The sequence below is a fragment of the Streptomyces sp. AP-93 genome, assembly GCF_022808175.1.
Classification (GTDB): domain Bacteria; phylum Actinomycetota; class Actinomycetes; order Streptomycetales; family Streptomycetaceae; genus Streptomyces.
The window spans coordinates 248,022-305,120 of sequence record NZ_JALGBX010000003.1; the positions used below are offsets into that span (position 1 = coordinate 248,022).

Genomic DNA, 57,099 nt, shown 5'->3' on the forward strand with positions numbered 1-57,099 from the left:
GTCCTCGTCGCCGTTCGTTCCGCGGGGGCTTTGCACCGACTTCTCGACGTGCTGCCCGTCTTCAATGGTGACGAACGCATCGCCGTCAAGTTCACCCTGGTACCGGGATCTGCGTTCGACGTGGGCGCCCTCGCTGCATTGGAACACTCCGGCGCCCGAACCCTCACCTGGGACGAAGCTCATGGCCGCGAGCACGACCTGATCCTGACCGCCAGCCCGAAGGGACCGCTGCGGGCGTTGTCCGGGCCCCGGGTAGTCCTGCCGCACGGCGCCGGCTTCAACAAAGCGGTCAGCGGCGACGGTTCGCCGCAGCTCCCGTCCGGCCTCGATCCGTATTACCTCCTCGCCCACGGGGAACCCTGGGCCGACCTCCACGCGCTGGCGCACGGCGACCAACTCGCCCGCCTCGCCGAGTACTGTCCTCCGGCCGCCGCTCAGGCGACGGTGGTGGGCGACCCAACCCTGGACCGGCTGCTCGGCTCGCTCTCGCACCGGGAGAGCTACCGTTCGGCCCTCGGCACGGGCAGGCGACGCCTCATCGCCCTCACGTCCACATGGGGGCCTGAATCCCTGCTCGCCCGGCGGCCGGAGTTGCCGGGCGAACTCATCGGCCTGGTCCCCCACGACGCGTACCAGATCGCGTTGATCCTCCATCCCAACGAGTACAGCCGGACGGGCTCGTTCGACCTCTCCCGCCAGCTCGCTCCCGCCCTGGCAGCGGGCCTGGTGCTGGCCGGTCCGTACGAGGAATGGGCCGCCCTTCTGGTCGCGGCCGATGCTGTGGTCACCGACCACGGCTCCACCGCCCTCTACGCGGCCGCTCTGGGCCTCGCGGTCATCGGTGCGTACGACGGCGGGAACGAGCTGATCCCAGGCAGCCCCATGGCGGAGGTGCTCGCGCGGGCGCCCAGGCTTTCCGAGGCCGCCGAGCTGCCGGATGCCCTCCGGGCTGCCGAGACCCACGACGTCAGCGGCCTCGCAAGCGCTGCTTTCGCCCACCAGGGTGAAGCCTTGCCGCGGCTCCGCCGTGAGCTCTATGGGCTGCTGGGACTACGGCCGCCCTCCATTCCGGTGGCGCCAAATCCCCTCCCCCGGCCAGTAGTCGTGCCGCCACGGCCTGCCGCTTTCGCGGTACGGGCCGACGTATCCGGGAACCTGATCACCATCTCGCGGTTCCCCCCGTCCACCTCCGAGGCTGTGCACCATCTGGCGGCCGAGCATCCGCAGGCCGATCAGCGCCACTTGCAAAGCGCGTCGGTGCTGTGGTGCCGAGCCCGATCCCTCTCTCCCGCTCCACACACCAGCGCCTGGACAGCGGCGGGCTGGACTGCCCGCGCCCTGGACGAGGCTCCCGGTTGCCGGACCGCAGCCGCAATCCTCACCCCCGAGCGGTGCCTGATCAGGCACCGCTCGGCGGGACTGCTCAGTATCCGGATCGAGCCGTGCAGGGCCTCCGGGCGCGTCCTGCGCTCCGATCCGGCGGCCGTGGTCTCAGCGGTCCACTCATGGCTGGGCGCCAACGAGCGGTGGACGCCTCCAGTGTCGCTCGTCTGCGACACCGGCCCGTTCAGTGTCCGTATGCACCTGGACCGGGCTGACGAGGAAGACCTCGGTTACGAGCTCTGATCGCCGCTGGGCACTGCACCGGAGCGCGTAGCCAGCAACCGCGCCGCGGTCCGGTGCTGCTCCGCTCCCGTAACCTCACCCAGGTCGTCCGCAAGGGCGGCCAGTTCCTCCAGGACGCGCACTTCATCGGCGGTGGATCCTCGCTGACGGGCATGGTCCAGCGCCGCTCGCACCAGACCGGCCGCTTCTGCTGCCCGGCCTGCACGCCTCAGCGCACAGCCGAGTTCGAATCCGGTCCGCGCCGTCATCCGCTCACGTTCCTGCTCCCGCGCCATGCTGTGGGCCTCGCTCAGGAGGACAACCGCATGTCCGTGCTCGCCCTGGCGCAGCGCCGTGCGACCCAGCAAGTAGGTCTGGAGCAGGACTCCGTACGCGTTGCCGATCTCCACATGTACTCGTCTGGCCTCCTCGAAGTCCGAGGCGGCTCCCGCCCAATCTCCCTTGGCGGACTTCAACAGGCCCCGGAACTCCACTGCCGACGCCTTCAGCTTCCGGTCCCGCGTGGATTCACCCAGAGCCTCGGAAGCGCTCAGCGCCTGCCGCACGTGTGCCTCGGCCTCGTCGTAGCGCTCTTGCTCCCACAGCGGTCTGGCCAGCTGGCACCGCATCCGAACCATCGCCGGCAGGTATTCCAGGCGATCGGCAGCTGCCACTCCGATGCGGAAGGCGTCTGTGACGTCCGCATAGTGCGGGTGGTCGAGGAAGTGGGTCCACAGGGGTTCGCACAGAGCCCACGCGTCCTCGTACTGCTCTGCCTCGAAGGCGAGCCGGACACAGGCAAACAGAGCGAGCCGCTGCGACTCCAGCCACCTCAGAGCCGCCGTCTTGCCGGCGAACTCGATGTCGGGTACGTCCCCGCTCGGTGGACCGGGCAGGTCGGCGAAGGTCATGCGCGGGCCGGCGCTCAGCAGGTCTGCCCGCGCCGACTGGCGCCGGTACCAGCGAATGAGCCGACGGAGTGCCTCTGTACGGTCCGCTCCTTCGGGATCGGCCTGGCGTGCACGGCGGTCGGCATGCCCGCGCAGCAGGTCGTGCATCCGGTATCCCTCGGCCCGGTGCTCGAGGAGGCCGGCCGACTCCAACTCCTCCAGCGCGTCCTCGGCCGACACCAGTCCACCACCGAGGATCGCCGCGGCAGCCGGAGCGGTGACGGCAGGGGCTGGAAACAGCGACAGCAGGCAGTAGAGCCGTGCGGACTCCGGCCCGAGCCCTGTATACGCGGCGTCCCACACCGCCTCCACCATCGGGATGCCCCTCTCGTACAGCTCCGCGCTCAGCTCGGCGACCAGCCGGGACAGGCTGCGCCGACGGTACTTGCGGACCCACTGGCCTGCGACGTGGAGCGCGGCCGGCAGCCCCCCGCAGCCACGGGCCAACGCCGCAACAGCCTCCGGCTCCGCCGACAGCCGGGGATCGTCCACGACGCGCCCGAGCAGCCGGACAGCATCGTCCACCGCCAGGAAGTCGACGGGCACCTCGACCGCCGCAACACCGTGGAGGTCGTACAGCGAACCTTGGCTGTTCACGATGACGAGACTCCCGGCGGACGCCGGAAGGAGTGGTACGGCTTCCGCTCCGTACCGCGCGTTGTCGACGACCACGATGAGCCGCTTGTCCCGGGTACGCGTCCAGTACTGCTTCGAACGGCCCGCGAAGGACCGCTCCAACCACTCCGGCGCGACCCCGAGCCCGCTCAGCAACTCCGAGACGGCGTCCGCCACCTCCACCGCTCCGTCCCGGCGCAGGTCGTCGAGATCTACGTACAGGATCCCGTCTGGATACCTCTCGCTGAGTTGACGGGCCACGTGGAACCCCAGAGCGGTCTTGCCGATCCCGCCGATCCCGGTCAACCCGATGACCAGCGGCCCGGTGTGGCCCGAGTGGCTCTCGGCAGCCCGCGTGATCCGTTCCTGTTCGGCCTGCCGGTTCTCGAAGTGCACGATTGCGGGCGGCAGCTGAAAGGGCACTGGCTGAGCCGGAGGCGTCACCCCGTGCAGGTGCTGATGCAACTCGCCGATACGGCCGGCCTGGACAACCACCTCGGCACGCCCGTCCAGCCTGTTGTACGTCTCCTCAGCCATTCCCCAACGGTACGTTCCACAAGGCGGGATGGGCGGGAGGACCACCGAATCACGACACCTGCCGCAGGCCTCCTTGGCCGGAAACGAGACCGCCGGGACGAGGCCTTCCTCCGGGAAATCCCCAGCACGCCCTGGCCTCGTTCGATTTCGCTACGCCTGGACCTCGACGCTCCTATGGTGGGCACAGACGACGACTCAGGGAGCGTAACCATGGATCCGATCACGGCGGCCGCCCTTGCAGCACTGGCTGGAGGAGTCGGCGGGGAAGCCGGCCGCCATGCGTGGCAAGGACTCACCGCACTCGTCCGGCGCCCCTTCCGGCGCGGGGAGTCCGAAGAGACGCTCCTTGGCGTGAGTTCAAGCCAACTGGAGCTCACCGAGCTGGAAGCTGATCCCACCGACCCGATGCGAGCCCAGGCGCTGGCAACCGCCTTGGGCGTGCGGGCTGCGCTGGACGCCGAGTTCCGAGGCCTTCTCGAAGAATGGTGGCAGCGGGCGCAGGCCATGGACTCAGGCGGCGAGGTCCACAACCACATCAGTGGGGGAACTCAGCGCGAGGTGTTCCAGGGACGGGACTTTTCCAACATCACGTTCAACATTCGTACTGACTAGGGCTACGTATCTCCCTGTTGGGCTTCCGCCGTTGGTACGCCGGCAGCGGAAGGTTCGAGGACGTCATGGGACTGGAACGCTGACCGGTTGACTGCCCACCTCTCCTGCCGGAACGACGCCTCTGGGTCGCCGGCCTCCGGCAGAATCGGGTGGGTGTCGAATCGCATGACGGTCCCGGAGAGGCGTCAGGCATTCTCAAGGCTGATCGGCTGAAGTGCGCTGCTGAGACGTGAGGCTTTCGGCACCGGGGGACCTTCCCGTCCGGGGAAGCGGCCGCGCCGCGCGGACCGCGGTGTTCGTGCAGGGGTGCTGCCGGCACGCCGCACTTGCACATGCCGAAGCACAGCGCGGGGTGGTGAAGGTGCCCGCGCACCAAGAACACCTGCGGGCATGGAGGATCCGTGCACGGAACAGCAGGTCGGCCACGGAGGATGAGCAGGTGACGGAAGGAATCTTTGCCTTCTCGGCACATGACCACCGGTTCGAGGCGTGCCCTTCAGTCTGTGAGCCAGCCGGGGCTGACCATGCCGTATTCGTAGGCGAGGACCACGACTTGGGATCGGTCCCGGGCTCCGATCTTGCTCATGATGCGGCTGACGTGTGTCTTCGCCGTCAGGGGGGAGAGCACCAGGCGGGCAGCGATCTCGTCGTTGGTGCAGCCGGCGGCGACCAACTGCATGACCTCGCGTTCACGGACGGTGAGTCCGTCAAGGCGCGCGTCCGGCTTCGCACGTTTCTGCTCACGGTTGGCGAATTCCGCGATGAGCCGCCGGGTGACCGAGGGGCTGATGAGCGCGTCTCCCCGCACGGCCACCCGCACGGCATGCAGGAGTTCTTCGGGTTCGGTGTCCTTGACCAGGAAGCCCGTCGCTCCGGCGCGCAGGGCCCCGTACACGTAGTCGTCGAGATCGAAGGTGGTCAGCATGATCACTTTCACCGTCGCCAGCTGTTCGTCCGCGGCGATGATGCGCGCGGCCTCGAGTCCGTCCGTGCCGGGCATGCGGATGTCCATCAGCACCACGTCCGGCTGCAGGGCACGGCATGCGGAGACCGCGGCTTGTCCGTCCGCGGCCTCTGCGACGACTTCGAGGTCGTCCTCGTCCTCAAGGATCGAGCGGATCCCTGCGCGGACGAGCCGCTGGTCGTCCGCCAGCACGATCCTGATCATCAATAGCTCCGCTCATCGGCCTTGTCCGGTCTGAATCGGTAGCCGGGCGTGCACGACGAAGGCGCCGTGGGGAGCGTGCTGTGCGGTCAGGGTGCCGCCCAGCGCCCGCGCTCGCTCTGTCATGCCGGCGATGCCGCTGCCACCCGATGCGGTCCGGCTGGGAAAAGGGCCCTGCCCATCGTCTTCGACGACCAGGGTGAGGTGGGTGTCTTCGTAGGAGATCCGGACGGTGACGTGCCGGGCGCCGCTGTGCTTGGCGGCGTTGGTCAGTGACTCCTGCACGATGCGGTAGGCGGCCAGGTCGACTGCGGCAGGCAGCCGGTGTTCGGTTCCGCTCCTTTCGATCCGCACGTCCAGTCCCGCGAGGCCGGCCGAAACAACCAGGTCCTCGATCCTGGCCAGTCCCGGCGTGGGCGCGGTGGGTGCTTCTTCGTCGACCTGGCGCAGCACGCCGAGAGTGGCGCGTAGTTCCCGCAGGCCCTCCTTGCTGCCTTCCTTGATCGCGGCCAGGGCTTCTGCCGCCTGGTCGGGGTCCTTCTTCAGCCGGTGGAGGGCGGCGGATGCCTGCACGTTGATCATGGACATGTTGTGGCCGATCACGTCGTGGAGTTCGCGGGCGATACGCAGCCGCTCCTGGACCGCTCTGAGCTGGGCCTCCTCTTCGGCGTAGGCGACCCGTCCGTGGCGCATGGCGCCCAGGGCGACGACGGCGATCAGCCAGCCGGTGAGCATGAATACGGCCGTGCCGTTGACGTCGCCGCCCGCCAGGGCCCCCGCACCGACGCCGATGACCATGACTGCCGCCATGGCGACGGCCACCTGGATACGTCCCTGGGAGGCGAGCCCGTACAGGACCACGATCGGCACCAGGACCAGCGGGCCATCGACCGTGCTGAGCAGGTAGTAGGCGCCGGTGCCCACCACCGTGCACCAGCCCACCGCCAGCGGGAAGCGGCGCCGGAGCAACAGCACCGCGCACACCGTCAGGGCCAGCAGCCAGGACACGACCAGCGCGTTCGCCGCACGTCCACCGGGGCCCAGCCGCTGCCCCTCGGCCACGCCCACCAGCACCAACACGGCCAGGACCAGCACCATGTCGGCTCGGGGACCGCTGAGCATGCGCAAACGGGTCGGATCAGGGCGGTACACGCCTCCCATTGTGCCGTCAGCGCTGCTTTGAGCAGGGCGTATCCCCGCCATGCGGCCAAGGTGTCTACCGGAGGCGTCCACGCACGGAAGGTACTTGCATCCGCTGGGGTACATCACGGCGGTGCCCTACTGCCGCTGGGGTACGCCCGGTGTCAGCCGCAGGCCGACGCCTGGAGATGGGGCGCACGTGCACGATCGAGGTCATGTTCTCGCCCATCCCTCCCCAGCGGATCAGCGCCGCCCTTGTCGGCGCGCTCGTGGGCACCGCTGCCGGAATTCTGCTGGTCACCGCTGCAGGGACGCTTTCGATCACAGTCAGCGGCCTCTTCGCCGCTCTGGCGATCACGCTGCCGGCACTGGCCGGGGCTGTGGTGGGCGCGGTCGTGACTCCAGGCACCACTCACTCGAAATCGAGGTAGGCATCATGTCTTCCCCCCGCGGCTCGGCCGCGCCTCCGGCCCCGGCCCCGCCGCCCGCCGATTCCGCTCCTGTCGGCCGGTTCGGTGCTCTGGCCGGCTGGGCGCAGCGCCATCGCTGGGCCGCCATCCTGCTCTGGCTGGCCATCGTGGCTGCCATCGCACTGGGCTCGACTGCCGCAGGCTCCGCCTACAAGAACGACTTCACCCTGCCGGGTACCGACTCCCAGGCCGCCACCGATCTGTTCAAGAAGCACGGCAGCGACCAGGCCGGCGACAGCGTCGAGATCGTGTTCAAGGACACCGGCGGCATCGAGAGCGTCCGGGCCACGGTCGAGCCGATGCTGGCCAAGGTGCAGCAGATGGCGGGCGTCGCCGATGTGCGCAGCCCGTTCGCGGATGGTTCCGCGGTGTCCAAGGACGGCACGATCGCCTATGCGTCCGTCACGCTGGACGGCAAGGTCGAGGACGTACCCAAGGAGGACGTCGCCAAGATCATCGACACGGCTCAGAGCATCGCGTCCGACCATCTCCAGGTCGAGGTCGGCGGTGAGGCCGCGCGCAACGCACAGGACAAGGCGGGACCGACCGCAGAACTCGCCGGGATCGTGGCCGCCCTGCTCATTCTCGTCCTGCTCTTCGGCTCACTGCTGGCGGCATCCCTGCCGCTGATCACCGCACTCTTCGCGGTCGGTGGTGCCATCGGCCTGATCGCGCTGGCCTCGCACCTCTTCACCGTCGCCGACTTCACCCCGCCCATCTTGATGCTCGTCGGGCTCGGTGTCGGCGTCGACTACGCCCTGCTGATCTTCTACCGCTACCGGCACGAACTGCGGAGCGGCGTTCAGCCGGACGAGGCCGGGCGGCGCGCCCTGGACTCCGCCGGCCGCACCGTCTTCTTCGCCGGCTGCACCGTCATCGTCGCTCTGCTGGGCCTGATCGCCCTCGGACTCGGCTCGCTGCAAGGAATCGCGCTGGCCGTCGCCGTGACCGTGCTGATCACCATGGCCGCGTCCCTGGTCCTGCTGCCCGCGCTGCTCGCCCTGTTCGCCCGGCGCCTCCAGCGTCACGTGCTCAAACAAGCGGCCAGAGCCACCACGAAGGGCAAGACCGAAGGCAGTCGCTGGCGTGCGATGGCGCGCGCCGTTCAGCGCCGCCCGGTCCCCACCCTCCTGGTCGGTGTCATCGCCCTGCTGGCCCTGTCGGCTCCGGCACTGAGCATGCGCCTGGGCTTCGCCGACTCCGGCAACGACTCCAAGAAAACCACCTCACGGCATGCGTACGAACTTCTCGCCGAGGGCTTCGGGCCCGGTTTCAACGGCCCGCTGATCGTGCTGGTCAAGGGCAACGCCGATGCCGGGAAGACCGTCCAGGCCGCACTGGCCGAAACCGCCGGCGTCGCCGCGGTCAGCCCGCCCATGCCCTCTGAGGACGGCGCCCTCTCCACCGTGTTCGTCTACCCGACGACCTCCCCGCAGGACGAAGGCACCGTCGCCCTCGTGCACCACCTGCGCGACGACATCACCCCGCCTCTGGAGCAGGACACCGGCGCGGACATCCTCGTCGGCGGCGCCACAGCCGCCTCCCAGGACGTTTCCGAAACCCTCGCCGACCGGCTCCCGCTGTTCGTCGCCGTCGTCGTCGGCGTCTCCTCGCTCCTCCTGCTGCTGGTCTTCCGATCCATCTGGATCCCCGTCAAAGCAGCCATCTTGAACCTGCTGTCGATCTCCGCCGCCCTGGGCGTGATCACCCTGGTCTTCCAGCACGGCTGGTTCGGCGCGCAGCCAGGCCCGATCGAGGCATTCATCCCCGCGCTGATCTTCGCGATCGTCTTCGGACTCTCCATGGACTACGAGGTCTTCCTCATCTCACGCATCCACGAGGAATGGATTCGTACGAAGGACTCTTCGCACGCGGTGCGGGAGGGGCTGGCCTCCACCGGCAAGGTGATCACAGCTGCCGCGGCCATCATGATCGTGGTCTTCGCCGCGTTCGTACTCAGCACGGACCGCATGCTCCAGCAATTCGGGCTCGGTCTCGCCGTCGCGATCCTCCTGGACGCCGTGGTCATCCGCTGCCTCATCGTCCCGGCCGTCATGCAGATGCTCGGTACATGGGCCTGGTGGCTGCCCGCGCCACTCGCCCGCAGGCTACCCAAGGTCTCGATCGAACGCCCGGAACACAACTGACCCACCCAGCAGTACTGTTCCATGCCTGAGGCGGCCGCAGCTTGAGGCAAGACCCGGGCGAGTTCCGTGCACTGCTCCAGCGTGGACTCGTCCACGAGCGGCAGCCACATCACCAGCGGCCCGATGGGTCGATGTTCTGCGCCATCCGGTCGGGGTTGACCGACTTGGGGATGGTGACGACGGCGCGCTGGATCAGCCAGCGGAGCACGACCTGCGCCACGGACTTGCCGTGGGCCTTGCCGATCTCGCTGAGGACGGGTGGGTGAACAGGTTGTTCTTGCCTTCGGCGAAGCCGCCCCACGCCTGGTGCTGGACGCCGTGCTCGCGCATGAGGTCGTGGTCGGCGGTGCACTGGAAGAACGGGTGGGTCTCGATCTGGTTGACCGCCGGGGCGATCTCGTTGTTGCAGATCAGGTCCAGGAGCCGGTCGGGGTAGAAGTTGGCGACGCCGATCGCCTGGACCAGGCCCTATCGCGGTTGACGGCCTCCATGGCGCGCCACTGGCCGTAGACATCGCCGAAGGGGTGGTGCATCAGGTACAGGTCGAGGTGGTCCAGGCCCAGCTTGGTCAGGGACGTCTCGAAGGCGCGGCGCGCGTCGTCCTGCGCGGGGGCGTCCTGGACCCACAGCTTGGTCGTGACGAACAGTTCCCCGCGCGGAATGCCGCTGTTCTTGGTGGCACGGCCGACGGCCTCTTCGTTGCCGTAGGCGGCGGCTGTGTCGAGCAGCCGGTAGCCGGCCGCGAGCGCGTCGGAGACGGCCTGCTCGGTCTGTCGATGACGAACCCCGCTCGGGGGGCGGGTGGGGATCGGGTTCAGGGGGTGGTCAGATCCGGCTGTGGTACGGCGGGGTCCGTCCGGGTGAGGGCAGACGCAAGCGTGGCGAGGCTCAGCCATCCCCGGAGGCGCACACCATCCGGGAACGACCATTCGACGGGCTGTCAGGCGTGGTTGACCGGGAGGACGTCCGGGGAGAGGGCGCCGGCGTGGGCCGCGGCAGAGGTCATGCGCTTGCGGTGGTGGAGGCGGCACAGGACTTCGTAGCCGATCTTCTCCGCCGGGCGGTTCACGTCACCGACGACCACCTGGGCGCCTTCGACGACCATCTCGCCGCCCACCGTGCGGGCGTTGTGGGTGGCGCGGGCGCCGCACCAGCACAGGTCCTCGACCTGGAGCTGCTCCAGGCGGTCAGCCAGCTCGATCAGGCGCTGGGAGCCGGGGAAAAGCTTGGTGCGGAAGTCCGTCGTGATGCCGAAGGCGAAGACGTCCAGGCCGAGGTCGTCGACGATGCGGGCCAGTTGGTCGATCTGCTCGGGGGCCAGGAACTGGGCCTCGTCCACGATCACGTAGTCCGCCTTGCCGCCCGCCGAGAGCTGGGCGACCAGATACGCGTAGAGGTCCATGCCCTCCGGCGCCTCCACCGCCTCCGTCACCAGGCCCAGGCGGGACGAGAGCTTGCCCTCGCCCGCGCGGTCGTCACGGGTGAAGATCACGCCCTGCAGGCCCCGCGCGTCGCGGTTGTGGGCGATCTGGAGCGCCAGTGTCCTTTTGCTCGGCCATCCACCATGTCCGGGTCCGCCATCCCCTGCCGGCGGGACCACATCCAGCACTCCGCGACCACGTAGTCGACCTTGCCGTGCCTGCGACAGACACTCCACCACACATGCGTAGAGGTCCAGCGCCGGGTTTGCCTCCAGACTCACGGAGACGAAGGGGAGGCCTCTTTGCGGAGGGGGTCCGGGACCGGGTCGCCGGAGAGGCGGACCGTGCTGAGGATGCGCATGACCAGGTCGTCGCGGACGGCCCCCTGGACGCCCGACCGGCCGTAGAAGTCCCAGGCGACGAAGTCGCCCTTGGAATTCTTGAAGCCGAAGGCGATCGCCCAGCCGTCCCCCGCGCACTTGTGGTCCTTCTTGGCGCCCTCGGTGCGGGCCTTCACGTAACTCCCCTTGACCCCGGCCTTGGTTGTGTAGGCCACCGGCTTGTCCCACTTGACGACCTCCTTGTCCGGGGATGCGAACGCGGAGTATGCCCAGGCCGTCGCCGTCTTCTCGGCGACCTCGTCGGTCGTCTTTGCGCCGTCGGCGCCCTTGGTACCGGTGGACGCGAGCGCGATGTCGTTGACGTAGCCGTCGCCGTTGGCATCCAGACTGCACCACTTCTTCTTGAAGAAGGCGGGCGCGGTATGCCCGATCACCGGCTTGTCGGGGTCCTTGTCGTCCGAGAAGCCGCTGAATATCTGCGGCCCCAGGACCTCCCAGTCCGGCGGTACGTCGAAGGCGGTGCCGTGCGCCGGATTCACCACGACCTTCCAGCCCTTGACCGTCGACTTCACGGTGCCCGGGGCGCCCGAGGACACGGAGCCGGACGGGGCACCGGAGGCGGGTGCAGGGGAAGCCGGCCCCCCGGCGCCGTCCGCCCTGTCGCCGTCCCGGAAGAGGACCGCGGCGGTCACCGCGACGGCCACCCCCGCAGCCACCGTCACCGATATCGCCACGACGGCCTTACGCCGGGACGCGGAACGCGGCGCCGGTCCGGGAGGCGGAGTCGGCGCGCCGGACGGGTACTGCTGGTGCGTACCGGGCATGGCGCCCTGCCAAGGTTGGCCGAATACGCCAGGCCCGTAGGGGCCGGTCTGGACGCCCTGCTGTCCGGGAACCGGCTGCCGGTAAGGGTTTTGCCCCGGGTTCTGCCTGCTCTGGTCCCCATCGGGCGTCTGCTGTCCTGGCCACATGGCGCGCAACAATAGGGCGGTGGCCGCCGCTCGTCACGCTTCGGGAGGCGGGGAGGGCGCGGATCCGGCCACCCTTCCCGCCGGGGTCCCGCGACCTACCTCCCGAAGGACAGCAGGGAGTGGTCCACCTTCTTCGGCTCCGGGCTGCGTACGGACCCGTTGAGCAGGAAGACGCGTCCCTCGACCCAGGCCAGCCGGACGCTGGAGGTGTAGAAGGCGGATTCGGGCCCCTTGGCGATCTTCGGGCTCTGCAGGAATATCTGGGGCCGGCCTCCGCCCGTCGGGATGGCCGCCATCGCCGCGGACAGGCCCTTGTCCGTGTCGACGTAGACGACGACCTTCCCCTCCTCGATGGCCAGCGGGAACATGACGCGGCCGTCGGGGCCCGTGGTGCGCCACTTCACCTGACCGGTGTTGAGGTCGACCGCGATCACCTCGTCGGGCTTGTCGACGTCCAGCGGGTACTTGGCGTCGGGTGTACCGCCCGCGATGTAGAGGGTGTCCGCGTCGGCCACCGCCGCGTTGCAGTCGTGCAGGTCGCCGCTGCCGCTCCCCCAGCCGTTGCACCGCTTGCCGACCCCGAAGGCGGCATTGGTCTGCGAGCGGACCTTGCCGTCGGCGGCGAAGGCCGTGATGTTCCAGGCCTTCTCCTGCGTGTTGTAGGTGCTGACGACGAGCGGGTCCACGGACAGGATCTGGCCGAGGTTCGAGCCCTTCGCGTACTGGTGGCTCCACTTGGCAGCGCCGGTCGCCGGGTCGATCTCCTCGATCACCGACTGCCGGTCGGCCGAGTCCTGGCCGAAGCAGTCGCGTACGAGCATCAGCCTGGCGGCGGCGCCGCCGACCGTCGCGGGGGCGCAGCCGCTGCTCGGTGTACCGAAGAGTTTGTGCCCGTCGGTGACCGAGAAACCGCTCACGACCGCGGCACGCGCCACCGCGACGGTGTCCCCTGAGATGGCCAGCCGCAACTCCAGAGCCTGGTCGAAGACCTTCTCCTTCGGTATCTCCAGCTTCCAGCCCGCCTGGCCCGTGGCGAGGTCGACCTGCTGGAGGTGGGTGCACTGGGAGGTCGCGCTGTCCTTCTCGCGGACCCCGACGACGATCTTCCCGTTCGGGGCGGGACTTTCCGGGACCCCGCACAGCGGCGTGGCGAGGGGAAGCCTCCACTTCTCGTTGCCGTCGGTCGCGGTGTAGGCGGTGACCTCCTTGTACATCGCCTTGATCACGGCGTCCCCCACGCGCCAGGGGCCGTGCTGCGAGGCACCAGAGCCGCCCAGTTCGGTCCGGTTCGACACCAGCCAGACCCGGCCCTCGCCCGGCTGAATCCCGGCGTTGGGGTCGAAGACGAACGGGGGGCCGCCGGGGCCCTGGCCGTCTCCCTGGTCCACGGACGCGGACGCGGCGGGGGCGGCGGTGTCGCCGTCCCCGGCGTCGCCGGAGCCGTCGCGCAGGTGGATGTACGAGCCTCCGCCGAGGGCGAGCAGGGCCGCGGCCAGGGCCGCCACCAGCACGCCGGTCCTGCCCCGCAGGCCGCGGCGGGGCGGGCGTACGAAGTCCGCTGGCTGAACCGGCGGTTGCGCGTAGGGATTACCCGGCGCGGGCCCCGATCCGGGCTGTGGCGTCCGGTAGACCGAGCCGTAGCCCGGCTGGACTGCCTGCGGTTGCTGATCAGGGCGCGGCAGTTCGTCGAAGTCGCGACGGGTCATGGGGTCAGTGTGGCGGGCGGGACGGCCACACTGGGATACTTTTTTAGACTACTTCCCGTCACCGTGCCCGGTTCCGGCCCTGATTCCCCGGCGCGTGTACCCGCCAGGTGCGGGCGGGCTCACCCAAGTCGACAGCGCCTCCCTCGCGCACGCCGCGTTCGGGCTCACCCTCTCAAGCGTGGTTGACCGGGAGGACGTCCGGGGAAAGGGCACCCGCGTGGGCCGCAGCGCTCGTCATCCGCTTGCGGTGGTGGCGGCGGCACAGGACCTCGTAGCCGATCTCCTCCGCCGGGCGGTTCACGTCACCGACCACGACCTGGGCGCCCTGGACCACCATCTCGCCGCCCACCGTACGGGCGTTGTGGGTGGCCCGGGCGCCGCACCAGCACAGGGCCTCCACCTGGAGCTGCTCCAGACGGTCCGCCAGCTCGATCAGGCGCTGGGAGCCGGGGAAGAGCTTCGTGCGGAAGTCCGTGGTGATGCCGAAGGCGAACACGTCGAGGCCGAGGTCGTCGACGATCCTGGCCAGCTGGTCGATCTGGTCCGGGGCGAGGAACTGCGCCTCGTCCACGATCACGTAGTCCGCCTTGCCGCCCTTCGACAACTGGGCGACCAGGTAGGCGTACAGGTCCATGCCCTCCGGCGCCTCCACCGCCTCCGTCACCAGGCCCAGGCGGGAGGAGAGTTTGCCCTCGCCCGCGCGGTCGTCGCGGGTGAAGATCACGCCCTGCAGGCCCCGCGCATCGCGGTTGTGGGCGATCTGGAGCGCCAGTGTCCTTTTGCTGGACCATCCGCCAACCCATTGAGTCGCGTCCGGGACCGATGGAAGGGGCCGATCCCCGACCGCTCCGAATTGCGCCTCTCCAAAGCAGCCGTGAGAGCCCCGATCCTGGCGAAGGTACAGTCGATTCGATCAACTGCGGCGACCCGAACCACTTCAGCACGCGCACGCTCGTGGAGGAGAACACGAATGGGGTTTGACGAGGAGTGGGCACGACTTCGGGCAGGGGCTGTTCAACGCGCGACGGAAAGAACGGTCGGGACTGCGTTCCCCCAGGCTGCGGCTGATCCGGCCGCGGTGGCGCGGGATGCGATGCTGAAGCGGCTGGCGGACTTCCGCAGCCGGGCGGTCCTGGTGCCGTTGGACGAGCGGGGCGGGCTGTGGACGGCGGAGCTCGGTGGGCTGGACTGGCTCTGCGCCTTCTCGGGCAAGAAGACTCTGGCCCGGTTCGCGGAGGCACGTGGTGAGACTGAGCGGGAGTGGCCGTACCGGCGGATCGTCGGTGCGCGGCTGTTGGATGAGGTGATCCCGGCGCTGGACTTCCCGTGTGGGGTGGCGCTGGATACGGCGGGGCCGGGCGGGGTCGTCTTCCCGCCGGTGCGGGGGTTGGTGCCGAACGGTGCTGCGCTCGACGGGGAGCCGGCATGAGCGGGGACGGGGCAGATCTCTCTGTATCGAAGCAGGCGCTGGGGGAGATCGCGAAGGGGATCACAGACACCCTGGGAGAGCTGAAAGAGCTGGGGATGGTCGGCACGGCCAGTATGGGCCGGGGATTTTCGGATCTGGGACTGTCTGGGATGGAGACCGGGCACGAGGGTCTGACGGCTTCGATGAAGACGTTCTGCGAGCGCTGGGAGTGGGGTGTGCGCTCGCTGGTGCAGCAGGGCAACCAGTTCGCTTTTGACGTGGGTCTGTCTGCGGGTGTCCTGCACGAGCAGGACCAGTACATCCAGGGCAGTTTCAAGGTGCTGACGAACTCCGCGATGGGCAATCCGTACGCGTCGGAGAAGGACGTCATCGGCCAGGACTGGGGCGCGGTCATCTCCGACAATCCGTACACGCAGGTGCGAGACGCCGATTACAGCCGGGAGTCCTTCGATCGGGCCAACGAGAACAGCAGGGAAGCCTGGACGGGCGCGGTGCGGGATGTGAACAGCTCCGACATGCTGCTCGGCAACCAGATCATCAACGCGGCGGGACTGCGGGACGAGGTGGACGGGGCGGTCGACGCCTGGGTCGGTCCGGCGCCGCAGGAGCAACCGCAGTCCGAGGGCGAGCGCTGATGCCGGACTGGGGCGGTCTTCTGGACAGGGGTCTGGAGAAGCTGGATGACGGCTGGGAGTCGACGAAGAAGGTCGTCGGCCAAGGTGTCGACAAGGCCACGGACGGGATCGGCGCGAGTCTGGAGCACGTCGGTGCGGACGACTGGGCGGACAAGGTCGAGGACTGGGGCGACGATTTCGCCTCGAGTCTTGGGGCTTCGGTCAGTGAACAGCAACTGGGTCAGAGCAAGCAGGCCAACGAGCTGGTGCACGGCAAGCCGGCGTCGATTCGGGAGTCGGCCAAGCACCTGAAGGACTTCCAGGGCGCGTTCGACCGGGTCGGCGAAGGCATGCGGGCACTGGACTCGGGCCACTGGAAGGGACAGGCCGCCGAGGCGTTCCGCGCAAAGTTCGCAATGCACCCGACGGACTGGCTGCACGCCGCCGACGCCTGCGAGGCTGCGGCAGGCGCGCTGACCCGGTACGCGGAGACAGTGGAGTGGGCGCAGCAGCAGGCGCAGCAGGCCATCGACCTCTACGAGGCGGCGGTCAAGGCCGCCAAGGACGCCCACGAGGCGTACGCCGCGAAGGTCGACACCTACAGAACAACGGAGAAGGCGGGCAAGGATCCCGGTCCCGTGCCGCAGGAACCGGTCGATGTGGGCAAGGCCGACGGCAAGCGGGCGCACGAGATCCTCAACGAGGCCCGCAGACAGCGCAACGAGGCCGCGCAAACCGCGTCCGAGGTGCTGGCGGTGGCAGTGACGCACGCCCCGAAGGAGCCGTCGGCGACGGACCGGGCGCTGGCCGGGGTCACCGACTCGTACGGCAGCACGGCGGTGGAGCTCAACCACTTCGTCGGCGGCGTGGTCAAGGGGACGGCCGGCCTGCTCGACTTCGCCCGTGGTCTGAACCCGATGGACCCGTACAACCTGACCCACCCTTCCGAGTACCAGCAGAACCTCAACATGACCCTGGCCGGCCTCGTCTCCACGGCAGCGCATCCGGAGCGGATTCCCGGTGCTCTGATCGACGGCTTCAAGGATGACCCGTCCGAGGGCCTGGGCCGCCTCGTGCCCGAACTCATCGGCACCAAGGGCATCGGCAGCGCCCGAGCAGGGGTGCGACTGGCCGAGGCGGTGGCCGTGAAGCCCTCGGCCTGGTCGCACCTAGCGCAGCCGGTCAAGGGCGTCACGGAGCGCGGTTCGATCCACGCCGACTCGGTCAGCCCGAAGCAGGCTCAGAAGTTCATCGACGATCAGTACCCGTGGCTCAAGGACATGAACAACACCGGCGCACCCGGCTATCAGTACAACTGCACGAACAACGTGCCGACTCTCGACAAAAGGCTGGACGGAGTCGAGGTATCAGCCGCACCGAAGACCGGACCGGGTGACATCCCGTACAAGGAGCTCGGGGTGACTCCGGATGCGAAGAAGGTCGTACAGAGCTACGACGACATCATCAAGGACCTGGAACAACGCGGGCCAGATTCTCGCAGCGTCGTCGCCATCTCCCGCCATGGCGGGATGGGCCACGTCTTCAACGCCGTGAACACTCCTCACGGAGTGGTCTTCCTGGATGGCCAAACCGGAACGCTGGCCAGGTTGGAGACATTCAACGTCAGCGAAATCGCTCATGTCCCCTATCGCTAGCACTGTCAGGAACCAGAGATGCTCACGTTGAACGAGGCCGTGGAAGCGGCACGCCCCTACCTTGCACAGGCATTCGCCCACGAGCCCTGGGCAGTCGTCGTACAGCCACAACTGAGCGAGGAACACGACCTGGCCTGGATCATCAGGTACGACACGCAGCAGGGCGTCGACACCCCCGGTGGGGCGGCCGGCCCTCTCACGAGGATGGTCCTGGTCCCCAAGGACGGCTCTCCGGTGCGCTTCCCCCCCTCCCACCTCCCCCTGGACGAGTATTTCGCCTACGTTCGGCACGGCGGCTGGGACACCAGCGGCCTGGCGAGGACAGTGCGTGCCGAGCCGTGGCAGATGGCCCTGCAATGGCTGCTCACCACCTACCGCGGCCTGGTCGAACTGGCGAGCATCGAACCGGTGGCCGAGGATGCCGGCACGTGGCTGTTCGCGTGTCAGGCGATCGAGCAGCCCGGATATCCACGGACCCCGATGCTGGCCGCTTCCGTGGTGGTGCCCAAGGACCTTGGGGTGCCGTTCCATCCGGCGGCCGATGATCCTTGGGGTGATGCTGCGGAATACACGCAGAACCAGGTGGAGCGCGATCCCGAGAGGCAGGCGCTGCGACTCAATTCACGTGGCTGCGTGGTCACGGTGGCCGCTGCGATCGCGGGCCGGCCGTCGTCTCCGCTGCCATGGCAGCCGGCTCACGAGGCACCCGGGTGGTGGCAGCTGCTGCTACGACGCTACTTCCCGACGGCTGAGCAGCTGCGGTGTGCCAACTGGGACGAGGTGATCGCGCAGGCCGAGAAGTCCGGGCCCGGCACGCAGGGCGTGGTGTGGGTGCGGCGGGCAATTCGCGGCACCGAGGTCAGCGGCCACCTCGTATACGCCCACAACAACAACGGAACCGTGGTGTTCCTGGACGGGATGACCGGTGGTCTGGCTCGACTGGACACGGTCGGACTGCGGGAGCTGGTCTTCGCCCGGGTGAAGACCGGGGTTCCCCGGACGGCTGGTGACCTCGCGGCAGCCCGGATCAAGGGCGAGGAGTGGCTCAGGTCCACGTACACGGATCCCGTCGAACTGGTATTGCCCGACGCCGGAGACGAGACGGCCCGCGGGTGGCTGTTCGCCTGCCAGACCACGGCCGCCTTGCGCAGTCAGGACTGGCGCCACGAGATGCTCGATGCCGCCGTGGTGGTGCCGAAGGGGCCCGAGGAGCCGTTCCTTCTGCCCAACTCCGACCCCTGGGGGTTCCTCGACGCCTGGAACCGGGGCGAGGCGGTGGGTCCGACACCCGCCTCCGGGGACGCCGACTGGTTCGCCCCGACGATGGCGAAGCTGGGCCCGGTCCTGGAGATCAGTGAATTCTCGACCATCACTGAGTCCGTACGGGCCCTCGCCGCACTACCGGTCGGCGGACGGGCGCTCGTGTGGGTACGGCGCCAGGACGAACGCGGGCGCGAATCCACCGGGCTGCTCCTCACAGGGCTACACACGCACGCCGGACATGTGGGCCTCATCGACGGATCGGCGGAAGAGCTGCAGAGTCTGGACACGTTCGGGGAGTCCGGGGTGCGTGTGATCCGCTACCGCTGACGGAAAAGAGAACGCCCCGTCCTCGCCAAGCCGGGACCCGGGGACGGAGCCGCAGGGTCTCAGGCGTGGTTGACGAGGAGGACGTTCGGGGAGAGGGCGCCCGCCTGGGCTGCCGCCGAGGTCATTCGCTTGCAGTGGTAGCGGAGCACGGGACCGCGTAGCCGATCTCCTCCGCCGGGCGGTTCACGTCACCGACCACCGCTTGCTCGCCCTCGAACACTCACCGTGAGAACCACTCCCCCGCCCGCTCCATCCAGGTGAACCGTGAGCGCCAGAACCCCGGCACCACCGGCGATGCACCAGTCGTAGACGGTGATTGCGACAACCGATCAGGGGCTCTCCCACCCAACAGCGAGACCACACTGAGTATCTGTACGGATGCGACTGGTTACTGACATGTTGAATAATCGCTCGTGGCTCGGCACCCGAGTGCGTGGCGCTGTCCCTGCCTGTCGGGCAGGGACACCGTCTACCCCAGGCGTCCCGCACCCTGCGGCGCCACGCCCTGGCGGTGATGCTCAGCCAGGAGTGAGCAGTGAGGCGGGGCGACGGAGCGCAGACGCCCGGTCGCCGTGCCCTGCTCCACGCTTCTCAAGAAAGCCAGCACTTGGCCGCAGGACCGAGTCGTGTAGGAGGCCCCAACTACCCGGCCTTGGAGGAACTTCAGCACCGATGTTCCCCCAAGCCGTCATACGGTGATGAGCCCCGATGTGGCCAGCTCTCGGAAGTCTGTCGTCTCCGGGCGGTCTCCCACCCGCTCGTAGATGCTCAGCGCCTCGCTCCAGCACCCCCTGGCCTCTTCGTTCCGGCCGAGGCGGTCCCAGGCTCGGCCCAATACGGTCAGGACGCCGGCCCGGCGCCGCTCGCCCCCGAGGCTGCCCAGGGCGAGGGCGCGTTCCGCGTGCAGTGCGGCGGCTTCGTACTGGCGGGCGGCGAGATGGGTCTCGGCGATCCGGAAATTGGTCATTCCCTCCCACAGCCGCTGTTGGTGCTCGTGGAAGAGCGTCAACGCCTTGGACAGTTCCTCCAGCGCCTCGGCCGGGCGGCCGGCCTGGGTGAGCGCGATGCCCAGCGCGTAGCGGCAGTTGGCTTCCCGCAAGGTGAGGCCCATGGCGCTGAAGATGGCCAGCGCGCGGCGGGCGGGCTCGATGCCGTCGGACGGCCCGCCCGTTTCCACGCGAACCCGGGAGAGGACGCTCAGGGCGCCGGCCTCGCCGAGCCGGTTCCGGTCGGCGCGGTACGCCCCGAGCGCCTCGGTCAGGAACCGTTCGGCCTCCGCGTGCCGGTTCTGGTAGGCCGCGATGACCCCACGGTCGTGCAGACCCGCCCCCACCGGCAGGGGATCGCCGCAGGCGTGGGCCAGTTGCACCGCGAGCCGCGCCTCCTGGTCGGCCTGTTCGAACCGCCCGGACGCCAGGAGCAGCGAGGTGTAGGCGATCCGGGCGCGGGCCTCCGCGCGCGCGTCGCCCGCCGCCCGCGCAGCCTCCCGTACGGCCGTGGCGGTGGTCTCGTACTGGCTCGCGTCCGCTCCCGCGTCGGCCAGGTCCTTCGCCGCCCACAGGAGGTCCGCGGCCTGCGCCACCGAGCCCGCGGCCGCCTGCTGCCGTACGCATGCCAACAGGCAGGCGGCCTCCCCGTACAGCCAGTCCACCGCCTCGCTCCCGTCCTCGAAGACGAGCCCCGCGCGGCGGGGTACGGACAGGTGCTCGACCAGCCGGTCACCGGGACGCTCCAGCGCGTACACGGCAGCGGCCGTCGCCAGATAGAAGTCCACCAGCCGCGACAGGGCGGCGGCCTGCCCGCTCGCCGGCTGCTCGTCGCGTTCCGCGCACGCCCGCGCGTAGAGGCGTACGAGGTCGTGGTACCGGTAGCGCCCGGGCGCCGCGGATTCCAGCAGGGAGGCGTCGACCAGTGATTCCAGCATGTCCTCGGCTTCGTACTCGGGCAGGTCGAGTACGGCCGCTGCCGCGGCGGTCGAAATGTCCGGCCCGTCGGCGAGGCCAAGGAGGCGGAACGCCCGGGCCTGAGCGGGCTCCAGCTGGCCGTAGCCGAGCTCGAAGGCGGCTTTGACGGCGAGGTCGCCGGCCTGCAGCTCGTCGAGGCGGCGGCGCTCGTCGGCGAGTTTGGCGGCGAGGACGGAGACGGTCCACGTGCGGCGGGCGGCGAGCCGGGCGGCGGCGATGCGGATGGCGAGCGGCAGGAAACCGCAGGCGCCGACCACGTCGAGGACGGCGTGGCGCTCCGCGGCCACCCGCTCGTGCCCGACGATCCGCGTGAACAGCAGCCGGGCCTCCTCCGGGCTCATCACGTCCAGGTCCACCAGATGCGCACCCGGGAGAGCCATCATCCGCACACGGCTGGTGATCACGGCGGCGCTGCGGCCCGTGCCCGGTAGCAACGGCTGTACCTGGGCGGCGTCTCGCGCGTTGTCGAGCAGGACCAGCAGCCGACGGCTGTCGAGCATCGAACGGAAGAGCGCGGAGCGTTCGGCAGGCGTATCGGGTATCGCCTCATCGGCTGCTCCCAGGGCGCGGAGGAAGGCGGCGAGTACGGTCTCGGGCTCGGCGGGGCGGGGCGCATTGCCCTGCAGGTCGACGTAGAGCTGGCCGTCGGGGAAGTCGGCGCGGGCCGCGTGCGCGACGTGCACGGCGAGGGTGGTCTTGCCGACGCCGGCGAAGGCCGACAGGGCGAGCACACGCACACGCCCTGCGCCGCCCGTGCCGGAGAGGATTCCCCTGAGTTCTGCGATGAGGGCATCGCGGCCCGTGAAATCGGGGACGGTGGCCGGCAGCTGTGCGGGGGGAGCGATCACGAGCGTGGTGGTGATCGCCGTGTGCGATGCCATGGGCGAGGCGAGCTCGGGGTCGGCCCGCAGGATGCGCGCGTGGAGGGTGATGAGCTCCCGGGTCGGGTCGACGCCGAGCTCGTCGGCCAGGAGCCGCCGGGTGTCGGCGTAGACGGCGAGGGCCTCGGCCTGCCGGCCGCTGCGGTAGAGGGCGAGCATGAGCAGCTCACGGAGTCGTTCGCGCAACGGGTGGGCGGCGGCGAGCGAAACAAGTTCGGAAACGGTCTCGGCGTGGCGTCCGGCCTGCAGCTCCAGGTCGATGCGGATCTCGAGCAGTTGGAGGCGCCATTCGGCGAGCCGGGCGCGCTCGGTGTCGGCGTGCGGGCCCGGGACCCCGGTGAGCGGCTCCCCTTCCCAGAGGTCGAGTGCGCGGGCGATGAGCGTATGGGCGAGGGCATGGTCGCCGGCGGCGCGGGCGCGGTCGGCATCGGCGGCGAGGCGGCGGGCGATGCCGAGGTCGAGGGAATCGGCGGGGGTGCGGATGGCGTAGCCGCCGGATTCGGTGGCGAGGATTCCGGGATCGAGCATCTTGCGCAGGCGGGAGGCGTACGTACGGATGGTGGCGAGCGCCTGCTGCGGCGGGTCCTCGCCCCAGATGGCGTCGATGAGTTCGGACGCGGTGGCGGTGCGGCCCTCGCGGAGCAGGAGTGCGGCGAGCAGGGCGTGCTGCTGGGGGGTGCCGGAGGGGAGCGGCTCGTTGTCGCGCCAGATCCGCACCGGGCCGAGCACGCTGAAGCGCAGCATCTCGGTGGTGGACCGAGGTCCGCGGGAAGCGTCAGCCAGTCCCCGCTGCCGGGTGATGTCGCGCCGCTCGTCGGCCGACGGCCTGATCGCGGCCGTGACCAGAGCGCGTGCGCCTTGGAGGCGGGGTTCGTCCCGGTTCGTACGTGCGGAATCGAACTCGGTGGTCGCTAGATTTGCCAGGGCGGACAACGCGAGCGGATGGCGGGGCCCCAGCGTCGCGGATGCCTTCTGGGCAGTGACGGCCAGGACGTCGGTGGCGCGTTCCATTCTCCCGCCGTCGCCGATGGCCCTGGCCGACTCGAACTCGGCCCGCGCCAGGGTGACCAGCGCGGCCAGGCCCTTCGGGTGGTCGCCGCCGAGAAGCCGGGTGAGCTGCCGGGCCGTTTCGGCGATCGCGTCCACCCAGCGGTCCGCGTCCTCGTGCCGTCCTTCCAGTCGCGCGACCGCGGCCAGTACCGATTCGGTCAGCAACCGTACGTCGAGACCGTCCTCGGACTGCTCGTCACGGGTCAGGAGCCGAAGAGCCTGCCCGGCCGTCTGCCCGGCTCCGGCCGACGCACCCTGGCGTAACTTGATCGCCGCGACATTGGCCAGTGTGCGTGCCGTCTCCAGAGACGATCCGGGCCCGCCCGGCCGGGGGAAGACCACCATGGTCGACAGCAGGGCGGCCGCGGCGGTGAGCTCGCCGCGGTCCGCCAGAGCGACCGCGAGGTTGTTGCGGCCCTCGTGGGAGAGGCCGGCAGACGCAGGATGCAGGAAGATCCGCCCCACGACGTGCTCGATCAGCCGGTGTGACTCCTCCAGCAGGTCGAGCGTATCGAGCAGGGCGGCAAGATATCCCAGGTCTCTGCCGAAGCGGGGGCGGTGCAGCGGCGGCGGTTGGGTGCGCAGCTCGGCGACGGCGTCCTGGACGAGCCGCCTGGCCGCGAGGTCACCGCGCACGGCCCGCTCGGCGTGGGCGGCGGCTTCCTGCCAGGCATCGGTCATGACTCACCCCCGGGTGACTGGCGCTCGATGAACGTCTTCGCGGTGAGGAACTTGAGCTCGCTGCTCTGCGAGGCGTCCAGCACCCCGCGCTGTGTCCACTTCTCTATCTGGTCGAGCAGCAGATCCGTGACGGCGGCCGCCGCCGCCAGGCCCGTACCGCTCTCCTCCACAGGGTGCTGGACCCGGCGCCGAACGGCTTGCTCCGGTGCGGACTTGGACGGGCGCAGTACGTCGATCAGGTGCTCCACGTCGAACTCGTCGAATCGGCGCATCGCTTCACCGATGGTCGCGGCGAAGAGCACGTTGGCGGCACGGTGCGACTCCGCCCGGTCCGGTGCCTGCTCCAGGAGGATGCCCACGATCAACGGCTCCCGATCCTCAGGCAGCCCTTTGACCACCGGGCCTCCCGAGTACCCCGAGTAGTCGCCCAGGTGTTGGTGTGTCGTGAGCTGCAGGGCCTCGATGACCGCTCCGCCTTCGCACGGATACTCGGCGGATCCGCTGTCGACCTGCCCCCGCAGATGCACCTCGGCGGCCGCGGGCCGGTACGGTCCGTGCCAGTCGTCACCGCCGTGCGCGACGCCGGCACGGGGGATGGGCAATCGGACCTCGAAGGCGGCCGAGACCGTGATCAGCGCGAGGTCCGCCTCCTTGTCCTGGCGGCAGACCTGCCCTGCCAGCCGGGAACCGTCCGCCAAGACGATGTCTACACGCTCGTCAGGTGATGTCAGGCCGCGCAAGCAGTGCAGAGCCGTCAGGACGTAGCGGGGCGTCAGCAGAAATCCGCCGCCGAGGCGCTGCCGGTCCTGGAACAGCTCCACCCAGTAGCTCGCGCCGCCGGTCATTCGGATTCCGGGGCTCGCTCCACGGTCAATGTGACCTCGAACGAGGCCTCTGCCGACGCCTTGGACAGGATGACTCCGGCTTCCGCCGCCAGGGTCAGCCCGAAGGTCACCTCCATGGCGGACACCTGCCAGCCGTTGTGCCGTGGCACCCGGGCCAGTGACTGCTGGGCGATGGCCGAGGCCTCGACTATCGCCTGCTCCAATTCCCCGGCACGCTCTCCGAGGGCAGCGCTGGTACGCGTCCTGCTGGCGATCTGGCGGCTGCCTGACGCGTCGACAGCGACCGTTTCGACCCTGACCTCGGGCATGAGAGTGCGTTCCCGTCTCTAGGTGCTCAGAGTGCAGCGGCGCCCCGCTCCGTGCAAGAAGCCTAGCCAGCCCGGTGCCGAGAGGCGACGGAATCACCTACAAGATCTGGGACTGCCGTACGGATCCGGCCACACCTCCTCAAGGCACACGGCCCGGCGAGAGCGCCGTCACCCCTGGGGTCGCCCTTGCGGAGAGCCGCGGGCCCTTCGACCGACCTCCATCTTGGTCACAGGCTGCCATCCCCGGCGGTGCACACCACCCCAGGAACGATCATGCGGCGGGCTATCAGGCCGAGTTGACCGGAAGGACGTCCGGGGAGAGGGCTCCGGCGTGGGCCGAGGCGCTCGTCATCTGCTTGCGGTGGTGGCGGCGGCAGAGGACCTCGTAGCCGATCTCCTCCGCCGGGCGGTTCACGTCACCGACCACGACCTGGGCGCCCTCGACCACCATCTCGCCGCCCACCGTCCGGGCGTTGTGGGTGGCCCGCGCGCCGCACCAGCACAGGGCCTCGACCTGGAGCTGCTCCAGCCGGTCCGCCAGCTCGATCAGGCGCTGCGAGCCCGGGAAGAGCTTCGTGCGGAAGTCCGTGGTGATGCCGAAGGCAAAGACGTCCATGTCGAGGTCGTCCACGATGCGCGCCAGCTGGTCGATCTGCTCCGGCGCGAGGAACTGGGCCTCGTCCACGATCACGTAGTCCACCCTGCCGCCCGCCGAGAGCTGGGCCACCAGGTACGCGTACAGGTCCATGCCCTCCGGCGCCTCCACCGCCTCCGTCACCAGCCCGAGGCGCGACGAGAGCTTGCCCTCGCCCGCCCGGTCGTCACGGGTGAAGATCACACCCTGCAGGCCCCGCGCGTCGCGGTTGTGGGCGATCTGGAGCGCCAGTGTCTTCTTTCTTGACCATCCGCCAACTCGCGCTAGGGTCATCCCATGACACTGCGCGTCCTGGGTTCCTTGCGGCTCTCCGTCGACACCGACGATTCCACGGCGATACCCCGCCAGAAGGAGCACGTACAGCACTGGGTGGAGGCGCCGGGGCGGGACGCTCGAATCGTCGCCTGGGCTACGGACACCGACGTGTCCGGCGGACTCCACCCCTTCAAGCGCCCCGATCTCGGCAAGTGGTTCGACGATGAACACAAGGGCCTTTGGGACGCGCTCTGCGTCATGAAGATCGACCGGCTGAGTCGCCGGGTTGCCCACTTCAGCGAGATCGTCCAGTGGTGCCAGGAGAACGGCAAGATCATCGTGTCGACCCAGGAGGGGATCGACATGTCCACCCCCATGGGCAAGATGTTCGCCCAGATCCTCGCCGTCTTCGCCGAGGGCGAGTTGGACACGATCCGGTCCCGGGCACTCGACGCCGTACAGACCCGCCTCGCCTCCGGCATGTGGGTGGCCGGCCTCCCGCCCTTCGGCTACGAGATCGTCCAGGTGGGCAAGGGCAAGGGGAAGCGGCTCGAAGCACTCCCCCACTACATGGAGCTCGCCCAGGAGATCGCGAAGAAGATCCTGGATGGCGAGAGCCTGCGCTCCATCTCGAAGGACCTCGCCACCCGGGGCGAGCCCACGTGGCTCTCGCGGATCCAGCCCAACAGCAAGCGGGCGCAGGAGAGCCAATGGTCGAACTCCTCGATCCGGGGCATGATGCTCAACCCCAAGATCGCCGGGCTCTACACCTACAAGGGTGAGATCGTCGAGGACGATGCCGGCAATCCCCGCATGATCGCGGACACCCCCCTGCTCGACCTCGCCACCTGGAACAAGGTGGTCCTGAAACTGGCGGACAACCGCGCCTTCGGACCCAAGGCCACCAAAAGCCAGGCCATGCTGGTCGGAGTGGCAACGTGCGGCTCCTGCGGGGGGCCACTGACGAAGGCAGTCTTCACCAACCGCAAGCCCGCCAAGGGGGACCGCCCGGCGAAGGAGTGGCACTACTCCCGGTACAAGTGCAGCCGGCACAAGGTCCAGGGCACCTGCGAGAGCGCTGCGGCCGTGGACTCGGCGGAGCTTGAAGGCGAACTGACCAAGGTCTTCCTGGAACACATGGGACACCTCCCCGAGGCGCGAGAGGTGGCAGCTGACCTGCACGACCCGTCCAGCGACATCACGGCCACCCAGGCACGCCTGGACCGACTGAAGGCCGACTTCGGGGCCGGCAAGTACGACGACCCGGAGAAGGAAGAGGTCTACTGGTCGCTGCTCAACTCGCAGTCCGCAAAGCTGTCGCGGCTTCGCACCCAGTTCGCGGAGTACGAAGAGCAGCGCGGGAAGTTCGCGCTGACCGGCCGCACCTTCGCGGACATCTGGAACTCGCGGGACGATGAGGGCAAGCAACTGTTCCTCCGGGAACACAAGGTGGCCGTCAAGGTCTATCGCGATCCGATCCCCGGCAAGGCGTTCGGGTTCATGGTGCAGCTGGGCGACGTCCGACGGATGGCCCAGGCGGTTCACGTCGAGCTGACCGACGATGTCGCCCACGGGGTCGTAACGCACAACCTGCCGACGCAACAGCACGTGGCGAGTCGGCAACTGGACGAGCGGCAGCTCCGGATCGGGCTGGACGTCATTGACGCCATCGAGGCATCGCTTCGACTTGCCGAGGAGTCGGCGACGTAGACAGCCCTGACGCATACAGAAGCCGTAGCCCGCGCGAATGTCGGGGGCTACGGCTTGCCTTCGAGGGATGGTGTCGGCGTACGCATCGAGTACCGAGACAGGTACGAACAACAGACGCTGGCATCGACCTTGTGATGGTTGAAGCCCGTGCGCGGTGTGTGGCTACGGCTTAGGGTCGCGGTCATGGAGCCCCCTTCCCTGCGCCCGATACCCACCCGGACTCTCCACAGGCCGAGGCAGCGCATTGTCCTGTTCATGGTGGGAGGTCTGTTTGCGCTGATGGGTGCTGCGATGCTGATCAGCGGGGACGCCGCAGATCCCGCCAGTGCGGTGCTCTTCGCCGTGATTGCGGCGGGCGGCCTGTGGATTGCGTTCCGCAGTTGTGTCATGGGAGTGCAGATCGACTCCATGGGTCTGACCGAGCGTGGCCTGGGGCGCTCGAAAGTCGTTCCCTGGTGTGCGATCGGCGCGGTCAACACCGGGGATGGTCCCGGCCTGGCCCCGACGGAGGCCCCAGGACTGGTCCTCAGGAACGGCGAGAAGGTGGGGCTCGGGCTCTCGCCTCGTACTCCCACACCGCAGTCGACACCGACTTCACCCTGATCAAATCCCTGCACGCCACCCACGTCACGGACCGCCCCAACTGCGCGTGAGTCCTGGGGCAGGGTCGTCGGCGAGGCAGCACCTTGCCGCAGTCGCGTGCACGAAGGCTCCCGCCCGATGGAACCGACCGCGTTTGGTAAACGGACCGCTTCGGTGCCAGGACGGTGCGATATCCCAGCAAACGTGCCAGCATCACAAGATCGGCAACAGCGCCGGTAAAGGTCTAAACCGACAGACGGCGACAACCCACATCCAGGTCACCCCGGCTTGCCGCCACGCTCCCGTTCCTGCTGCAGGCGCTTGATCTCGCGGCTGAGGTGTCGGCGGGCCCTGCTCAGGTCACCGATGGCATTCCCAGTGCCTTGGCCATTCGAAGCGACGTACTTCACTACGATGTTGCGGCGGCAGTCGGTCGTCTCGATCACGTCGAACCCGCTCGGCCGCCACGCCGATCCGCCGGTGGGATTCGCAGTGTCCTTAGCCGCGGGTTGCTGGTCTGGATTCCACCCGGAAGAGCCAAATCCGCCATCGCCAGCCGGCCGCACAGCGACTCTCCCCCGGGGTACGCGACCCTTCTGGCGCCCGTCGTGGAACGTCGACCGCGCGATGCGCAGCTCGGAGCAGAGTTCGTCGACGGTCAGCTTGTCTCCGGGGCGGCGGACGGCGGGCGCCCTGCGGGTACCGGCCTCGGCCGGGTGCGTCAGGGCAGGGGGCATCGAGGGAGGGCGCAACGGGGGAAGTCCTTTTCGGCATGGCGCATGAGGACGCACATGCGGGGAGAGAAGACGCGGCTGCTCCACCACAGGCAGTCGCCGAGTACTCCCACAACGATCCAGAGAATCCCCGGTTTGGCTGACCGGGGATTGCCTGCTACAAGATGCGGCGCAGGCCCCGCGGACTCCATACGCGAGTTCCTCGACGAGGGCTCGCGAGGATGCATCGAGGGCTCGATCGTCCGAATTGGCCCGCATTTCGGCATTCTCGGATCCACTGCCCGATGAAGCGCGGCACCGGTTGCACCCTTTCACTCCGGAAGGCAGCCCGCTCCAGCCACCCGTAGAGAAACTGCAGGTCAGCAGGCATTCGACGATCCCTCGTCGAGGGCTCGCGAGGAATACGCGTCTGGATCTAGGATCTAGGATCCTGGATCATTCCTTACGGGGCGCGAGGCGCCGGCGTCGCACATCGCCTCCGAATCAGCATTCCGCCCAGCCTCTTGGCCGGAGCCGGACTATTTGGCCAACCGGGGTTCTGGCCTTACGGTTATGGCCATCCACCACACCCCATAGCCGCTACGGCACTTTGCGGCAGCCCTGTCGGGCGCGTACCGGCCTTTCGCCCTTGCCCTTAGGCGAGGAGGCCTGCGCATCCCGATCGGGCCCCAGATCGACGCTGAGGGCATTCCGCCAGGAGCGGGGCCGCTCTCGCCCCCAGCGGATCAGCCGGAAGCCATCCCGCGCACAGGCCACACGCGGGCCGTCCCTGTTCCGTGAAAGGACCGGTCCCCAGTACTGGCTCGCCACCGATCAAGTCCACTGCCGGCGACTCCGGGTTCCAGGGACCAAGCTCCTCGGTCCCCGAAGTGCGCCCGCTGAAGGGGACCGTCAGCAGGGCATCCGGGCCCGACGGTCCCGATGCACTGCATGACCGCACGGGGATCGGGGACCGGGATCGGGACCGCACTGGGACCGAGGACCGGGATCGGGGACCACACGGTCCCCAGCTATTCGGGCTGGAAATCGGTGTTTCCGCAGTTCAAAGCGCCGGTCCCCTGGAACTACCGGGCCCGGGGACCGAACGGGGACCATGCGACCGGGACCGAAACCGGGGACCGAACAGGCATCAAGCTGTTTGGGGATGACCTCCGTAGCGGTGGGAACCCCCCGGTCCCAGAGTGCTGGGGACCGTTCAACACGGGACCGTCCGGGGACCGGGGACCAATTGGGGACCGGCGCGTGGTTGGGGACCGCGGTCCCCAACCAGGTCCCGGAGACCCCTATCGCCCTGCCCTGGCCACATCTCAGCACCAAAGCCAACCAACCCGACGCCAGTCCCAGTGAAGTCCGGGGACAAGTCGCACGGCCGTCGACCAGCCGCCACCACGCCCCCCACCCCTGTCCTGACCAGCGTGGGGGCGGGTGGAACGCGCCTTCAACCCTCTTGCGATCCGCCCCACCCACGCCAAAGCCATCACCAGAGGAGATCTGCATGCCAGACCAGCACGGCTCCGAAGCCACCCCCAACCAGCAGCTGAGGAAGTCCACCCCTGCTTCAGACGCAGCAAGTTGGGACGGAAGCGTAGCTTCCGTCCAACCCGCCCCCGAGGGGGCGGGCGAGGACCTGCACCAGGGGGCGCAGGTCCTTCTGGCTTCGACCGGGGGGGGCGGATCGAAGCCAGGGCAGGAGGAGAACCCGTCCCAGCGTCGTAGCCGCCGTGACCGCGCCGACCGCGCCGACCGCGCCCGCGCCAGCCGCGCGAGAAGAAGCGCCTGTACCAGCCCAATATCCGTTTCAACGAAGAAGAGTTCGCCCTGATCAAGTCCGCCGCCGCCCGCTGTCACCTGTCCGTCGCCGGCTTCCTCGCCCGCGCCGCTCTCGCCGCCGCCCGTGACCTCGACCGCACCAGCGCAGAGATCACCGACGTGCGCGAAGTGATCACCGCCCTCTTCGAGAGCCGTCGCAGGCTCGGCTGGGCCGGCAGCAACCTGAACCAGGTCTCCAAGGCCTTGAACTCCCGTGCTGACGTCCCGCAGCTCGAAGCGGCGCTCACGGCCGTCCAGCGGGCCTCCGAGACCGTTCACGAAGCCACCGCACAGCTGATCGCCCGGCGCACGTCGTGATCCCCACCATCAACCCACCCGGGTCGCGGACCATCGGCTTCCTCGCCTACCTGTACGGGCCCGGCAAGCACGAGGAGCACACCGACCCGCGCCTCGTCGCGTCCTTCGACGGCATGTCCCCCGACCCCGGCCGAGACCGGAGAGCCACTCGCCACCCGCCTGAGCATCAGGGGCCTGACCTCATAGGCACCGCTGGGGCCCACGCGTTTCCGCGTTGGCCCCATGGCCAAGTCCTCATGGCCGTACGGCTAGACCTGTGCACTCCTGGCGTCGGGCCCCCGCCCTGCCGCGCCACATAGCGGCAGGGCCCCTGCCTGTGCGCATGCCCATTTCCTGGCCTCGCTGAGGTGGCTCTGCCTGAGCCCTGTGTGGGGGTCGGGCTGGATGAGCAGGGTGGGGTAGCCGCGGGCGGTGCGTGCCGCTGCCCAAGCGTGGTCGAGGGCGGTGAAGTCGTCGTCGATCCAGATGGCCGGGACCGTGCTGAGCCAGGGGTCGACGTGGTCGCGTTTCCAGAGGTAGCCGTCGGGGTGGCTGGTGGTGATCTGGGGGTGAGGCAGGTCGAGGTAGGTGAACTCGGGCAGTCCCAGGATCGGCCCGATGATCGTGGTGGCGTCCTTGCGCCAGCTCGTGCACCACACCGGGGTGACGAGGCCGCTGGCCAGGAGGTTGGTCAGCGCGGGCCCGTGGTCGGGGTTGAGCCAGATGGGGACGGAGTCGTCGGGGTGTCGGCCGGCAGGCAGGACGGTGTGGCGGACGTGGGTGGGCGGGGTGCTGCCGTCTGCGGCAGGGAACGGTATGAGGACGCCGTCGATGTCCAGGAGGAGGTAGGGCAGGGTCATCGGTGCCTCCGTCGGTCAGCGTTTGCGGGCAGTGATCAGGAGGGTGGTCGGCCACGGGTCGCGGCGCGGGTGACGCAGGTCCAGTGCCGAGGTGATGCGCAGGCCGGTACGCGCGAGGTGTGCGCTCCAGCGACGGGCGTCGAACTCCCATCGGGCGATAGGTAGCCGGGTGTGGTCGGGCATGGTGACGTAGTCCTCGCGCGGACGGTCGTCCGTGGACGGGTGTCTTCCGGCCCGTGCCGGGTGGGGGACCGAGAAGGCCAGGACGCCGCCCGGTTTGAGGCGGCGGGAGATCGCTGCGAGCAGCAGCTCGGGGGCTACGAGGCCGATGGCACCGAAGACGGAGTAGATCGCGTCGAAGGTCTGGCCAGTGGCCTGCAGGTGGTGCAGTGCGTGGCCGGCGGCGAAGGTGGCGCGATCGATGTGGCTGTAGTGGGAGCGGGCGCGGCGTATCTGGAGGCCGACCAGGTCGACACCGGTGACGCGGGCCTGGTGGTGTTTGGCGAGGTGGGCGACGTTGTGGCCGGGGCCGCAGCCCAGCTCCAGGACGCGCTTGCCGCGCAGGTCCGGGCCGAGGATCTTGGCGCCGGGGCCGAGGCCCGGTTGGGTGCTCCATTCCATCCGGGCCGGTGCGGTGAGCGCATGGGCGGGGAAGGCCGCTATGCGCTGGGCTGCGTGGGCGTACCAGGGGGAGATCTGGGCGAGCACCTAGACCTCCAGGAGTTGGACCACGTCGCTCAAGTGGCGGCGGACGACGGGGATGTACGCGGGGTCCCTGGCCGGGTCGTTGATCCAGCGGATGGCCTGCTCCATGAACCACTCCACCGCCCACATCCGGTGCCAGCCCAGGGCCCATGCCTCGGCGGCGAGGCCGCCCCGAGCGGCGAGGGCGTCCTCGTGGCCGCCCGCGACGACGTACTGCTCCAGGAACACGCGCAGCCGGACGGGGCTCGGCGTGTCGGTGGTGCCGTGGTAAGAGGCGAGGTCGATCAGGCCGGGGCCGGTGAAGGCACGGGCGAAGTCGAGGAGGTGCCAGCCGTTTTCCCCGATGTGGACGCTCGTGGGGTGGAACTCGGAGTGGACCCAGCCGAACGGGTCCAGCGTCGCCCCCTGCACTCGAGCATCGGCCGCAGCGGAGATCTTCCCCAGGGCCGTCTCGATGTCGTCGCAGTCCGTCCAGCGGTCGGCCTTCCGCAGCCGTTGGAGGTGATCGAGAGCTCGGCCGGGCAGGGCCGCGAGCCCCACACCGTCGAGGAGGGGCAGGCCGCCCGCCGGACGGGCAGCGTGGAGCATCACGGCGGCGGCGACGCCATCGACGTCGTCGGCATCCCGCACGGGGGTGCCAAGGTCGTCCATGAGCATCCCGAGCCACTTGTCCTGCATGGCAGTGGCGTGGAGCTCGGGGACCGGCAGCCCGATCTGGTGGGCTACCCGCAGGGCCTGGGCCTCGCGGTCGAAGGGCTCCTTGGCGTACTTGAAGACGGCTGTTTCACCGTCGGGGAAGGTGACGCGTTCGACGCCGGACATGCCCCAGACGCGGATCTCGGAACGTTCGGGGATGGGCTTGCCGACGAGGGCACACAGGTCGTCCAGCAGGGCGGCGGTCAGGCTCTGGTCCATGAGGGTGACTCCAGGGGGCTGGTGGGCGCCGGGGCGGGCGAGCGGGTCAGCCCGCCCCGGCGCCGTACGGGGGCGGGGGTTACTCGGCTGCGGTCACGCGGTGGGCGTAGACCTGCTCGATCCAGCCCGCCTTGAAGTCGGCCAGGTCGTCACGGAAGTTCGCCATCGAGGCACCGTAGGGTGCGACGACTCCGCCGGACTGGTCCGGTACGGACTGGCAGCCGTGCACGAGCCGGCCGCCGAGCGCGGCGTGGGCCTTGATGGACTCGATCCGGCGGTGCTCGTTGAACCAGCCGCCGTGGTAGACCTCGTCCAGCATCCCGCCCGTCTCGTCGTCCAGGTCGAAGACGACGGAGGTGGCGGCGGGGAAGAACCAGCACGGGCCGACGTTGGAGATGTGGCCGTCCAGCTCGACCTTGTTGAGCGCCATCAGCGTGGCCGCCTCGCGCAGCATGCGCAGGTGATCGGCGGTGATCTGCGGCAGGCCGAGGCCGGTCAGGTGCTCCTCGCGGAAGAGATGCGAGTAGACCCCGTACGCCGTCGCCAGGACGCGGGCGGCGTCTGACGTGGACTCGCCGTGGTTCTTGATGAAGTCGAGCGCGAGCTGCTCGACTGTGCTCGCGGTCGTCTCGTCCACGTCGAGGAGCTGGGCCTTGACCAGGTCCCAGTCTGCGACGAGCCAGGTGTTGGACTCGAAGCGGAAGAAGTACTCGGCCGGGTCGATGGTGATGCGTCGGCCGTCCACCTGGATGCCGGGCAGGCGGCTCCAGCGCGGGTCGAAGGCGTCGGGCAGCTCGACCGTGATAGTCGCGGTGTCGATGGTGGTCACAGTGTCTCCGTCTCTGATCGTCCGGGGCCGGGGCATGGGAATGCCCGAGCCCGGTAGGGCGTACGGAACTTGGGGGCCGCCCGGCCCGTGAGTGGGCGACTGCTGATAAGTGAACCGCCCGTTACGCAGAGTGGGTACGGTATGACCGAGGCCAAGCGGTATACGCGGTTTACAGCTCCGAGGCGGAGGAGATCGTGCCAGCGCAGACCAACCCCAACTCCCGCCTGCGTGAGGCGATCAGCGCCGCAAGGTGCACGTACGAGGCACTCGCCAAGGACGTGCGCCGCATCGCAGCCGAGAACGGCGACCTGCTCCAGACCAACAAGTCGGCCATCTCCCACTGGGCAAACGGCACCCGAGTCCCCTCCGGTCAGGCGGGCCAGTACCTTGCCGAAGCCCTCTCCCGACGGCTTGGCCGCGTTGTCACCCGAACCGAGATCGGTTTCCACTCACCTGACACGGAATCCCCGCCCGGCAACGACCCCGTCACCACGGTCACCGACCTCGGCCGCGCGGACGTCGAACGCCACCGATTCCTCGCCATCGCGGCCTTCACCACGGCCGGTGTCGCCATGCCGCTCCTGCACGACCACGAAGCCACCTCCAGGATGCTCCGCGCCCGCACCGCCCGTTCCCTCGTCGGTAGTGATGACATCGACGTCGTACGGCAGATCCCGGCGGCCTTCAGCGCCGCCGACGAACGCCTCGGCGGCGGCCACGGCCTGACCACCGTCACCGCCTACCTCGCCGACACCGCCGCACCCATGCTCCGGGGCCGCTTCTCCTCCGAAGCCTTGCGCGAGGCCGCCTTCGGCGCCGTCGCAGAACTCGCCTATCTCGCCGGCTGGAAACACCACGACCTCGGCCACGAGGGCGCCGCCCAGCGTTACTACCAGGTCGGCTACCAGCTCGCCTGCGAAGCCGACCCCCACGGCCACGCCGCTTGGATGATGCGCGCCCTCGCCCACCAGTCCCTCAGCCTCAAACAGCCCCACCACTGCGTCGACCTCGTCGAAGGTGCCCTGTTCCGCGGCCTCGGCCATGTCGACGGCCAGACCGAAGCCCTCCTCCACATCACCCACGCCCGTGCCTACGCGGCCATCGGCGAGAACCCCTCGGCCGCGCGTGCCCTCCTCGCCGCCGAAGACGCCCTCCTGCGCGAGGATGGACCTCAGCCCAGCTTCTCCCGCGTCAGCGGCCCCGCGGCCGGGACCGTCACCAGCCACACGGCCCGCACCCTGACCGACCTCGCCGACCACGTCGGCACCGAGCAACAACACCGCGACGCCCTCACCCGCTGGGACCCGGAGAAGTACAAGCGCGTCCACGCTCTCACCCACGCCGACCTGGGCGATAGCCTCGCCGCCCAGGCCCGCGCCGACGAAGCGGTCGCCGCGTGGACCCAGGCACTCGTCCTCATGGAGGGCATGACCTCCGACCGCACCCTCAAGGCGATCACCTCGATCCGCTCCACCCTCGCGGTCTACCAGCGCCGCCGCGTCCCCGGCGCCGCCGATCTCGCCCGCCGCGCCCGCGAAGCCCTCGCCTAACATGCCCAACAACTGGCCCGATGAAGGGAAATGCTCCGTGGCTCAGCAGACCGACGACCGCTCCCCCGCCCTCAAGCCGGCACTCGAATCGATGACCCTGCTGGTCGCGGCCGTCATCGTCCACGACCAGGCCACCAACAGAGTCGTCCTCCTCCAGCGAAGCGAGAACGCCAAGTTCGCCCAGGGCCTGTGGGACCTCCCCGTCGGCAAGAGCGAACCGGGTGAGCCCATCACCGAGACCGCGGTCCGCGAGCTCTACGAGGAAACCGGCATCACCGTGAAGCCGGAGTCCCTCAAGGTCGCGCACATCATCCACGGCGCCTGGGGCGTCGAAGCCCCCAACGGGTTCCTGACCGTCGTCTTCGCCGCCCACGAGTGGACCGGCGAACCCGAGAACCGCGAACCCCGCAAGCACTCCCAGGTCCGCTGGGTCGCCACCGCTTCTCTGCCTGCGGAGTTCGTCCCCACGACCCGCAGCGCCCTGGTCGCCTTTCTCACGGACGGGGCACAGGTTTCACTCAACGGGTGGCTCTAGATCGAATACAGGGGCATCATGACCGATTCACCTTGGGATTCAGCTCTCCCGCCGATCAAGCCCTTCTACCGCTTCAATGGTGTCGGCGAGCCGATCACTCTTCATCGTGGAGAGATCGGCGGTGTACAGGACACCGACATTGCCGGGGAGGTCAGTCTCCGGTGCTCGCCGGTCCTCGGCGTCGACTGGAACACCATGCCTGATCCGGACGCGCGTCCCCGCACCCAGGACACGGCCACCCTCCGGCTCCAGCGGCCGCATGGGGAAGCCAAGGTGCACGCCTGGGTCCGGAATGTGGATGAGGGGTGGACCAACGGAGCCTCTCTCGGCGACAGCGAAGCTCCCCTTACCCGCCTCGTGGCCCACTGGTTCAACCTTCCGCGGTTCAAAGGTCATCAGTACCTCGCATACGAGATCGACGGTGCGGATGCGCTCTGGTCCGTCGGCCGCTGGTCACACGAGGTCGACGGTTGGAAGATCCTTCTGGACGTCCGGCCGGATCACAAAGAGGTCTGGGACGAACTGCTCAGGACCCGGCTCTACGCGATGACCCACACGATGGAGATCAGCCGCGCCGACGGGCAGCAGTTCACCGCCACCGAAGCGCGCCACGTACTCGTGGCCCTGCACTTCGGCATGTCCTTCTGCCTTGGCCGGTGGGTCGCCCCGCTCCTTCCGGTAGGCATCGGGTCCCACGGGGACGTCGTCTGGGAGGAGTGGGGCGCCCTGCACTGCGATCCTGCCAAGTCGCTGTCCTCGGGCTGGTGGCAGCCATGGGATGCCGAGGCGCTGGCCAGGTTCATGGACGGACTCGTCCCGGCGTTCTCTGACCCAGTCAAGGCCGAGCCACTGCGACTGCAGATCAGCTACGCGGTCACCGCGATCCGGGACCAGGGGTTCGTGGAGCAGCGGGTGATGATCGGCGCCGCTGGGCTGGAACACGCCATGTGGCAGAGGCTCGTCCTGACCGGCGTGCTCACCCGCAGGGAGTACAAGAACACCCGAGTGTGGAAGGCACACACGAAGCTGCGCACAGTCCTCCAGGGGATCAACGTCTCCCTGGACATCGACCGGACGCAGCTGCCCGCCATGGCCCGCTTCATCGACGAAGCTCGACAGCGGAGCGGGGAGCAACTGGACGGGCCGGAAGCCGTGACGAGGATCCGCAACTCGCTCGTGCACCCTGAGGAAGCTCAGGAGACCATCTACGGGATCCCGGGCCTTGTCATGGAGACGTGGCTGCTCACCCGGCACTACCTGTCTCTGCTAGTCCTTGAGTCACTGGGCTACCGGGGGCCTCACCAGAATCTGGCACGGATACACGGCTGGGCCGGCGAGACCGAGGAGACGCCCTGGTCCTGAGTCAGAACCGGCCGGAGGAAAATCCGAGCCCTTCGACAAAGTCGTCGATCCGAGCCAGCGCCTCGTCGCCGTCGACCTCGAGGCCTGGGAATGTCCGCAGGAGTTGGGGGCGGGCACCTGCTGTGGTGGTCAGAGTTCGACGAGGGTGGTCTCGGTGGCCTGGAGGCTGGCCCAGATATCGGTGCCGTCGGCGAGGGCGGCGGCGGCCTGTGGGGGTGATCTCGACGATGAGGTCGGCCGCCTGGTCAGATGTGACCAGGATGCGCAGTCGGGTGCCGACGGTGGTGATTTCGCGGACGGTGCCGGGCGAGACGTTGCAGGGGCTGCCGGTGGGCTGCTCGCGGTGCAGTGACACGGACTCCGGGGCAGTGATCGCGAGTGCTTGGGAAGACCTCGCGACATAGAGATCGTCGACCTTTGACCCTGGCGGATCACTGGCCGCCCCACGAGACTTCAGCCATGTCTTCCTGGGTAGCGATCGATTTCGAGACGGCGAACGAGCACCGCGGCAGCCCGTGCTCCGTCGGCATGACAGCAGTCGATGGACAGGTCGTCACGGACACCTGGACCACACTGATACAGCCGCCCACGGGGCTCGGCCACTTCAACCCGTACAACGTCCGGGTCCACGGCATCACGGCAGGCGATGTAGCGACCGCACCCGGCTGGAAGGCCGCGCTCGCCGAGATCGTCGCGTTCGCCGATGGGCGCCCCCTGATCGCCCACAACGCCGGCTTCGACTTCAGCGTCATCCGGGCCGCCTGCGACGCCGAAGGCATCGCCTGGCCGGAACTCCGGTACACCTGCTCTCAGGTCGTCGCCCGCCGGACCTGGCAGCTGCTGTCCTACGGGCTGCCCCACTGCATGGATGCCGCCGGCCACGTCTTCACCGATCACCACCAGGCGGAAGCCGACTCCCGGGCATCCGCCGAGATCATGCTCGCGGCGATGCGCGAATCGGGCACGACGACGCTCGATGAGCTGCTCGGCAAGCACCAGATCCGCTGGGGTTCTATGACCGCCGACGGCAAGTGGCGCGGCAGCCAGTACCAGGGCTCGGGCCGCCGCGACCGGTTGCCCGTCCCCGGCGCCAACCCCGACGCCGACCCCGAAGGGGCCCTGTACGGACTGACCGTCTGCCTCACCGGCACGCTCACCTCGATGGAGCGGGCCGAGGCCTTCACCCGCCTCGCCGAGGTCGGAGCCCAGCCGACGAAGACCATAACCAAGAAGACGGACCTCCTGGTCTCCGCCACGCAGACCCAGCTGAAGCCGGGAGACACCCTGAGCGGCAAGCTGAAGAGCGCGCAGGCCCTGCTCGATGCCGGCCAGGCCATCGAGGTCGTGGACGAGGACGAGTTCCTCCGCCGCCTCGGGGCCTGACCGGCCCCTGCGGGCGGGCAAGTGCCCAGGTCATCGGGGTCAGATGCGTGAGCGGACGCGATGGGAAGGTGGGGTCTGGAGCGGATCCAGCAGCATGCCGCATCCGTCTGACCAGGCATCTCTGGACTCCGCCGGACGGGGCGATACGGCCCGGCATGATCTTGTCTGGACTTTTAATCCGTTGGTTTTCGGTTCGAGTCCGACGACATGACCAACTACTCATAGGCGAGGGAAACCCCTCTGACCTGGCAATGAGCGCCCATCTGGTTTCGGCCAGATGGGGCGCTCAGTCATTTCCGGGCCCATGCGTGAGCGGACGCTGCGGGATCGAGCTTCATTCAGCGCTACCGCGCGGGCTCGACCGGGATGGAAGGCGCTTCCAGCGCCCCCTCGATGGCCGCTACGGCGTCGGCAAGCAAGAGCGCCTCCACCCCGGGCTCGACATCCACCACCTCGACGCGCTCGTCCACTTGTGAGCCTTCATCAGCCCTTCCCCAAGACGCTACGCACAGTCGTACGGGAATGTCCCATCTTTCGGGCAATCTCAGCTTCACTGAGGCCCGCTGCACTGGCCTTGCGAATCAGATCATCTCGACTGTCGACAGTCTCCTTGTACCGCTCCATGTCACCAAGAGCCGAACGCACATCGGGGCTAAGGGCGTCCACGCCATCTACCGGGCCGGCGAATTCAGATACCGCCGCACAGGAAGGTGATATTCCTCCTACCGGATCAACCCGAATCGAACTTGACCGTACCCAGCCAGAAGAATCCGCCACTCTCACCGGCCCGCGACTGTATTCCCTGCTCACGGCAGAGAGTGTAGGACATGCACTGCCTGTACAAATCCACACATGCACAAGTATGTACAGGAAGTCCCAGCAATCCTCCTCCTGGCGGGTGAAACATTCAGGACAACCCGGGCATCGACTTGCAAAGACGACGACTTCCTGCTGAAAGTCTGCACACCCAAGGGGACCGGCAGGGCAATTAAGGATGTACAAAAATACACAAGCGGCGGAGCCAACTCGACTGGCGATAACTCCGTACGCGAGAGAGGGCACATGGACGAGCCACGCGTAGTTGCCGCTATTGACTTCGGAACACATGGAACCGGGTTCGCCTGGTGTGTAGTCGAAGAAGGCAACGCAGATCCACGCACACGACAGGTCAACTACTGCAACCAGTGGGATGCACAACCGGTTGCTTGCGCCAAGAACCTGTCTGCACTCCTCCTGGATCACCAGGGCGACGTCTTGTCCTGGGGCTTCGAAGCCCGGCGAAACTGGATTACTGGACGCGCCACCGCACAGCATGAGGGCGCCACCTATCATGCCGGTTTCAAGATGCGCCTCGTTCCCGCAGGGAGTGGCCCAAAAGGTGACGAAGGCGAAGGTACCGCCGAGGAAGAAGACGATAGCGTTGCCCTCCGAGCCAAGGAGGTGCGGCGAATCCCCAATGGGGGATTCGCCGGCGACAGCGTGACACCAGGCCTGGTCACAGCCTATCTACGGAAGATCTACCGGCGCGCCCTGGCTCAGATCACGGCAAGCGGCTACGACGAAGACGACATCCGCTGGTGCTTGACCGTGCCGGCCATCTGGAGCGACTACCAGAAGATGGTAATGCGGGATGCCGCAAAGAATGCTGGAATGCCAACCGAGGATGGGAGACTTCTGCTTGCCCTAGAGCCGGAGGCAGCCGCCCATCACGCACGTGTTTGCGGCGTACAGGTGGCTTCCCCGGATGGCGAAACCCCCACAGACCTCATGACACCCGGCGCGCGTTTTATGGTCGTGGATTGCGGCGGTGGAACAGTCGACATTACGGCCTACGAGAATGATCCGTCCGGACGCATGATTGAGATCGGTCGGGCAACTGGCGGGAAACTAGGATCAGATTACCTCAATCGCACATTTGAGGAACAACTCCTAGTATCAAGGTTTGGAAAGTCTGAGATTCTAGAAGATCTCCGACGACACATCCCGGACGCCCTCATGGACCTAACGGACGCCTGGGAGCGTGCGAAACTACACATCCGCGTCGATCAGAGCGAACCTGTATATCTCAACATTCCCGCGGCTATCGACCGACGACTGGGCGTAACGATGCGAAAGCGTCTGGCCCGTCTACAAAATGGAACAAGTGACGCAATCGTCATTACGCCAGACGAAGCTAAAGGACTCTTCGGCAACGTCGTCCCTGACATTCTAGATCTCGTCGAGGAACAGCTTGCCGAGATGGCCAAGAGTCGAACTGTGAAATCCAGGCGTGACGCGGTCCTGCTAGTGGGCGGATTCAGCACCTCTCCCTACCTACAACAGGCCGTCCGCGACCACATGGGCGATCGCGCGGATGTACTCGTACCCCCCGACCCCAATATCGCCGTACTCTTCGGTGCCGTCCATTTCTGTTACGAGCCACACACCCGCGCCCGACGTAGCCGATTCACCTACGGGTGCGACGTCTGCTCGGAGTTCAGAGAAGGTGTCGACCCCGAAGAGAACAAACTGACAACTTCGGAAGGGACTGTTCTCTGCAGGGATCGCTTCTCCGTCTTCGTCAGGGCCGGCGAAACCGTCAACACCGAGGCGGAAGTCACCCACGTCTACTTCCCGATCGAAGGAGACCAGAAAAGTGTCGACTTCGATCTGTACGCCACGGCGGACAGCGATCCCATCTACGTCACCGACTCAAATTGTGACAAGATTGGCTATTTCGAAGTCGACCTGAGTCGAGTCATGCGTTTCGCGCTCTCGGATCGCGGGGTTCAATTGCATATGCGATTTGGTGAGACCGAGGTGAAGGCCAGGGCGGTCGTGATGCAAACAGGCGAAGAAGTGTCTGCCACCGTCCGCTTCCACTCAAATTACTGATCGCAGGGCGAAATGCTGGATAATCAACAACAGTTCCATGAACCCGATTTCAACGACATGGATCCTTGTCTGCAACCTCAACCTGACGCGAGTAGCGTGGTAGATACCGTCCTCCGAATTATCGGAGTTGGAAGTCAGCAGGATCTCTCTGTTCTCCGTGGAGCTCAGGAGGAGGCCGACCTGAGGCTCCTTCTTCTCGAACAACGAGTGGAGAGGATCGAGCAGAGCTGCACCTCGCTGCAACATCGACAAAAGAAGCTAGAAAGCAAGATCGACAACCTGCTGGCGGCCCGAACTCGCGAGCGCCCCGACTTGGCAACGAGTAACCACAGCACGCATCAGGTAATCGCCACCGACTATCGCGCTGTAGTGGAACAACGCATTCAAGGGTTGGCTCGAAGTCAGGTGGCAGGTAGCCGGATGATGGGCCGCTACTCGGACCGTCAGATTATCCCCCGGTTCATCGGCCTGCTGTGCGAGCAGCTTTTTACCCAAGGTGTACTCCTTCAATCACCGCATATCCAGCGAAATCTCGGCCTCGCCTCCGATGCACTGGCGGTTGGACCCATTGATTCCGTCAGGGGGGTCTGCCAAGAGCTCCGCCATCGTTCTCGCCAGGCAGGTTTGGCAGCTGTCTGGGACTTCACCTACACGAGGGGCGTGGCTCTCAACCACGACATGCAAGAACCATGGCCGTCGTGTGATCCACGTGCCCCCGTCCGCTTCGTCGTAGCGCCCGCCTACATGGTTGATGATCGCGTATTTGCCCGCCAATACGTCTACACATCGTCGGACGAGTGGGAGTAGATGGCAATCAACGGTCCAGGCCTCGGACCCGGCGGATATCCCTAGTTCATGGCGCCGAGTCGACGCCGCTCCACCCTCGCGATGCGCAGCCGGCAGGGCATACGACCGGGAAAGCATGGAGCAGAGCAGTGGGCACGGTTTTGCGCTGGTCAGTGCACGTCGCCAGGAAGGACCAGGTCGGGTCCGGGCAGCCGTCATTCGTTCCAGGAGCGGCAGGACTTCTCCCACCGCCTCCCGGAGGTGAGCCACCAGCCCTGGTCCGACTCGCGCCCGCGGGTTCACGGCGGGAGTCAATAGCCGAGGGTCGCCCTGACGATCCGCTGGAAGCGGTGGTCGCCGCGATATCAAGGGCCGGTCAGCGGTAGACGGCTGGACCCACGTCCGCCATCACAAGGTCCGGCAGAACGGACAGCGCGAGGTCTCGCGGGGCCGCATAGGGGCTCTGGGACCGTTCCGCGATGTCTGGCCGCCAGGCGGCCAGACGGTCCAGGGCGGTCCGCAATCCGGACTGGTCACCACGGAGAAGCGCTTCCATGAGCGCCATGATGTCGGCGCGGGCCGTGCCGACCGGGGCAGGGAGAGCTGCCAGCCTCAGCCTAGTCACGAGAGCGTCGCCGTCGGAAGCCGCAGCAGCGGCCAATGCAGCGAGAACAAACCGCGCGGCATCGCTCTCCACGTCCCAGTTCGCCAACAGAGCCGGCATTTCACGGCCGATGGCTCGGCGCGTCATGTAGTCGGCGGCAGGTTCTTCCCAGACGTTGCCGAGGGCAGCAATTCGGTCGGCCAGGGAGGCGGCGGTCGCACGGCCGGTGACGGCGAGACGCAGCAGGTCGCCCAGCAGGACGACCCGTGTTCCTGCTGGAACCCCGGCGTCGCGGATCAGCGCGGCCAGGAACGGAACCGCCTCGACCGTGGCGTCGGTGCAGGTGCCCTGGTGGGCCACGGCATCCGCCAGGTCACCCAAGAACTCGCCCGTGGACCCGTAGGGCTCCCCAAAGGCGAACTCCTCGTCAAGCAGCCAGCCCGCGACATCCGGAGCCTCCTGGGCACCCCCGTACATCCGCTCGGCAACCGCCGCTACTGCCTGGACCACCTCGCTAGGCCGACCGGCTCCGGAGCATGACCATGCGGGTCCCGCGGCAGGCGGTACGGGCTCCACTGGCAACAGGTCGGGCAGCGGCACCTCGGCGGCGGCCCGTTCGTGAAGCAGGCCGACACGGGTGAAGGACTGTTCCAGTGTGACCGCATGTCCCTCAGCGCCTCCCTGTACGAAGCCGCCGTGCGATCGGGCCATGCCCGCGACACGGGTCCGTTCACTCCTGAGGAAGGGGTCCAAGGCGAGGCGGTCATGGCCGGAGTAGACGGCTAGCGAGAACACCTGCCACCATCCCTCCAACTCGGGATCCATCGACGGTTGCCCGTACCAGAAGCTGGACGGATCGAACCGGAAGTGGTTGTGGGCGCGGACCGCGATCAGGCGGTGCTGGAGCTCAGCCAGCGCATCCGCGACCGCTCTGGCGGCAGCCTCCGAGGGCAGGTACGCCCAGTACTGAACACCCCACGCGGGCGGCGATCCGAGAGTCATGGGCTGATCATGCATCACAGCTCCGGTTCGCCCCCGAGCGGTACCGCACCAGACATCAAGGTGCCATCCGGGGCAAGGCGATACGTCGTGCTGCGCATGCGTTGAGCCGCCTCCTCCAGGTCAGCCTGCCGTTGGGCGAGGTCGGGGCCACCCGGGTCGATGAGGCGAAAGCCGTGGAGTCGGAACTCGTCCGGGTCGATGTCGTCAGGTGTCGGCCAGCCTTCCAGGATGAAACCGAAGAATGCGCGGAGCGCCTCTTCGCCCAGTTCGAGCGGGTGGAAGGGCAGCGGATACGGCGCTTCGTCCTCCCACTCCGGGTCCATCTCCACGGGGTGGTCACCGGCCCAGTACGGCGCTTCGAAAGGGAACGGCTCGCCGATATCCTCGATGACTCCGCTGTCGGGCGAGAGGCTCAGCGAGCGGACAAGCCGGCCGTCCTCCCAGACCGCGAATGCGAGCCAGTCCACCACGCTGTGCATCGCATGCAGGACCATCCTGCGTCCGGCACTCGCCGCGACCAGGTGCTCGGGCAGCTGCGACGGACGGTCGATCATCAGGCGCCGGTCGCAGACGATGTCCACGCCCGGGAAGCTCGCGGCGTAGGTGAGTCCGTCGGCGGGATAGGTGCCCTCACCCAGGGTCTCGCCCTCCGCAGCCTCCATGACCCAGCCCGGACACAGCCGCCCGACGAATTCGGTCGTCTCCGCGATGCCAGCTACGGGCACCTGACGCAGGGCGGCCGGGATGTCCCGGTCCGCGTACGCCAGCAGGCCTGTCTTGGCTCCCACGAGCACTCTCCCACCCTCGAATCCATACGGGGATGGACGCTAGCCGTAGCCACTGACAATGCAGGTGGGACCGCAGCACCGGACGAGGGTTTCCCGAGAACGGCGGAACGGTTCGGCGACTGGTCGCGTGCCGTAGCCGTTCGTGCAGGTCAGGGGTGCATCGTCCCTGCACACACCAGGTGCCTTCTAAGCACTTGGTCACAGGCTGCCGTCCGGCGGCGCGCACCACCCCGGGAACGATCATGCGGCGGGCTGTCAGGCGTGGTTGACCGGGAGGACGTCCGGGGAGAGGGCTCCGGCCTGGGCTGAACCGCTCGTCATGCGGCGGCGGTGGTGGCGGCGGCAGAGGACTTCGTAGCCGATCTCACCCGCCGGGCGGTTGACGTCGCCAACGACGACCTGGGCGCCTTCGACCACCATCTCGCCGTCTATCGTGCGGGCGTTGTGGGTGGCGCGGGCTCCGCACCAGCACAGGGCCTCGACCTGGAGCTGCTCGATGCGGTCGGCCAGCTCGATCAGGCGCTGCGAGCCGGGGAACAACTTCGTGCGGAAGTCCGTGGTGATGCCGAAGGCGAAGACGTCCATGTCGAGGTCGTCCACGATGCGCGCCAGTTGATCGATCTGGTCGGGAGCCAGGAACTGTGCCTCGTCGACGATGACGTAGTCGGCCTTGCCGCCCCGGGAGATCTGGTTCACGAGGTACGCGTACAGGTCCATGCCCTCGGTCGCCTCGACGGCCTCCGTCACCAGGCCGAGGCGGGAGGACAGCTTGCCCTCGCCTGCGCGGTCGTCGCGCGTGAAGATCACGCCCTGGAGCCCGCGCGCAGACCGGTTGTGTCCGATCTGGAGCGCCAAAGTACTCTTCCCGCAATCCATGGTGCCGGAGAAAAATACCAATTCGGACATCAGAGGAGGGTGACCTTTCGGGGCAGGCAGACCGTAGGGCAGCGGTGGCTGGCGGCCCCCGCGTGAGATGGCGGATTCCCCAGCGAGTTGGTGCTCTTTCCGCAGTCCATCGTTCCGGAGAAGAACACCAGCTCGGGCATGGGGAGTACGGGGCCTTTCAGAGGGTGGGGAAGGGGGCAAGGGGAGCGCTGCCCGGAGTGTCAGGAGCGGATTTCGAGCAGCGGGACGAGCTGCTCGGCCGGGGTCATGGAGCCGTGCATGCCGGCGAGGGCCGACTCGTTGGGCTCCGCCCGGGAGGCGGTGATCGCCACGTCGGCCTGGGCGGCGGCGATCACGTCGCCGATGCGGCCCAGGACCCGCTCGTCGCATTCGCCCGGTGCGCCGAACCAGCCCAGTTCCAGGGCTTCCGCCCGGCTCGCGACCCAGAAGCGGTCACCGAGGACCTCGCGCCAGACGGTCAGGACGTCGGCCTCGGCGCCCGGTACGGCGTACACGTGCCGGGCCCGGCCCTCGCCGCCCAGCAGGGCCACGCCCGCGCCGAGTTCCCAGTCGTCGTCGTAGTCGATGCGGGAGTCCTCGTCGAAGGGGACGTCCACCATGCCGTGGTCGGCGGTCACGTACAGCGCGGTGCGGGGAGGGAGTTGCTCCGCCAGCCGCTGCACCAGCCGGTCCACGTACATGAGCTGGCCCCGCCAGGCGTCGGAGTCGACGCCGTGCCGGTGGCCGGCCCCGTCGAGCTCGCTGTAGTACGTGTAGACGAGCGAGCGGTCGCCGGCCGCGAGCCGCTCGGCCGCGAGGTCCATGCGCTCCTCGCCGGTCATCCGGCCGAGGAAGGTGCCGCCGCTCAGCGCGACCTTGGTGAGCGGGGTGGTCTGGAAGGCCGGCGAGGACACCTGAGCCGTGGCCACCCCGGCCGCGTCCGCCTGCTGGAAGACGGTCGGGTACGGCTGCCAGGGCTTGGGCGCGGTCCACGGGTGCCAGCGGAGCTGGTTCATCAGTTCGCCGGTGGCCGGGTTGCGCACGGTATAGCCGGGCAGGCCGTGCCGCGCGGGCGGCAGGCCGGTGCCGACGGAGGCCAGCGAGGTGGCGGTGGTCGCCGGGAAGCCCGCGGTGATCGGGCGGCCGGTGCCGCCGCGCGAGGTGGAGAGGAGGGAGGTGAGGTACGGGGCCTCGTCGGGGTGGGCCATGATCTGCTCCCAGCCCATGCCGTCGACCAGGAACACGCAGTTCCGGTCGGCCGGGGTCAGCTCGGCGATCGAGGCCTCGAAGCCGGGTACGCCCTGGCCGGCCACGAGGGTGGGCAGCAGGTCGGCGAGCGAGCCGGTGCCGTAGTGCGGCACCGGGGCGCCGGCCAGGTCCAGCAGCTCCGGCTCGTCCTGCCAGCTCTGCGCGGCGGAGTACGACGCCATCAGCGGGCGGGGGTGGAGGTGGCTGCTGTTGCTTCGGAGAGTGCCTGGGCGAAGACCAGGGTCTGGCGGACCGCCTCGGGGCCGTCGCCGGCCTCGCTGACGCGCAGGCTGAGGTCGTCGGCGGTGGAGTTGCCGGTGTAGCCGTGGTCGGCGTCGCAGTTCTGGTCGCCGCAGGCGGCGGGCTCCAGGTCGATGCGCGAGACCGCGCCCCAGCCGATGGTCAGGACGACCTCGCGGGGCAGGGTGCCGGGGGTGTAGGACTCCGGGTTGGCGACGACGCGGCTGAGCACCACGGAGGAGATGCTGGCCAGCTTGACCGACTCGGTGGAGGTGGTCGCGTACGGGGAGGGGGACCCGGCGTCGGCGGCCTGCTCGTCGGTGTGGCTGACGATGAAGCGGTTGCCGGTCAGGACCAGCACGGTGACGTGCCGGCGCACCTCGTTGGAGTCGAAGGTCGTCTCCTGGTGGACCAGGTACGACGAAATCGGCTCGCCGCCCACCGCGGCCTCCACGGCCTCGGCCACGAGGGCCGGGTAGTAGCCGCTGCGCTCGATCGCCGTGCGCAGCCCCTGGGTCGTCGTACCGGATTTCGCCATGAGGTCCATCCTAAGGCCCGTACGGGGCACCCCGGCCGCCCTGGGGCCCGTCGACCTCAGTAGCTGGGCAGGGTCCGCGGGCCGAGGTCGCCGCGGGCGGGCGGGTGGGCGACGCGGACGGTCGCGCTGAGCACGGACAGTCCCTCGGTGGCGACGACGACGGGCTCCAGGGCGACCCCGACCACCTCGGGGTGGTCGTCGACGAGGCGGGAGAGGCGCAGGAGCAGTTCCTCCAGGGCGGGGGTGTCCACGGGGTCGCTGCCGCGCCAGCCGAAGAGCAGCGGGGCGGTGCGGATCGAGCGGATCAGGCTCGCCGCGTCCTTGTCGGTTGCGGGAACCAGCCGGTGGGCGGTGTCGCCGAGCAGTTCGGAGGCGACCCCGGAGAGGCCGAAGGACAGTACGGCGCCCGCGGCGGGGTCGATGACGGAGCGGATGACGGTGTCGACGCCCCGCGGAACCATCGACTGGACCACGGGGAGCAGCTCCTGTGGTTTGCCCAGCGCGTGGGTGAGCTCGTCGTACGAGCGGCGCAGCTCGGCCTCGGTGGTGAGGTCGAGGCGGACGCCGCCGAGGTCGGCGCGGTGGCGCAGGTGCGGGGCGGTGGTCTTGAGCGCGACGGGGTAGCCGAGGACCGCGGCGGCGCGGACCGCGGCGTCCGCGCTGGGGGCCGGGAGCGTGGAGAGCACCCGGATCCCGTACCGGGCCAGCAGCTCGCGGGCATCGGGGTCCTCCAGGGTCGCCACCTCCTCCTCCCCTACGCCGGCCAGCAGGCGGGAGAGCTGCCCGGCGGCCCCGCTCTCGTCGATGTCCTCGAACTCGGGCACCTGTCCGACCTCGGCGATGCCCCGGCGCCACTGTCCGTAGCGGACGGCTTCGGCGACGGCCTTGACGGCCCGTTCGGCGGCGGGGTAGCTCGGGATCCGGGCGGTTCCGGAAGCGGGCGCGGCCGCGCTCCCCGGGCCGCCGCCGGAGGCCGGCTCCGGCCGGAAGGGCGCCGCCGCGGTGGCGGGCACGGGGGCGGGCGGGGCGTCGGACTCGGCGACGGGCACGGCTTCGGATCCCGCTTCGGATCCCGCGGATCCGGCATCGGGCAGGGCATCGGGCAGGGCTTCGGGTCCGGAGGCGGACACGGCGTCGGGTCCGGTATCCACCCCTGAGGCGGGCCCGGAGGCCAGGGCCGCCAGGGCCGTCGCCGGCGTCGGCAGCGTCGCGGGCAGCGCGTCCGCGAGGTCCGTCGCGGCGGTCGGCGTCGTGGCCGCCGAGAGGGCCTCCGCGAGGGCGCCCAGCTCCACGTGGACCACGGCCACCGGCTTCCCGGGGTGCGCGGCGGCCGCCGCCCGCAGGGCCTCGGCCAGATCGTCGGCTAGTGCGTGCTCGCTCACCCACGGGATCGCGGTGACGACGACGGCGTCGGTGTCCGGCGAGGCCAGCGCCGCGGAGACGGCGGTGCGGAAGTCCTCCGGCGAGGCGGCCGTGGTCAGGTCGAGCGGGGGCAGCGGCCGCAGCCCCTCCGTCAGGCAGGCGTCGTAGGTGAGGACGCCGAGCGATTCGGAGTTGCCGAGGATGGCCACGCGCGGCCCGGCCGGGACGGGCTGCGAGGCCAGCAGCAGGCCGACGTCCACCAGCTCGGTCACCGTGTCGACCCGGATGACGCCGGCCTGCCGCAGCAGCTCCGAGACCGTCGCCTCGGGCAGCCGGGTGCCGGGGACCACGTGTCCGGCGGGGGTGTGCCGGCCTCCCTTGGCGACGACCACCGGCTTGACGGCCGCGGTGCGCCGGGCGAGCCGGGTGAACTTCCTCGGGTTGCCCAGGGTCTCCAGGTACATGAGCGCGACGTCGGTGGCCTCGTCGTCGTACCAGTACTGGAGGATGTCGTTGCCGGAGACGTCGGCCCGGTTCCCGGCGGAGATGAAGGAGGACAGCCCCTCCCCGCGCCGCAGCAGCCCGGAGAGCAGCGCGATGCCGATCGCCCCGGACTGGGTGAAGAGCCCGACCCTGCCCCGCGCGGGGGCCGGAGCGGGGGCCAGCGAGGCGTTCAGCTCCACCTCGGGGGCCGTGTTGATCACCCCGAAGGCGTTCGGGCCGATCAGCCGCATCCCGTACGAGCGCACTTGCCGCACCAGTTCGCGCTGGCGGGCCAGGCCCTCGGCCCCGCTCTCCCCGTATCCGGCGGACAGCACGACCAGCCCCTGCACCCCGTGTTCACCGCAGGCCGCCACCGCGTCCGGGACCCGGTCCGCCGGGACCGCGATGACCGCGAGGTCGACCGGGGCGCCGACGGCGCCGAGGCTGGGGTAGGCCCGTACGCCGTCGAGCAGATCGCGGGTGACGGCCTCGTTGACGGCGTAGAGGTGGCCGTGGAAGCCGCTGTCGCGCAGGTTGCGCAGGGCCGCCGCGCCCACGCCCGCGAGGGAGCGGCTGACTCCGATCACCGCCACCGAGCCGGGGGCCAGCAGCCGCTGGACGGAGCGGGCCTCGGCGCGCTGTTCGCGGGCGCGCTGGACGGCGAGGGACTCGGCGGTCGGTTCGAGGTCGAGGGTGAGGTGGACGGAGCCGTCTTCGAAGCTGCGCTTCTGCTGGTAGCCGGCGTCGGTGAACACCTTGATCATCTTGCTGTTGGCGGGCAGCACTTCGGCCGCGAAGCGGCGGATGCCGCGTTCCCGGGCCACCGCGCCGATGTGTTCGAGCAGGGCGGAGGCGACTCCGCGTCCCTGGTGGGCGTCCTGGACGAGGAAGGCGACCTCGGCCTCGTCGGAGGGTCCGGTGGCGGAGCGGCCGTCGGCGCCGATCCGGTCGTAGCGGACGGTGGCGATGAACTCGCCGCCGATCGTCGCGGCGAGGCCGACCCGGTCCACGTAGTCGTGGTGCGTGAAGCGGTGCACGTCGCGGTCGGAGAGCCGGGGGTACGGAGCGAAGAACCGGTAGTACTTGGACTCGTCCGAGACCTGCTCGTAGAAGCTGACCAGCCGGCCCGCGTCTTCGGTGGTGATGGGCCGGATCCGGGCCGTTCCGCCGTCGCGAAGGACCACGTCGGCTTCCCAGTGGTCCGGGTACGAGGGGTCGGACTCGGTCGTCATGGGGTCACCTTAAGGCTCGAACGCGCCGAGTGGCCCGGGCGCGGCGCATCGGGCAAGCTGGCTCGAATCAGGGCAAGCTGGGGTAGGTCGAATGGCGGGAAACTCGGGCCGAAGGTCGGTTCGTCCATTCCGGACGCCGTGAGAGACTGGTCTAGACAACCGTAAGAACCTGAAGGGCATCACCATGGCAGAGCGCCGCGTCAACGTCGGCTGGGCCGAGGGCCTGCACGCTCGTCCCGCCTCGATCTTCGTCCGCGCGACGACCGCTTCCGGCGTCCCGGTGACCATCGCGAAGGCCGGCGGCGACCCCGTCAACGCCGCCTCCATGCTGGCGGTTCTGGGCCTGGGCGCCCAGGGCGGCGAGGAGATCGTCCTCACCTCCGAGGCCGACGGCGCCGAGGTCGCACTGGACCGCCTCGCGAAGCTGGTCGCCGAGGGGCTCGAGGAGCTTCCCGAGACCGTCTGACCCTTCGGGTTCGACCCGCAGGACCCGCAGGACCCGCAGACTCGCAGACTTGCAGGACGTGCACGGCGAAGCCGTTGCCCCCGACCGCCGAGGTCGGGGGCAACGGCTTCGCTGCTTTTCCGCGCGGGAATCGGGAATCCGGTCGACCCGTCGGCCCGTCGGACCGGGGGGCGGAAATACACACACCACTGATGGGCGGAATGCGCGGAATTCCGGCGGCGGAATAAAGCGCGAGACGCGGGCGGCAATCAACCGGCCCGGATATCCCCCCTTTGTATACGGCGTTTGTTAATGCGGAACGCTTGCCGTGTTTACGGCAGGTTGCAAAGTCCTCACACGCATCCGGTGCGCCCCCGCCGCCCGGTCCACGTGCACCGCGGTCAGCGCCCGCGCCCGCTCGGCGTCGCCCCGGGCCACCGCGTCCACGATCGCGCCGTGCTCCGCCCAGGACTCCACGGGCCGCGCCGGGGCCTCCACCACGTACATCCAGGCCACCTTGTGCCGCATCTGCGTGAGCAGCGCGATCAGCCCGGGGCTGCCCGAGGCCTGGGAGAGCGTCTCGTGGAACCAGCCTCCCAGGGAGCGCAGATCCTCCCCCTGCCCCCTCCTGGCCCGCTCCTGGCCCAGTCTGACCAGGCCGCGCAGCACCTTGAGGTGGGCCTCGCTGCGCCGCCGGGCCGCCCGGGCGGCCGCGAGGGGCTCCAGGAGCATCCGCAGCTCCAGGAGGTCGGCCGCCTCCTGCTCGGTCGGCTCGGCCACGCAGGCGCCCGCGTGCCGCCGGGTGGTCACGAACCCCTCGGACTCCAGCGTGCGCAGCGCCTCGCGCACCGGGACGCGGGAGACTCCGTAGCGGCGGGCCAGCACCTCCTCGGTCAGCCGGCCGCCGGGCCCGAACACCCCGGAGACGATGTCGTCGCGGATCGCTGTGACTACCGTGTGCGCGGGAATACGCAAGACCGGACCTCCGCCTTTTTCGTATGGCTGTGCGCGTTGCGACTCTATTGCAACACACGATAATTTCCGAGGGCGGCCGGAAATACGAAACATTCACACACCGCGAAGCGCGAAGCGTGAAGGGTGAAGCGCGGAAGGGCGAAGAGCGAAGCACGACGAAGGCCCCGGCTCTCAAAGAGCCGGGGCCTTCGCGGAAGACGTGCGGTGGGGCGAGCGGGTCAGCCGTCAGACGGTGACGCCGTGCGAGCGCAGGTACGTGACCGGGTTGATGTCCGAACCGTAGTCGGCGCCGGTGCGGGCCTCGAAGTGCAGGTGCGGGCCGCTGGAGTTGCCAGTGGAGCCCGACAGGCCGATCTTCTGGCCGGGGATGACCTGCTGGCCGACGGAGACGCTCAGCGAGGACATGTGGCCGTACTGGGTGTACGTGCCGTCGGCGTGCTTGATGACGACGTTGTTGCCGTACGCGCCGCCGTAGCCCGCCTCGACCACCGTGCCGAGGCCCACGGCGTGCACCTCGGTGCCGGAGGCGGCGTGGAAGTCGATGCCGGTGTGGCTGCCGGAGGACCACATGCCGCCACCCGCTTGGTACTGGGTGCTGACATAGGTGTTGTCGAGCGGGGACACGAAGGTGTTGAGACGCTTGCGCTCCTCTTCGCGGGCGGCGCGCTCGGCGGCCTCGCGCTCGGCCTTGGCCTGCGCTTCGGCCTTCGCCTTGGCCTCGGCGGCCCGCTGCCGGGCGTCGGCCTCGGCCTGCGCCTTGGCGGCGGCGGCCTCGGCGGCGCGCTGCTGGGACTGGGCCTGGGCCTCGACGTCGCCGGCGAGCTCGTCGGCCACCACGATGGTGTTGAGGGCGCCGGTGTCCTCCATGGAGGGAGACTTGTCCGCGGCGAACGCGGGGCCGGCCAGGGAGCCCACGACGCCGGTGGCGGCGAGGGCGGCTATGCCGGCGTAGCCGGCGGTCCTGCGGCTCATTCGGCTCGAACCACGGTGCTTGCCGGCGGCACTACTGCCAAACGCCATGAAGGGGCTGATCCTTTCCTTCCCTCTCGCCTACCGGGTTAGCTGACGGGTTCGGAGCAGGAAGGTCTCCTACGGGCCCCTCTTGCGAGGTGGTCCGATTCACCCCAGGGACACAAGTGGGTCCCCGGCTCCCCAGGCTCGCGCCTGACGGGGACTCGGCGATCGCTGCCCGGTGCCGCGGATGCGGCGGTTACAACTGACGGACAGCACGGCCGACGCTAGGCGGATCATCAGCCAATCGCCAAACAGACACGCCCTTTTGTTGCGTACGCCACACCACATACAAGCAACCACACCACCAAAAGGATAGAAAAGGCAAAAGGGACTCCAGCGGGCAAGCCGCCGGAGTCCCTTGCCGGATTCCCTTGCACGACGGGCCAGTTGGCGACCCGCCGGCAGTCAACGGACGATCAGTTGGAGACCACGGTCAGTTGGAGACCACGGTCACCTCGCCGATCCCGAGGGCCCGCACCGGCTCCTCGATCTGCGAGGCGTCGCCGACCAGGACCGTGACCAGACGGTCCACCGGGAAGGCGCTGACGACCGCCGAAGTGGCCTCCACCGTCCCCGTTTCGGCGAGCCGCGCGTACAACTGCGCCTGGTAGTCGTCCGGGAGCTCCTGCTCGACCTGGTCGGCCAGCGTGCCCGCGACGGAGGCCGCCGTCTCGAACTTCAGCGGGGCCACGCCCACCAAGTTCTGCACGGCCACGTCCCGTTCGGCGTCGGTCAGGCCGCCCGCCGCGAGGGTGCGCAGCACCGTCCAGAGGTCGTCCAGGGCCGGACCGGTGTTGGGGGTGTCCACCGAGCCGCTGATGGCGAGCATCGAGGCGCCCTTGCCGTCGGCGGTGGAGCGCAGCACCTGGCCGAAGGCGCGCACGCCGTACGTGTACCCCTTCTCCTCGCGCAGCACCTTGTCCAGCCGGGAGGTGAGCGTGCCGCCCAGGCAGTAGGTGCCGAGCACCTGGGGCGCCCAGACCCGGTCGTGCCGGTCGGCGCCGATGCGGCCGATCAGCAACTGGGTCTGGACCGCGCCGGGCCGGTCCACGATGACCACGCGGCCCGTGTCGTCGGCGGTGATCGGCGGGACCGGGCGCGGGGCGGTGGTGTCACCGGTCCACGCGCCCAGGGTGTCGGCCAGGACGGCGTCCAGGTCGATTCCGGTCAGATCGCCGACGACCACCGCGGTGGCGGTCGCGGGGCGCACGTGGGCCTCGTAGAAGGCGCGTACGGCCGCGGAGTCGATGCGGGCGACCGTCTCCTCGGTCCCCTGACGCGGGCGGGACATCCGCAGGGAGGCCGGGAAGAGCTCCTTCGAGAGCTGCTTGGCGGCGCGGCGCTGCGGGTTGGCGCTCTCGTGCGGGATCTCGTCGAGCCGGTTGCGCACCAGGCGGTCGACCTCGGCGTCGGCGAAGGCCGGCGTGCGCAGCGCCTCGGCGACCAGCCCCAGCGCCTTGTGCAGGCGGGAGGCCGGGACCTCCAGGGAGACGCGCAGGCCGGGGTGGTCGGCGTGCGCGTCGAGGGTGGCGCCGCAGCGCTCCAGCTCGGCGGCGAAGTCCTCGGCGGAGCGCTTGTCGGTGCCCTCGGACAGGGCGCGGACCATGATCGTGGCCACGCCGTCGAGGCCCTCGGGCTCCGCGTCGAGCGGGGCGGCGAGGTTGATCTCGACCGCGACCACCTGCTGGCCGGGGCGGTGGCAGCGCAGCAGGGTCAGGCCGTTGGCCAGGACCCCGCGCTCGGGGGCCGGGAAGGCCCACGGCTGAGGCTCGCCGGCCTCGGGGCGCGGGTGGAAGGTCATCGTGACGGCTGCGGTGTCGCTCACTGCTCCGCCCCCTCGTTCTCGTCGCTCGCGTCGGTCTCTTCGGTGAGGTCGGTGTCGTCGTCTGCGCCGGCTTCGAGCGGCTCGTAGACGAGCACCGCGCGGTTGTCGGGGCGCAGTCGGGCCGCGGCCACGGCCTGCACCTCCTCGGCGGTGATGTCGAGGACGCGCTGGACGGCGGTCAGCGCCAGTTGCGGGTCGCCGAACAGCACCGCGAAGCGGCACAGTTCGTCGGCGCGGCCGGCCACCGTGCTCAGCCGGTCCAGCCACTCGCGCTCCAGCTGGGCCTGCGCGCGCTCCATCTCCTCGGCCGTCGGGCCCTCGGCGGCGAACCGCGCGAGCTCCTCGTCTACGGCCGCCTCGATGGCGGGCACCTCGACCCCGCTGGAGGTCTTGACGTCCAGCCAGCCCAGCGAGGGCGCGCCGGCGAGGCGCAGCATGCCGAAACCGGCCGCGACGGCGCTCTGGTCGCGGCGCACCAGGCGGTTGTGGAGGCGGGAGGACTCGCCGCTGCCCAGGACGGTCAGCGCCACGTCGGCGGCGTCGCACTCGCGGGTGCCGTCGTGCGGGAGCCGGTAGGCCGCCATCAGCGCGCGGGCCGGAACCTCCTCGACGACCTCCTCGCGCAGCTGCTCCCCCATGATCTCGGGCAGCGAGCCGTCGCGCGGCGGCTGCTTGCCGTCGTGGCCGGGGATGGTGCCGAAGTACTTCTCGACCCAGGCGAGCGTCTTCTCGGGGTCGATGTCGCCGACGACCGAGAGCACCGCGTTGTTGGGCGCGTAGTACGTACGGAAGAACGCGCGCGCGTCCTCCAGGGACGCGGCGTCCAGATCGGCCATGGAACCGATCGGGGTGTGGTGGTACGGGTGGCCCTCCGGGTAGGCCAGGGCCGTCAGCTTCTCGAAGGCCGTGCCGTACGGGACGTTGTCGTACCGCTGGCGGCGCTCGTTCTTGACGACGTCGCGCTGGTTCTCCATGGACTCGTCGTCCAGGGCGGCCAGCAGCGAGCCCATCCGGTCCGCCTCCAGCCACAGCGCGAGCTCCAGCTGGTGGGTCGGCATCGTCTCGAAGTAGTTGGTCCGCTCGAAGCTGGTGGTGCCGTTGAGCGAGCCGCCGGCTCCCTGGACCAGTTCGAAGTGGCCGTTGCCGGAGACGTTCTTCGAGCCCTGGAACATCAGATGCTCGAAGAGGTGAGCCAGGCCCGTACGTCCCTTGACTTCGTGGCGCGAGCCGACGTCGTACCAGAGGCAGACCGCGGCGACCGGGGTCAGGTGGTCCTCGGACAGCACCACGCGCAGGCCGTTGGCCAGCCGGTGCTCGGTCGCTGTGAGGCCGCCGGAGCCTGCGTGAGCTGTGGCCGTGTGACCCATGGGCATGTGGTCCCTTCGATCGCGATGCAGAGATTCCTGTCAGACCTGCCACTGTATGCAAGCGTGTCGGCAGGCGGAGAAGTTCCCGGCCCAGTCCTGGGTCGGAGTCGGCGTTGTCGGTGCCTCGGGCCACAATGGTCCGCGTCACCCCTGTCCGAAACCGCCCGCCCGCCCGTCCCAGCCCCGTCCCAGTCCAGTCCCAGCCCCACCCCGTGAGAGCTCAGCTCATCCCGAATCTTGGTTAAGGAGCCGCGCAGCGATGGCCCGCCGCAGCACGAAGACCCCGCCGCCGGAGGATTTCGAGGAGAAGATCCTCGACATCGACGTCGTCGACGAAATGCAGGGCTCCTTCCTCGAGTACGCGTACTCGGTGATCTACTCCCGCGCCCTGCCCGACGCCCGCGACGGCATGAAGCCGGTGCACCGGCGCATCGTCTACCAGATGAACGAGATGGGCCTGCGCCCCGACCGCGGCTACGTGAAGTGCGCCCGTGTCGTCGGCGAGGTCATGGGCAAGCTGCACCCGCACGGCGACGCGTCGATCTACGACGCC

At 69.0% G+C, this 57,099-nt stretch carries 47 protein-coding genes, 2 pseudogenes and 1 riboswitch (1 of these 50 cut by a window edge); of the genes and pseudogenes, 19 read left to right on the plus strand and 30 right to left on the minus strand.

Features of this window, described 5'->3' with window-relative positions; all coding sequences use genetic code 11:
* Window positions 1-1,626: translation initiation factor 2 (locus MTF69_RS07030; protein WP_243331661.1), on the plus strand; the 1,626-nt coding region annotated here is incomplete at its 5' end.
* Here the strand turns inward: MTF69_RS07030 and MTF69_RS07035 are convergent.
* Complete coding sequence (locus MTF69_RS07035) at window positions 1,614-3,707, minus strand: hypothetical protein (RefSeq protein WP_243331662.1); 2,094 nt, start codon at window positions 3,705-3,707, stop codon at window positions 1,614-1,616. The two genes, MTF69_RS07030 and MTF69_RS07035, sit on opposite strands and share 13 nt — an antisense overlap.
* A gap of 210 nt (window positions 3,708-3,917) precedes the next feature.
* On the opposite strand from MTF69_RS07035, the gene MTF69_RS07040 reads away from it, so the two are divergent.
* Window positions 3,918-4,319: a hypothetical protein gene (locus MTF69_RS07040; RefSeq protein ID WP_243331663.1), complete on the plus strand. Its 402-nt coding sequence runs from the start codon at window positions 3,918-3,920 to the stop codon at window positions 4,317-4,319.
* Between the two features lie 496 nt (window positions 4,320-4,815).
* Here MTF69_RS07040 and MTF69_RS07045 read toward each other — a convergent pair whose 3' ends face one another.
* Both MTF69_RS07045 and MTF69_RS07050 read right to left on the minus strand, forming a co-directional pair.
* Window positions 4,816-5,487: a response regulator transcription factor gene (locus tag MTF69_RS07045; RefSeq protein ID WP_243331665.1), complete on the minus strand. Its 672-nt coding sequence runs from the start codon at window positions 5,485-5,487 to the stop codon at window positions 4,816-4,818.
* A 12-nt stretch (window positions 5,488-5,499) separates the two neighbouring features.
* Window positions 5,500-6,606: a sensor histidine kinase gene (locus MTF69_RS07050; RefSeq protein ID WP_243331666.1), complete on the minus strand. Its 1,107-nt coding sequence runs from the start codon at window positions 6,604-6,606 to the stop codon at window positions 5,500-5,502.
* Window positions 6,607-6,839: 233 nt separating this feature from the next.
* On the opposite strand from MTF69_RS07050, the gene MTF69_RS07055 reads away from it, so the two are divergent.
* Both MTF69_RS07055 and MTF69_RS07060 read left to right on the plus strand, forming a co-directional pair.
* Window positions 6,840-7,055 (plus strand): hypothetical protein, encoded by a 216-nt coding sequence (locus MTF69_RS07055; RefSeq protein ID WP_243331668.1) that lies wholly within the window; start codon window positions 6,840-6,842, stop codon window positions 7,053-7,055.
* Window positions 7,056-7,060: 5 nt separating this feature from the next.
* Window positions 7,061-9,241, plus strand: coding sequence for an MMPL family transporter (locus MTF69_RS07060; RefSeq protein ID WP_243331670.1), 2,181 nt, complete (start codon window positions 7,061-7,063; stop codon window positions 9,239-9,241).
* 127 nt (window positions 9,242-9,368) lie between these two features.
* On the opposite strand, the pseudogene MTF69_RS07065 reads toward MTF69_RS07060, so the two are convergent.
* The 5 genes and pseudogenes from MTF69_RS07065 to MTF69_RS07085 form a co-directional block, all read right to left on the minus strand.
* A pseudogene (locus tag MTF69_RS07065) lies at window positions 9,369-10,014 on the minus strand (aldo/keto reductase); the annotation flags it as partial.
* A gap of 167 nt (window positions 10,015-10,181) precedes the next feature.
* Window positions 10,182-10,841, minus strand: a complete 660-nt coding sequence (locus MTF69_RS07070) for a thymidine kinase (RefSeq protein ID WP_243331920.1) — start codon at window positions 10,839-10,841, stop codon at window positions 10,182-10,184.
* 98 nt (window positions 10,842-10,939) lie between these two features.
* A complete protein-coding gene (locus MTF69_RS07075) occupies window positions 10,940-11,737 on the minus strand; it encodes a hypothetical protein (protein WP_243331671.1) in 798 nt (265 codons plus the stop codon).
* A gap of 332 nt (window positions 11,738-12,069) precedes the next feature.
* Entirely contained in the window at window positions 12,070-13,680 is a 1,611-nt protein-coding gene (locus MTF69_RS07080; protein WP_243331674.1) for a PQQ-binding-like beta-propeller repeat protein, read from the minus strand.
* Between the two features lie 172 nt (window positions 13,681-13,852).
* Complete coding sequence (locus MTF69_RS07085) at window positions 13,853-14,452, minus strand: thymidine kinase (protein WP_243331921.1); 600 nt, start codon at window positions 14,450-14,452, stop codon at window positions 13,853-13,855.
* A 198-nt stretch (window positions 14,453-14,650) separates the two neighbouring features.
* Between MTF69_RS07085 and MTF69_RS42775 the strand changes: the two genes are divergently transcribed.
* The 4 genes from MTF69_RS42775 to MTF69_RS07105 are packed head-to-tail and all read left to right on the plus strand — an operon-like array spanning window position 14,651 to window position 18,968.
* Window positions 14,651-15,109, plus strand: coding sequence for a hypothetical protein (locus tag MTF69_RS42775; RefSeq protein WP_279345465.1), 459 nt, complete (start codon window positions 14,651-14,653; stop codon window positions 15,107-15,109).
* Entirely contained in the window at window positions 15,106-15,744 is a 639-nt protein-coding gene (locus MTF69_RS07095; protein ID WP_243331675.1) for a hypothetical protein, read from the plus strand. The genes MTF69_RS42775 and MTF69_RS07095 overlap by 4 nt, the downstream gene beginning before the upstream one ends.
* Window positions 15,744-17,378: a putative T7SS-secreted protein gene (locus MTF69_RS07100; RefSeq protein WP_243331676.1), complete on the plus strand. Its 1,635-nt coding sequence runs from the start codon at window positions 15,744-15,746 to the stop codon at window positions 17,376-17,378. The genes MTF69_RS07095 and MTF69_RS07100 overlap by 1 nt, the downstream gene beginning before the upstream one ends.
* Window positions 17,379-17,396: 18 nt before the next feature.
* The gene (locus MTF69_RS07105) at window positions 17,397-18,968 is read left to right on the plus strand and encodes a YrhB domain-containing protein (RefSeq protein WP_243331679.1); all 1,572 of its coding nucleotides are present in this window, start codon (window positions 17,397-17,399) and stop codon (window positions 18,966-18,968) included.
* A gap of 59 nt (window positions 18,969-19,027) precedes the next feature.
* On the opposite strand, the pseudogene MTF69_RS07110 reads toward MTF69_RS07105, so the two are convergent.
* The 5 genes and pseudogenes from MTF69_RS07110 to MTF69_RS07130 form a co-directional block, all read right to left on the minus strand.
* Window positions 19,028-19,188 (minus strand): annotated as a pseudogene (locus MTF69_RS07110) (thymidine kinase); the annotation flags it as partial.
* Window positions 19,189-19,656: 468 nt separating this feature from the next.
* The gene (locus MTF69_RS07115; protein WP_279345504.1) at window positions 19,657-22,557 is read right to left on the minus strand and encodes a BTAD domain-containing putative transcriptional regulator; all 2,901 of its coding nucleotides are present in this window, start codon (window positions 22,555-22,557) and stop codon (window positions 19,657-19,659) included.
* 983 nt (window positions 22,558-23,540) lie between these two features.
* The gene (locus MTF69_RS07120; RefSeq protein ID WP_243331681.1) at window positions 23,541-24,389 is read right to left on the minus strand and encodes a serine protease; all 849 of its coding nucleotides are present in this window, start codon (window positions 24,387-24,389) and stop codon (window positions 23,541-23,543) included.
* On the minus strand, window positions 24,386-24,697 hold the full coding sequence (locus tag MTF69_RS07125) for a CU044_2847 family protein (protein WP_243331683.1): 312 nt from the start codon (window positions 24,695-24,697) through the stop codon (window positions 24,386-24,388). Before MTF69_RS07125 ends, MTF69_RS07120 begins: the two co-directional genes overlap by 4 nt.
* Before the next feature lie 286 nt (window positions 24,698-24,983).
* The gene (locus MTF69_RS07130) at window positions 24,984-25,625 is read right to left on the minus strand and encodes a thymidine kinase (RefSeq protein ID WP_243331685.1); all 642 of its coding nucleotides are present in this window, start codon (window positions 25,623-25,625) and stop codon (window positions 24,984-24,986) included.
* Window positions 25,626-25,628: 3 nt separating this feature from the next.
* Here MTF69_RS07130 and MTF69_RS07135 point away from each other — a divergent pair, with 3 nt between their 5' ends.
* Together MTF69_RS07135 and MTF69_RS07140 are read left to right on the plus strand one after the other, a co-directional pair.
* Complete coding sequence (locus MTF69_RS07135; protein ID WP_243331686.1) at window positions 25,629-27,317, plus strand: recombinase family protein; 1,689 nt, start codon at window positions 25,629-25,631, stop codon at window positions 27,315-27,317.
* Between the two features lie 255 nt (window positions 27,318-27,572).
* Window positions 27,573-27,920 (plus strand): hypothetical protein, encoded by a 348-nt coding sequence (locus MTF69_RS07140; RefSeq protein ID WP_243331688.1) that lies wholly within the window; start codon window positions 27,573-27,575, stop codon window positions 27,918-27,920.
* A 257-nt stretch (window positions 27,921-28,177) separates the two neighbouring features.
* Here MTF69_RS07140 and MTF69_RS07145 read toward each other — a convergent pair whose 3' ends face one another.
* The gene (locus MTF69_RS07145; protein ID WP_243331689.1) at window positions 28,178-28,345 is read right to left on the minus strand and encodes a hypothetical protein; all 168 of its coding nucleotides are present in this window, start codon (window positions 28,343-28,345) and stop codon (window positions 28,178-28,180) included.
* Window positions 28,346-30,454: 2,109 nt separating this feature from the next.
* On the opposite strand from MTF69_RS07145, the gene MTF69_RS43675 reads away from it, so the two are divergent.
* A complete protein-coding gene (locus MTF69_RS43675) occupies window positions 30,455-30,760 on the plus strand; it encodes a mobilization protein (protein ID WP_374322405.1) in 306 nt (101 codons plus the stop codon).
* A gap of 248 nt (window positions 30,761-31,008) precedes the next feature.
* Here MTF69_RS43675 and MTF69_RS07155 read toward each other — a convergent pair whose 3' ends face one another.
* From MTF69_RS07155 to MTF69_RS07170, 4 genes are all read right to left on the minus strand, one after another.
* On the minus strand, window positions 31,009-31,599 hold the full coding sequence (locus tag MTF69_RS07155) for an HAD domain-containing protein (protein WP_243331693.1): 591 nt from the start codon (window positions 31,597-31,599) through the stop codon (window positions 31,009-31,011).
* 15 nt (window positions 31,600-31,614) lie between these two features.
* Window positions 31,615-32,307 carry a bifunctional 2-polyprenyl-6-hydroxyphenol methylase/3-demethylubiquinol 3-O-methyltransferase UbiG gene (locus MTF69_RS07160; RefSeq protein WP_243331694.1) on the minus strand — a complete coding sequence of 231 codons (693 nt, stop codon included), beginning with the start codon at window positions 32,305-32,307 and terminating at the stop codon, window positions 31,615-31,617.
* Window positions 32,308-33,219 (minus strand): phosphotransferase, encoded by a 912-nt coding sequence (locus MTF69_RS07165; RefSeq protein ID WP_243331696.1) that lies wholly within the window; start codon window positions 33,217-33,219, stop codon window positions 32,308-32,310.
* A 79-nt stretch (window positions 33,220-33,298) separates the two neighbouring features.
* The gene (locus MTF69_RS07170; RefSeq protein ID WP_243331698.1) at window positions 33,299-34,048 is read right to left on the minus strand and encodes a hypothetical protein; all 750 of its coding nucleotides are present in this window, start codon (window positions 34,046-34,048) and stop codon (window positions 33,299-33,301) included.
* 194 nt (window positions 34,049-34,242) lie between these two features.
* Between MTF69_RS07170 and MTF69_RS07175 the strand changes: the two genes are divergently transcribed.
* From MTF69_RS07175 to MTF69_RS07185, 3 genes are read left to right on the plus strand one after another with little or no spacing between them, the layout of a single operon-like run.
* A complete protein-coding gene (locus MTF69_RS07175) occupies window positions 34,243-35,598 on the plus strand; it encodes a tetratricopeptide repeat protein (RefSeq protein ID WP_243331700.1) in 1,356 nt (451 codons plus the stop codon).
* 1 nt (window position 35,599) lies between these two features.
* Window positions 35,600-36,133 carry an NUDIX domain-containing protein gene (locus tag MTF69_RS07180; protein WP_243331702.1) on the plus strand — a complete coding sequence of 178 codons (534 nt, stop codon included), beginning with the start codon at window positions 35,600-35,602 and terminating at the stop codon, window positions 36,131-36,133.
* 18 nt (window positions 36,134-36,151) lie between these two features.
* Window positions 36,152-37,495, plus strand: coding sequence for a hypothetical protein (locus tag MTF69_RS07185; RefSeq protein WP_243331704.1), 1,344 nt, complete (start codon window positions 36,152-36,154; stop codon window positions 37,493-37,495).
* Window position 37,496: 1 nt separating this feature from the next.
* On the opposite strand, the gene MTF69_RS43680 is transcribed toward MTF69_RS07185, so the two are convergent.
* On the minus strand, window positions 37,497-37,850 hold the full coding sequence (locus MTF69_RS43680; protein ID WP_374322332.1) for a hypothetical protein: 354 nt from the start codon (window positions 37,848-37,850) through the stop codon (window positions 37,497-37,499).
* Window positions 37,851-37,954: 104 nt separating this feature from the next.
* Here MTF69_RS43680 and MTF69_RS07195 point away from each other — a divergent pair, with 104 nt between their 5' ends.
* Entirely contained in the window at window positions 37,955-38,878 is a 924-nt protein-coding gene (locus tag MTF69_RS07195) for an exonuclease domain-containing protein (protein ID WP_243331706.1), read from the plus strand.
* A 344-nt stretch (window positions 38,879-39,222) separates the two neighbouring features.
* Here the strand turns inward: MTF69_RS07195 and MTF69_RS42780 are convergent, their stop codons facing one another.
* Window positions 39,223-39,348 carry a hypothetical protein gene (locus MTF69_RS42780; protein ID WP_279345466.1) on the minus strand — a complete coding sequence of 42 codons (126 nt, stop codon included), beginning with the start codon at window positions 39,346-39,348 and terminating at the stop codon, window positions 39,223-39,225.
* 382 nt (window positions 39,349-39,730) lie between these two features.
* Here MTF69_RS42780 and MTF69_RS07200 point away from each other — a divergent pair, with 382 nt between their 5' ends.
* Entirely contained in the window at window positions 39,731-41,752 is a 2,022-nt protein-coding gene (locus MTF69_RS07200; RefSeq protein WP_243331708.1) for an Hsp70 family protein, read from the plus strand.
* Between the two features lie 12 nt (window positions 41,753-41,764).
* Window positions 41,765-42,559 (plus strand): hypothetical protein, encoded by a 795-nt coding sequence (locus MTF69_RS07205; RefSeq protein WP_243331709.1) that lies wholly within the window; start codon window positions 41,765-41,767, stop codon window positions 42,557-42,559.
* A 355-nt stretch (window positions 42,560-42,914) separates the two neighbouring features.
* Here the strand turns inward: MTF69_RS07205 and MTF69_RS07210 are convergent, their stop codons facing one another.
* The 6 genes from MTF69_RS07210 to MTF69_RS07235 all read right to left on the minus strand — a co-directional run bounded on the left by MTF69_RS07210 (window position 42,915) and on the right by MTF69_RS07235 (window position 50,920).
* On the minus strand, window positions 42,915-44,144 hold the full coding sequence (locus MTF69_RS07210; RefSeq protein WP_243331711.1) for a hypothetical protein: 1,230 nt from the start codon (window positions 44,142-44,144) through the stop codon (window positions 42,915-42,917).
* Between the two features lie 14 nt (window positions 44,145-44,158).
* Window positions 44,159-44,932 carry a hypothetical protein gene (locus MTF69_RS07215; protein ID WP_243331713.1) on the minus strand — a complete coding sequence of 258 codons (774 nt, stop codon included), beginning with the start codon at window positions 44,930-44,932 and terminating at the stop codon, window positions 44,159-44,161.
* Window positions 44,933-45,187: 255 nt separating this feature from the next.
* Window positions 45,188-45,838 (minus strand): thymidine kinase, encoded by a 651-nt coding sequence (locus tag MTF69_RS07220; protein ID WP_243331714.1) that lies wholly within the window; start codon window positions 45,836-45,838, stop codon window positions 45,188-45,190.
* A gap of 200 nt (window positions 45,839-46,038) precedes the next feature.
* Window positions 46,039-47,247: an alkaline phosphatase family protein gene (locus tag MTF69_RS07225; RefSeq protein ID WP_243331715.1), complete on the minus strand. Its 1,209-nt coding sequence runs from the start codon at window positions 47,245-47,247 to the stop codon at window positions 46,039-46,041.
* Complete coding sequence (locus MTF69_RS07230) at window positions 47,247-47,843, minus strand: DUF5998 family protein (RefSeq protein WP_243331716.1); 597 nt, start codon at window positions 47,841-47,843, stop codon at window positions 47,247-47,249. Before MTF69_RS07230 ends, MTF69_RS07225 begins: the two co-directional genes overlap by 1 nt.
* A 56-nt stretch (window positions 47,844-47,899) precedes the next feature.
* On the minus strand, window positions 47,900-50,920 hold the full coding sequence (locus MTF69_RS07235; protein WP_243331717.1) for a bifunctional GNAT family N-acetyltransferase/acetate--CoA ligase family protein: 3,021 nt from the start codon (window positions 50,918-50,920) through the stop codon (window positions 47,900-47,902).
* Window positions 50,921-51,104: 184 nt separating this feature from the next.
* On the opposite strand from MTF69_RS07235, the gene MTF69_RS07240 reads away from it, so the two are divergent.
* Window positions 51,105-51,386, plus strand: a complete 282-nt coding sequence (locus MTF69_RS07240) for an HPr family phosphocarrier protein (RefSeq protein WP_243331718.1) — start codon at window positions 51,105-51,107, stop codon at window positions 51,384-51,386.
* A gap of 288 nt (window positions 51,387-51,674) precedes the next feature.
* Here the strand turns inward: MTF69_RS07240 and MTF69_RS07245 are convergent, their stop codons facing one another.
* From MTF69_RS07245 to MTF69_RS07260, 4 genes are all read right to left on the minus strand, one after another.
* Window positions 51,675-52,340: a GntR family transcriptional regulator gene (locus MTF69_RS07245; RefSeq protein WP_243331719.1), complete on the minus strand. Its 666-nt coding sequence runs from the start codon at window positions 52,338-52,340 to the stop codon at window positions 51,675-51,677.
* 225 nt (window positions 52,341-52,565) lie between these two features.
* Complete coding sequence (locus MTF69_RS07250) at window positions 52,566-53,360, minus strand: M23 family metallopeptidase (protein WP_243331720.1); 795 nt, start codon at window positions 53,358-53,360, stop codon at window positions 52,566-52,568.
* Between the two features lie 12 nt (window positions 53,361-53,372).
* Window positions 53,373-53,531: riboswitch (cyclic di-AMP (ydaO/yuaA leader) on the minus strand.
* 256 nt (window positions 53,532-53,787) lie between these two features.
* Window positions 53,788-55,155 (minus strand): pitrilysin family protein, encoded by a 1,368-nt coding sequence (locus tag MTF69_RS07255; protein WP_243331923.1) that lies wholly within the window; start codon window positions 55,153-55,155, stop codon window positions 53,788-53,790.
* A 20-nt stretch (window positions 55,156-55,175) separates the two neighbouring features.
* Window positions 55,176-56,546 carry a pitrilysin family protein gene (locus MTF69_RS07260; protein ID WP_243331721.1) on the minus strand — a complete coding sequence of 457 codons (1,371 nt, stop codon included), beginning with the start codon at window positions 56,544-56,546 and terminating at the stop codon, window positions 55,176-55,178.
* Between the two features lie 259 nt (window positions 56,547-56,805).
* On the opposite strand from MTF69_RS07260, the gene MTF69_RS07265 reads away from it, so the two are divergent.
* Window positions 56,806-57,099, plus strand: partial view of a DNA topoisomerase (ATP-hydrolyzing) subunit A gene (locus MTF69_RS07265; RefSeq protein WP_243331722.1) — the 5' end (the start) only. It continues 2,163 nt past the right edge of the window; the window shows 294 of its 2,457 coding nt (coding positions 1-294); it begins with the start codon at window positions 56,806-56,808; its stop codon lies beyond the right edge, outside the window.

What these genes read in the sequence shown, in the direction of transcription:
- MTF69_RS07035 (WP_243331662.1), bottom strand. Translation starts at nt 3,707, where the DNA reads ATGGCTGAGGAGACGTACAACAGGCTGGACGGGCGTGCCGAGGTGGTT.
- MTF69_RS07040 (WP_243331663.1), top strand. Translation starts at nt 3,918, where the DNA reads ATGGATCCGATCACGGCGGCCGCCCTTGCAGCACTGGCTGGAGGAGTC.
- MTF69_RS07045 (WP_243331665.1), bottom strand. Translation starts at nt 5,487, where the DNA reads ATGATCAGGATCGTGCTGGCGGACGACCAGCGGCTCGTCCGCGCAGGG.
- MTF69_RS07050 (WP_243331666.1), bottom strand. Translation starts at nt 6,606, where the DNA reads ATGCTCAGCGGTCCCCGAGCCGACATGGTGCTGGTCCTGGCCGTGTTG.
- MTF69_RS07055 (WP_243331668.1), top strand. Translation starts at nt 6,840, where the DNA reads ATGTTCTCGCCCATCCCTCCCCAGCGGATCAGCGCCGCCCTTGTCGGC.
- MTF69_RS07060 (WP_243331670.1), top strand. Translation starts at nt 7,061, where the DNA reads ATGTCTTCCCCCCGCGGCTCGGCCGCGCCTCCGGCCCCGGCCCCGCCG.
- MTF69_RS07080 (WP_243331674.1), bottom strand. Translation starts at nt 13,680, where the DNA reads ATGACCCGTCGCGACTTCGACGAACTGCCGCGCCCTGATCAGCAACCG.
- MTF69_RS42775 (WP_279345465.1), top strand. Translation starts at nt 14,651, where the DNA reads ATGGGGTTTGACGAGGAGTGGGCACGACTTCGGGCAGGGGCTGTTCAA.
- MTF69_RS07095 (WP_243331675.1), top strand. Translation starts at nt 15,106, where the DNA reads ATGAGCGGGGACGGGGCAGATCTCTCTGTATCGAAGCAGGCGCTGGGG.
- MTF69_RS07100 (WP_243331676.1), top strand. Translation starts at nt 15,744, where the DNA reads ATGCCGGACTGGGGCGGTCTTCTGGACAGGGGTCTGGAGAAGCTGGAT.
- MTF69_RS07105 (WP_243331679.1), top strand. Translation starts at nt 17,397, where the DNA reads ATGCTCACGTTGAACGAGGCCGTGGAAGCGGCACGCCCCTACCTTGCA.
- MTF69_RS07115 (WP_279345504.1), bottom strand. Translation starts at nt 22,557, where the DNA reads ATGCTGCGCTTCAGCGTGCTCGGCCCGGTGCGGATCTGGCGCGACAAC.
- MTF69_RS07120 (WP_243331681.1), bottom strand. Translation starts at nt 24,389, where the DNA reads ATGACCGGCGGCGCGAGCTACTGGGTGGAGCTGTTCCAGGACCGGCAG.
- MTF69_RS07125 (WP_243331683.1), bottom strand. Translation starts at nt 24,697, where the DNA reads ATGCCCGAGGTCAGGGTCGAAACGGTCGCTGTCGACGCGTCAGGCAGC.
- MTF69_RS07130 (WP_243331685.1), bottom strand. Translation starts at nt 25,625, where the DNA reads ATGACCCTAGCGCGAGTTGGCGGATGGTCAAGAAAGAAGACACTGGCG.
- MTF69_RS07135 (WP_243331686.1), top strand. Translation starts at nt 25,629, where the DNA reads ATGACACTGCGCGTCCTGGGTTCCTTGCGGCTCTCCGTCGACACCGAC.
- MTF69_RS07140 (WP_243331688.1), top strand. Translation starts at nt 27,573, where the DNA reads ATGGTGGGAGGTCTGTTTGCGCTGATGGGTGCTGCGATGCTGATCAGC.
- MTF69_RS07155 (WP_243331693.1), bottom strand. Translation starts at nt 31,599, where the DNA reads ATGACCCTGCCCTACCTCCTCCTGGACATCGACGGCGTCCTCATACCG.
- MTF69_RS07165 (WP_243331696.1), bottom strand. Translation starts at nt 33,219, where the DNA reads ATGGACCAGAGCCTGACCGCCGCCCTGCTGGACGACCTGTGTGCCCTC.
- MTF69_RS07180 (WP_243331702.1), top strand. Translation starts at nt 35,600, where the DNA reads ATGCCCAACAACTGGCCCGATGAAGGGAAATGCTCCGTGGCTCAGCAG.
- MTF69_RS07185 (WP_243331704.1), top strand. Translation starts at nt 36,152, where the DNA reads ATGACCGATTCACCTTGGGATTCAGCTCTCCCGCCGATCAAGCCCTTC.
- MTF69_RS07195 (WP_243331706.1), top strand. Translation starts at nt 37,955, where the DNA reads ATGTCTTCCTGGGTAGCGATCGATTTCGAGACGGCGAACGAGCACCGC.
- MTF69_RS07200 (WP_243331708.1), top strand. Translation starts at nt 39,731, where the DNA reads ATGCACAAGTATGTACAGGAAGTCCCAGCAATCCTCCTCCTGGCGGGT.
- MTF69_RS07205 (WP_243331709.1), top strand. Translation starts at nt 41,765, where the DNA reads ATGCTGGATAATCAACAACAGTTCCATGAACCCGATTTCAACGACATG.
- MTF69_RS07210 (WP_243331711.1), bottom strand. Translation starts at nt 44,144, where the DNA reads ATGACTCTCGGATCGCCGCCCGCGTGGGGTGTTCAGTACTGGGCGTAC.
- MTF69_RS07220 (WP_243331714.1), bottom strand. Translation starts at nt 45,838, where the DNA reads ATGTCCGAATTGGTATTTTTCTCCGGCACCATGGATTGCGGGAAGAGT.
- MTF69_RS07225 (WP_243331715.1), bottom strand. Translation starts at nt 47,247, where the DNA reads ATGGCGTCGTACTCCGCCGCGCAGAGCTGGCAGGACGAGCCGGAGCTG.
- MTF69_RS07230 (WP_243331716.1), bottom strand. Translation starts at nt 47,843, where the DNA reads ATGGCGAAATCCGGTACGACGACCCAGGGGCTGCGCACGGCGATCGAG.
- MTF69_RS07235 (WP_243331717.1), bottom strand. Translation starts at nt 50,920, where the DNA reads ATGACGACCGAGTCCGACCCCTCGTACCCGGACCACTGGGAAGCCGAC.
- MTF69_RS07240 (WP_243331718.1), top strand. Translation starts at nt 51,105, where the DNA reads ATGGCAGAGCGCCGCGTCAACGTCGGCTGGGCCGAGGGCCTGCACGCT.
- MTF69_RS07250 (WP_243331720.1), bottom strand. Translation starts at nt 53,360, where the DNA reads ATGGCGTTTGGCAGTAGTGCCGCCGGCAAGCACCGTGGTTCGAGCCGA.
- MTF69_RS07255 (WP_243331923.1), bottom strand. Translation starts at nt 55,155, where the DNA reads ATGACCTTCCACCCGCGCCCCGAGGCCGGCGAGCCTCAGCCGTGGGCC.
- MTF69_RS07260 (WP_243331721.1), bottom strand. Translation starts at nt 56,546, where the DNA reads ATGGGTCACACGGCCACAGCTCACGCAGGCTCCGGCGGCCTCACAGCG.